We start from the raw sequence: 45,252 nt of genomic DNA on the forward strand, positions 1-45,252 counted from the left end.
GATATCATCAGCTCGTCGCTCGGCTACACCACCTTCGACGCACCGTCGCCCTCCTACACCTATGCCGACATGAACGGCCGCAACGCCATCAGCTCGCGGGCCGCCACCATGGCCGCCCGCGTGGGTATGCTGGTGGTGAGTGCCGCCGGCAACGAAGGCGACGACCCCTGGCATTACATTTCGGCCCCGGCCGATGCCGACTCCATCATGTCCGTCGGGGCGGTCGATTCACTGGGAAATCACGCTTTTTTCAGCTCCTACGGCCCCACCGCCGATGGTCGCATCAAGCCTACGCTGGCGGCCATGGGCTTTGCGGCGGCGGTGCTTTCGCCCAACGGCTCGGCGTTCCGGGGCAGCGGCACTTCCTATGCCTGCCCCATTCTGGCGGGTATGGCGGCCGGCTTCTGGCAGGCCAATCCCACGCTCACGGCCCAGCAGGTGATTACGGCGCTCCGCGCCACGGCTTCGCAGGCCAGCAACCCCGATAATACCCTGGGCTACGGCATCCCCAACTTCCTTACCGCCTACAACCTACTGCATCCCAATGCGCCGCTGGCCACTACCGCCAGCCAGTTGAATGGCGGCGAACCACTGGGAATCTTCCCCAACCCCAACGGCGATGGCCCGCTGACCCTGGTGCTGCCGGTGGCGCTGCGCGGACAGGCCCTGCGCCTGCGGGTGCTCGATGCCCGGGGCGCAACAGTGGTGCAACAGGAGTTGCCCGCCGGCAGCAGCGGCGAGATTCCGCTGCGGCTGGGGCGGCTGGCCAAGGGGGTTTACACCTGCGAAGTGAGTGGAAGCAATACGCGACGAACGGTGAAATTTGTGCAGCAGTAACGGCTGTTCAGAAGCTGAAAAAGGGTGCTTCACGGCACCCTTTTTTATGTGATTTTAGCGGGGTGCAGGCTTGTTTGTGAGGGCATTTTTTCGTAATTTTAAAGCTCTAACCCACCCCATTTTAGTGCAGTAGCATGTTGCAAATGATGATTACCAAGCGCATCGGGCGCCGCCAGTTTCACTTCACGGTGCAGGGCAGTAACTTTCACGAAACCGTGGCCGAATACGACCGCCTGAGCTTTCCTGACGTGCCCACCTGCGGCCTCTGCGGCTCCGATAATCTGGACCTGACCAGCCGCGTGGCGCAGGACAAATTCAAGTACACTTCGGTGAAGTGCATCGACTGCCGGGGCGACCTCACCTTCGGCAAAACCCAAAAGGACGACCAGACAGTTTTCCTGCGCCGCCGCGAAAACGGCGACTTCGACTGGAAAGCCCTCGAAAAGGCCGATAAATAATCCTTTGGCCGGTTCTCCGGTTATTCTCTCGTCAACGCAAACGGCACTCTGGCTTCAGGGTGCCGTTCTTTGCGTCTGGAGTGGCCGGGGTTCGGTTCGGGTCCCCTCGTTCACTGCGTTTTACCTTATCCGACTAAATCCGCATTCATGTTTACTGGAATTATTGAAGCTCTGGGTACCATTGTAGCCGTTGAAAACCAAGGCAGTAATCGTCATTTCACCGTAGCCTCGCCCTTCGCGGTCGAATTGAAAATTGACCAGAGCGTGGCCCACGATGGCGTGTGCCTGACCGTGGTGGCCGTGGATGCCGCCGCCGGCACGCACGTTGTCACGGCCATTGATGAAACGATGCGCGTGACCAACCTGAGCCAGTGGGAGCCCGGCCGCCACGTCAACCTGGAGCGCTGCCTGGCCTCCAACGGCCGCTTCGACGGCCACATCGTGCAGGGCCACGTCGATGCCACGGCCACCTGCCTGAGCGTGACCGACCAGGCGGGTTCCTGGCTGTTCCGTTTCGGCCACGCGCCCGGCCCCGGCCGCCTCACCGTCGAAAAAGGCTCTATCTGCGTGAATGGCACCAGTCTCACCTGTTTCGAAAGCACCGATGAGGGCTTCACGGTGGCCATTATTCCCTACACGTATGAGCACACCAGCTTTCAGCAGCTGAAGGCTGGCGAAACGGTGAACCTGGAATTTGATATCGTGGGCAAGTACGTGGCCAGGCTATTGGGCCGGTAGCTGTCCGCTACCGTTCGCCGATTGAGTGGAAATACGATTTGGCCCGGTGCAGGGCTTTGGTATCGAGCTGAATGTCATTGGGGCGGGAGCCGGTGCCAAAGAGCAAGCCGCCCCAGTGCATCTGCATGTGGGCGGCGCTGAGTTTCAGGGAGTCTTCCAGAGGCTGGGCTTCGGGGCGCGCGCCACTGCTGGCGGTGATGGCCCACAAGGTTTTGCCGGTCATCTCGGTCCGAAAGTCCAGGCCGGGCGTGCGCAGCCAGGCACTCCAATGGTCCAGATACTGTTTGGCGGGCACGGACAGGCTGTACCAGTACAGCGGACTCACCAAAACCAGGTCGGTGGCTTGCATGGTGGCTTCCAGCAGCAGCCTGGCATTGCCCGATGGCGGCGAATAGACTCCGCTGTGGCGCAGGTCCATAAAATCGGGCAGGGGATGGTCGGGCAAGTACAGCCACTGCTGTTCGACGTGGGCCGGCAAGTGGTGCGCGGCACAGTACGCCAGCTGTTCGGTGTTGCCCAGGCGCCGCGTGCTGGACAGCAGAAACAGGAAGCGGCGGGCAGGAGTGTTCATGTGGAAGGAGGGAAGAAAGGAAGGAAGGCTACGCCCCGGGGGACCACCAGCGGGGAGCCAGCCGCTTGTAGAGAACTGCTCCCCCCCAACCCAAAAGCGCCCCTACGGTGGCCCCCCCGAGTACGTCGGTAGGATAGTGCGCGCCAAGGTACATTCGGCTGTAGGAAAGCAGCCCGGCCCAGATACAAACGCCCACTTTCAGCCCCCGGAAACGCTGCGTGGGCAACACCAGCGCCAGAAAAACGGCCAGCGCCACCGAATTGGCCGCGTGCGATGACAGAAAGCCGAACTGCCCGCCGCAGCCATCGGGCAGGCGCAGCAGCTGGCTCAGCGCCGCGTCGTGGCACGGCCGGGGGCGGGCAAAAAAGGGCTTGAACAAGCGGCTGGTAATGCTGTCGGCCAGGGCCACGGCCGCGATGACCAGCGGCAGCAGCAGCACGCCACGCCGCCGGAAATGGTAAATCAGCCAGCCGATGAGTAGCACGTAGGCCGGAAACCACACGGTGCGGTTGGAGGCGAAAACCATTATCGCGTCCAGCGCCGGGCTGTGGGCGCGGTTGATGGCCAGCAGCAGCTGGCGGTCGAGGGCCTGGAGGGAATTAAAAATTAAAAATTGAGAATTAAAAATGGGCATGATAGCAAGCCGGCGGGGTGGAGTTCTTTTTAATTTTTAATGCTCAATTTTTAATTGTTTCAGGCCAGCCAGTCAACGCCTTTGCGGAGCCAGCCCAACGTATTCGCCTCGGGGGTGCCGGCCGCGGGCGGGGCGGGGTTGTAGGCCCAGCCGGTGCGCGGGGGCAGGCTCATGAGGATGGATTCGGTGCGGCCGCCGGTTTCGAGGCCGAAGCGGGTGCCCCGGTCAAAGGCCAGGTTGAACTCGGCGTAGCGGGCGCGGCGCTGGCTTTGCCAGGCTTCTTCGCGCTCGGTGTAGGGCAGGGCGTAGTTGGCGGCCATCAGGCCGGTGAAGAACGGACCGAAAAGCTCGGCCACGTCGCGCATAAAGGCGAATAATTCCTCGGCGGTACCGTCCTGGCCCACCGTCAGTCTATCGTAGAAAATGCCGCCCACGCCCCGGGTTTCCTGGCGGTGGGGGAGGTAGAAATAGTCGTCGGCCCAGCGGGTGAACTTGGGGTAATAGGCCGGGTTGTGGCGGTCGCACACGGCGCGCAGCTGCGCGTGGAAGGCGCGGGCCTGGTTTTCGTCCACGTAAATCGGGGTCAAATCGATGCCGCCGCCGAACCAGGCTTCGCCGTTGCCGGCTTCGAAGTAGCGCACGTTCATGTGGATGATGGGCACGCGCGGACTGCGCGGGTGCAGCACCACGCTCACGCCGGTGGCGTAGAAATGCGGGTCGGGCATGTGCAGCTGGCGGGCGGCGGCCTCGCTCATTTCGCCCCACACGGCCGAAAAGCCGACGCCGCCTTTTTCGAGGATGCGCCCGTGCTCCAGCACTTTGGAGCGGCCGCCGCCGCCGCCCTCGCGCTGCCAGGCATCGGTGAGGAAGGTGGCCGGGCCGGCATCGGCGGTGGCGAGCTGCTGGCAGAGGCGGAGCTGAAAATCAGCCAGCCAGGCTTCAATTTCGGGGCGAATGGTGGGGGAGGGCATGAAGGGGTAGTTAGGAGTTAGGAGTTGAGAGTTAAGAGTTAAGAATTGGGAGTGAGTAGTTGGTAATCAATGGTGAGCAGCTCGTTCTTCAATTGCGCACTCTTAACTCTTAACTCTCAACCCCTAACTCTTAACCCGATAAACTCCCCGCTCTTAACTCCACAAAGATACGGACGGGGGCGCGGGGCGTACTTTTGCAGTCTCACCCGCCCCGTGTTCCCGATGTCTGATTTTGCTGCGCCCGCCGCTTCCGATACCACCGACTTCTCCAATCCCCGCGTAGCGGCCGCTGCGGCTGCCGCCGCCGCGGCCTTTACCGCGCCTGCCGCGCCCGCCGCCGATATCGCCCTGCTGGCCCGCGCTTACGGCCTGATGCACACCGCCGCCGAAATGGCCGCCCTGTTTGAAGAAGAAAAAACCGTGGCCTCGCGCTACGTGCACGCCACTGCCCGGGGCCACGAGGCCGTGCAGCTGGCCGCCGCCTTCCTGCTCACCGAAACCGACTATGCCGCGCCCTATTACCGCGACGACGCCCTGCTGCTGGGCCTGGGCCTGCGGCCGTATGAGCTCATGCTCCAGCTGTTGGCCAAGGCCGACGACCCCTTTAGCGGTGGGCGTACCTACTATTCGCACCCTTCGCTGCGGCGGGCGGGCATTCCGGTTATTCCCCATCAGAGCTCGGCCACGGGTATGCAGGCCATCCCGGCCACGGGCATGGCCCACGCGCTGGCTTATTTCGAAAGCCAGGGGCTGAAGTATCCGCGCAATGGCGAAGCGGGGGTGCAGGCCGCCAGCACCAAGCCGTTGGTACTGTGCTCCATCGGCGATGGGGCCATGACGGAGGGCGAGGTGGCCGAGGCCCTGCAAATGGCCATTTTGCACCAGCTGCCCATCATTTACCTGGTTCAGGATAATGACTGGGGCATCTCGGCCACCGGCCGCGAGATGCGGGCCATGAATGCCTACGAGTTTGCGGCCGGCTTCCCCGGCCTGCGCCGGATTCAGGTGGATGGGGCCGACGTGGAGTCGTCGCACGCCGGGCTGGCCGAGGCTTTTGCGCACGTGCGGGGGCGGCGCGGGCCGGTGCTCGTGCACGCCAAGTGCCCGCTGCTGGGCCATCACACCAGCGGCGTGCGCCGCGAATGGTACCGCAACGACCTGGCCACCCACCAGGCGCAGGACCCGCTGCCCCGCCTGCACCAGCGCCTACTGGCCCTGGGCCTGGCCCAACAAAAACTCGACGAGCTGCGGGCCCAGGCCCGCGCCACCGTGCGCGCCGACTGGGCCGAGGCCCTGGCCGCCCCCAACCCCGACCCCGCCACCTTCGCCGACCACGAGTTTGCGCCGCCCGCCGTGACGGCCGAAGCCGGCGAGCGCAGCCCCGCCGGAGCCGAAAAAGCCCTGATGGTGGATGCCGCCCTGCATACGGTGGACGATATTCTGCGCGAATTCCCCGAGGCCCTGTTCTATGGGCAGGACGTGGGCGGCGAGCTCGGCGGGGTGTTCCGCGAGGCCGCGCTGCTGGCCCGGAAGTACGGCGATGCCCGCGTGTTCAATACCCCCATTCAGGAGGCCTACATTGTGGGCAGCACGGCGGGCATGGCGGCGGTGGGCGCCCGGCCCATCGTCGAAATCCAGTTTGCCGACTACATCTGGCCCGCGCTCAATCAGCTGGTGGAGGAGCTGTCGAAATCCTGCTACCTCACCATGGGCAAGTTCCCGATTCCGGCGCTGATTCGGGTGCCCATCGGGGCCTATGGCGGGGGCGGGCCTTACCACTCGGGCTCCATTGAGAGCACGCTGCTCACCATTCGGGGCATTAAGGTGGTGTACCCGAGCAACGCGGCCGACATGAAGGGCCTCATGCGGGCCGCTTTCCTCGACCCCAACCCCGTTATCATGCTCGAACATAAGGGCCTGTACTGGAGCAAGGTGCCCGGCACCGAGGAGGCCAAAACCATCGAGCCCGCCACCGGCTACGTCATCCCGCTGGGGCAGGCCGCCATCGCCCAGGCCGCCGATGCTGAGAAGCTGCGCCGGGGCGAAACCGCCCTCGTCGTGACCTACGGCATGGGTGTGCATTGGGCCCGGGCCGCCAGCCGCGACTGGGTTGGCCAAATCGAAATCCTCGACCTGCGCACCCTCAATCCCCTCGATTTTGAGGCCGTCGTGGCCGGTACCCGTCGGCACGGCAAGGTACTGGTCCTCACCGAAGAGCCACTGATGAACAGCTTTGCCGAGAGCCTGGCCGGCCGCATTCAGCGCCACTGTTTCGAGGTGCTCGATGCCCCGGTATTCACCCTGGGCGCGGCCAACCTGCCCGCCATCGCCCTCAACGTGGAGCTGGAGAAGCAAATGCTGCCGAGCGCGGCCAAGGTATCGGTGGCGTTGGGCGAGCTACTGGGGTATTAAAGGCCTACCCGAATAGGCTAAAGAAGAACGTCATGCCGAGCGCAGCCGAGGCCCGTTTGCTGGCCGCAGTTTAGCGCGCAGCGCGTAACTGCTGGCCGAGGGTGAGGTGAGTCTGTGACTCACGACAATGGAGCCGCCTGGGGGATTTGGTCATGCCTTGCCGCTTTGCGACAGCGAGTTACAAACTCGCCTCATTTAGCGGCCAGCAGTTACGCGCTGCGCGCTAAACTGCGGCCAGCGGCCACGCCTTACCCAGCGGCCAGCGGCTAATTCCTGATTCCTCCTCAAGCGCCGCGTTAAAACGGGTAGCCAATACCCAGGTTGAAGGCAAGAGGATTGGCGCTGGTGTCGAAGTTGCGCAGGGCCCAGCGCTGGGCCGAGGGCGCGGTGGGGTCGTAGATTTTGGTGGCCACGTCGAGGCGGAGGATGAGGAAGGTGAAATCGAACCGAACGCCGAAGCCGGAGCCCACCGCGATTTGCTGGTAGAACTTGTTGAGCTGAAACTGGGCACCGGGCCGGAGGTAGTTGCCGTCCTTATCCTTGCCTTCCTGCAAGCCCCACACATTGCCAAAATCGGTAAACACCGCCCCTTTTATAAAGCTGTAGATGGGGAAGCGGTACTCGGCGCTGCCTTCGAGCAAGAGCTCGCCGGGCTGCTCGCTCAGGTAGTCGCGGGTGAGCTGCGGCTGGCCGTTGCTATCGCGCTCGGTGCGCAGGGGCGTGTAGCCGCCGGGCCCCAGGCGGCGTGGCGACCACGCCCGCAGGCTGGTGGAGCCCCCCGCGAAAAACGACCTGTCGTAGGGGATGATGAACTGAGTGGCCCCGGTGGTCGGGTCGGGGGTACGGGTGAGGGCGTGGACCACGCCGCCGTTGAGCCGCCACACGAAGTAAGTGTTGGGCGTGAGGTGGTGGTAGCGGCGGTAATCGGCGCTGAAGCGGGCAAAATTGTAGACGCTCAGGTCCGTTTTATCAAACAGCGCCTCCCGGTAGAGGCCGCGGGTGAGGCCGCCCAGCTCGGCAAACAGGCGCAGGTAGCGGGCATCGCGGGTTTCGTTGAAGTCGTTGGAATTGTAGAGCGAAGTGAAGCTGATGCTGGGCACAATCTGCTTGCTGAACGAGCGGAAGAGCGACGAGCCCTGCGTGGTCTGGAGTGAGTCGAGCAGCTTCCTGAAGACGCTGTCAACCCTGATGGTATTGACCAGGTTGATAACCACCGGCGAAAAAACATACTGGTGGTAAGCCGAGCGCTGCCAGATGTAGTCGTAGGTGAACTCGAAGTTGGAGCGGGTGTACTCGGGCCGGTCCACGAAGGTTTCCGAGAGGGAGAAGCGCGTTTTGGGGTTGTAGCGGGTGAGGAATCTGTTGGGCCGGAAGGGAATCAGGAACTGCGGCAGCACCAGGCTGGCCGTGGCCCCGAGCTGGGTGGTGTACACGGCGGGCGTGGCTTCGCTGTTGCCGCCGGCTATGCGGGTGAGCTGGCCCTCGAAGCCGGCCCGCACGCCCAACTCCAGCACCTCGGCCCCGCCAAAGGGATTGCGGGTTTTGAGGCGCAGATTGATGAAGGGCCCCGGCAGGTAGGCCACGTAGGTGACCCCGCCCTCCACGGTTTCGCCGAATTTGGGTGCGGGCGACGCATTGATGACCGCTACCAATTCTCCGGTGCTCGGGTGCAGGCCGGTGCTGTCGGCGGCGGGCGGGTCGGGCACCTTGCGGTAGTTCACGGTATTGAACCGGAACATGTCGAGGTCGGCCAGCTGGCGCTGGGTTTGCAGGGTGCGGGCCAGGCTGTAGCGCTGGCCGGGGCGCACCATTACCTTGCGGGCCAGCAGGCTGGTGCTGTACTTCTGCTCGTAGGCCGCGAAGCTGACCGAATCCGTCACGACGGTATCGGCGCGCACGCCCAGGCTGGGGCGGGCGGGCTGCCCGCCGGGCGTGCCGGCGCGGCGCAGGGTGTCGCCGGTGGCACTGCGCAGGGTGCGGCCCACGCCGGCATCGGTCACGAAGCGCACGCGGCGCAGGCTATACACGCGGTGGCCCTGGCCGGGGCCGGGGTTGGCAATGAGGGTGCGCAGCCGCACCCGGAACTTGTCGTAGCTGGTGTCGGCCTCGAAGGTGATGTACTGCTGACGGAAATCGAAGTAGCCGGCATTTTTCAGCAGCGTTTCGAGGCGGGTGCGCTCCTGGCCAATCAGCGCTTCGTTGTAGCGCTCCTTATCCTTGAGCAAGCTGGCACCCGAGCCCTGCCGCACCACGGCCGCCACCCCCGAATCGGGAATGCTGGCTGGCTGCAGCTGGGTGAGGAAGGGCTGATTTTCAGCGATGTTGTAGGTCACCGTGACGCGCCGGTACTTTTTGGCGGCATCCAGGGAGTCGGGCTTGCCGGGAAATACCGCGCCCACGGCACCCAGCGCCCGCAGCACGGGGCCCCGCCGGTAGCGGGCCGTATCGGTAGCCGCCACACGTGCCCGAAAAAAGCCCTGCGCGTGCAGGTACGTCGTCATTTGCTCGGCCGAACGACGGGTCAGAGCCGAGTCGTACACCACCGGAGCCTCACCCAGGCGCATGATGGCATTGCCCTTGTCGAGCGCCAGCTGCTTGCGGTTTATCCGGCGCTCGCGCTGGGCCAGCAGCTTGCCCAGCCTGGCCGAGTCGGTGCCGGCCGCTTTCATACTGGCCAGGTAAGTGGCCTGAATGTCGCGCAGCTTATTGTTGATGCGGGCCGAGTCATAAAACCGGTAGCCCAGCTGGTAGATGGCCAGCTTGGGCAGCGGGAAACTGGTGTTGGGTTTTTGCTGGGCCAGCGCGGTGAGCCGTTCTTTGTCGGCTTGTTCCACCCCCTTGATTTCCACCCGGCTGAGTAGACGCTGGTTGGGTCGCAGCAGGCCAAATGGCGAGCAGGCGGCCAGCAGCGTGAGGCCCAGCACCGGGGCCATGCGCCAGCCCAGCCCGCCCAAAGGCCGTAGCTTCGATGTATAGTTAGCTAACAATGGTTTCAAAAGCACTTGGCAAATACGTGCAGTCTCTGCACCAAAAGAAGTATCGGCAGCGCCACGGCGCCTTTCTGGTAGAAGGTGGCAAAAGCGTGCTCGAGCTGCTAAGTTCCGACCTGGAAACGGAACACCTGCTGGTCACGGCCGAATTTGCTTCCCAAAATCATGCCCGCCTCCCGGCCCGCCTGCCCCTGAGCATGGCCACCGAGGCCGAGCTGACCCAGCTGGGCACGCTGGCCACCAACACCACCGCCCTGGCCGTGGCCCGCCTGCCCCAAGAAAAACCGCTGCTCCCAACGCTGCCCGAAGCGGCCTTATTGCTCGCCCTAGACGAAGTGCGCGACCCCGGCAACCTGGGCACGCTCCTGCGCCTGGCCGACTGGTACGGCCTGCCCGGCGTGGTGCTCAGCCCCGGCTGCGCCGATGCGTACGCGCCCAAAACCGTGGCCGCCACCATGGGCGCGTTTGCCCGGGTGCGGGTCTGGGAGCGCGACCTTAGTGAGTGGCTGCCCACGCTGCCGGCCGCCGTGGGCATTTTCGGAGCCGACCTGGCCGGCGACAACGTGCACCGACTCACTCTGCGTCCGGCCGGGGTGCTCGTTATGGGCAGCGAGTCGCACGGCCTCACGCCGGGCGTGGCGGCGGCCCTCACGCGGCGGCTGCACATTCCGCGCGGGGCCAGCGGCGGGGCCGAAAGCCTGAACGTGGCCATCTCGGCGGCTATTTTGCTGGATAATTTCTTTCGCAATCAGTAAGGGCAACGCTTGCAAAAGCTGTCACCGCTACGCAATCAAAAGGCCCGTCTCAGCATGAGACGGGCCTTTTGATTGAGCATTTGCCCGGTGCTGGCTAGTTGCCGGCGATGCGGATGCCGAAGCTCAGTACCTGGGTATCGGGGCCGGCTCCTTCTTTGAATAAGCCGTTCATGTTGTACTTCCCGAAAAACTCCAGGCCGCGGTAGCCAATCGTACCCTGCAAGCCATAGAGGAAGTTTTCCATGTTGTAGCTGCCATCCTCTTTTTCTTTGTTGGTCGAGCCCTCGTTGGTGTACTTGAGCTTGGTCCAGGACTTGATGCGGTAGCCGGCGAAGCCACCAGCGCTCAGCATGAGGGTGGGCTTGTAGTGCGAGTCGCGCAGCTGAAGCTGAAGCATCAGGGGCACGTTGATAGAGGAGGAAGCCAGCTTGGTCTTTTGGAACTGCCGGCCGTCGGTTTCGCGAATGACCATGGTGCGGCCATTGGCATCCAGCCACCGGTTGTTGCCGCTCAGCATGTAGTTGTTGAAAGAAATTTCGGGCCCGACCACAATGCTCATCGGGCTGCGCTTGCCGCCGAGGCGGGTCACAAAGTCAAGGCCAAGGTTAACGTAACGCGAGCCTTCGGTGCGCAGGTCCACCGACCCGGTTTCGCCAGGCAGTGTAATGGAGCGGGGTTTCTGGTTGACGAAGGCATTCAGGCCCAGGTCGAAAACAAAGTTGACACTGGTTGATTTGCGCTCAAGTTGTTTCAAACGGGTGGAATCGCGGTGCGCCTGGCGCTGCGCACCGGTTCTGTTGGTTTCCTTGGTATTGTAGGACTTCGTGCCATCCTGGTCAGTCGTCACCACCACGCCAAACGTCTTGTTCAGCATCACATCAACCCGGTTGGTATTCGCGGCTTTCTTACGGGTCGTGATGCGGATTTGCTCGGGTAGGTTCTTGCCGGGCTGGTCCTTGTCGGGGTAGAATTGCAGCGTCACCTGGTCGGTGGAGGCATCCTTGGCGGCCTTTTCAGCCTGGGTAATGTAGCCGGCCAGCCGCGAGGTGAGGGAGTCGAGCTGGTAATTCTTCATTTCGCGCAGCTGGGCCGCGTCGCGCACCGTCAGGGTGAGGGTGGCTTTGTTGGGCAGGCGCACCACAATGGTGTCTTTCACTGTGGCTGGGGTGGCCAGCGCGGTGGAGCGGGCCTCAGCCAGCCCGCCCACCAGTACCATCAGAAAAAAGGAGAGAAAAGCGCGTTGCATGATTTCTAAAAAAAAGGAGTTAGAGTCGAATGGATTTGCTGATGCTGCGGCCCGCCAAATTGGCCTGGAGCGTCACGTTCTCGGGCAAGCCCGTTATTTCAGCCAGGCTGACCCGCTCGCCGCGGGCCAGGTGGCCAGCCTGCTGCAGCAGGCGGCCGCCCAGGCCCCGGCGCCCGGCGGGCGCTTCGGCTGCGGCCAGCGCCGAGCTGCTGATTTTGGCGAGCCGGGCGGGGGGCGTGCCGCCATTGCGCACGTCCACGGTTATCAGCTCGCTGGTGCTGGCCAGGCTGGCGGTCGGTACCGGCAGCGTCCGGACGATTTCCGGAGTTGGAGCTGGCTTGGGAGCGAGGGCAATGGTAGAAGGTTCGGGCGTGGGCCGTGGCTCGTCAGCAACGGTGGAGCGGGCCGGGGCAGGGGCCGGGCGGGGAGTCGTGCGGGCCACTTGGGGGCGGTGGTCGGTGGCCGCGTCCGGCTGCCGGTTGGTTCCCAGGTAGTGGCGGGGCGACTGCCCGGCGGTGGCCCTGTTGGCCTTTGGAGCGGTAGATGCCAGCTCGCTGGAGCGGGTTGCCTGGGGCAGCGTATTTTTTTGCGTAGCCAGGGCACCCATTGTTTCAGGAGCCGCAGCCGTGGTCAGCGCGGAGCTGCCGGCACTTTGGGTAGCAGTAGCAGCGCGCGCCAATTCGGCCTCAATGGGTTGTTTTGAAGAAGCAGCTGGTGCCGATACAGCGGGAGCGGCCGTGCGGGTTTGCTGCGATGCGACCGCGCCGCCGGGGCCACTGCCGATGCTGCGCCCGCTCCACAGGCCCACACCGCCCGCCACCAGCAACAGCGCCACCACGGCCGCCAGGGCCATGGGCCACCAGGCGGCCGGCCGGCGCTTGCGGGGCCGCAGGTGCTCATCTTCAAGACGTTCCCACACCTCGCGGCCGGGAGCGGTGGCATGGCTATTCAGGCGCTGCCGAAACAGCTGGTCGAGGCGGTCGGAGCCGGGCTCGGGCGCGGCGCTGGGCTCAGCCTGGAGCCGCGCCCACAGGGCATCGTGGGGCGGCGTGGCGTGGCCGTCCAGTTTGTCCCGGAATAAATCGTCGATATCTTCAGGAAGCATGATAAGTGCCGGTAGTTAGGAGTGAATAGCCGGTCAGGGGAGAAAGACGACGGGCTAGTTAGTCGAGATGGCCGCGAATTGAACCCGGCGCTGGAGCATGGCGCGGGCCTTGCTCAGCTGCGATTTGCTGGTGCCTTCGCTGATGCCCAGCAGGTCGGCAATTTCCTGGTGGCCGTAGCCCTCCAGGGCGAAGAGGTTGAACACCGTGCGGTAGCCGGCGGGCAGGGTAGCCAGCAGGGCCAGCAGGTCTTCGGCCTGCAGCTGGGTATCGGCGGTGGCAGCGGTGGTGGCCAGGTTTTCGGGCTGGGCAAAGTCTTCAAACGAGAGGGTGAGCGTTTCGCGTTGGCGCAGCTGCATCAGCGATTCGTTCACCATGATGCGGCGGACCCAGCCTTCGAAGCTGCCCTCGAAGCGGTAGTTGGGCAGGGCCCGGAACATCTTGGCGAAACCCAGGAGCAGGGCTTCCTCGGCATCCTCGCGGCGCTTGAGGTAGCGCCGGCACACGGTGAGCATGAGCCCGGCCAGCTGGTCGTAGAGCTGGCGTTGGGCCCGGTGCTCGCCCCGCACGCAGGCGGCGATGAGGTCGGATTCAGTCACGGTAAGAGTGGGCAAAGTGCAGAAAGAATGGTGGGGGTCGCGCGGCAGATGCGCAAAGTGAATGAAAGGTTGCCTGGGAAAGAAAAGATACTCGCAGCGAAAAGGCCTGACCAATTGGTCAGGCCTCCGAAGGTAGAAATTGGTCTGCCAAAGGCTAGTACTGAGTGCGATAAAACCGGTGTTTGGCATCAAGCGCGAGCGGGTTCTCTTTGAACCAGGCTGCAAAAGCTTTCCATTTTCCCGGATTGTCCTTATACCACTGGTCGAAGCCGGGTTCGTCGCCCTTCATGAGCAGCCAGTAGTTGTAAGCCTCGGCATGGCCGGCCCGGGCTATTTGCTGCTGGTAATCAAAGAGGATGTTTGGGTAAGTGGCATCCCGCTTCATGGAATAATAGGCACTGATGAAATTGCTGCGAATGTGATTCAGGGAGGCCAGGTTGATGGTCTTTTCCGCAGCCACCGCCACCGCCAGTGTCGATTCGTAGGCGATGCTGTAGGGTAGCTTGAGTTTCTGGCCCTTGCCCATCGTGGAGGCGTCCATCACGGCCTGACCGAAGCTGACGGAAGCCGAGTTTTCGTCCGGGAAAGTGATTTCGCGCTTGTAAGTGTCGTAGAGCAGCTTGCTTATTTCGGCGGTGCGGCCGCTGTTGCGTTCCAGGTTCATAAACAGCTCCCCGTACATCATGCCCCAGAGCTCATTATTGGAAGCCAGGTAAATTTTGGCCGCCTGGTAATAATTGGAAGCGAAAGCCGGTGCCAACTCAATGCCCTTTTCATAATAGTCGAGTGCGGGCAGATAATTTTTCTGGGTGGCTTGTAGGTTGCCAAGCTCCAGGTGCAGAGAGCCGGAAGCCGGGAATTTACCCAAACCCTGCTCGTACGTGGCCACGGCTTTCGCCCTATTGCCCGCGAGGTCGAAACTGTTGCCCAGCAATTGAAAGGTGCGGTCGCTGGCTTCGGGCCGGTTCAGCAACGGTTCCAGCAGCGCGATGGCCGTGGTATATTCTTTATTCAGGTAGTGGGCCAGCGCTAACTCGTAGGGGTAATGGTAGTTGGCCGGTTCGAGTTGGCGGGCTTCCTCTAAAAGCTTGATGGATTGCAGCAGCTCGCCTCCATCCATGAGCTTAATTGCCTCCCGCCCCTTGGCCAGCGCCATTTCCTTGGCAGACTGTGCTTGCGCGGAGAATGCGAAGCCAGCAGTCAGCCCCAGGAGTAGTAAAAGTTTACGCATTAAAGTAGTCCGTTTTGGTAAAAAGGTGTGAAAAGAAGAGCGTTAGATTCTGGTAAACTTATGAAGAAGCGGCGTCGTAATCGTGCGGTTTGTCTACTTGCCCGGGTCGGTAGGTCGGCGGGTTGAGTGGCCCAGCTCGCCCAGCTTCCGGCCCTGCTGCCTAGCGAAGCGCAGGTGCTTGGCCTGGCCCACCACCTGGGAAGAATAAATGCCCGTGTGGCCCGAAAACAGATAGGCCACCACGCAGGCCAGGCCCAGGTACACGGCTCCGTGCCCGCCAAATAGCTCCAGCCCCATCAGCAGGCAGGCCAGCGGGGTGTTGGCCGCGCCCGCAAATACCCCCACGAAGCCCATGGCCGCCAGCAGGGCTACCGGCAATGGCAGCACTAGCGCCAGGGCGCTGCCCAACGCCGCCCCGATGAAAAACAGCGGCGTGACTTCCCCGCCCTTGAAGCCACAGCCCAGCGTGAGGGCCGTGAGCACCAGCTTCCAGGCAAAATCGGTGGGAGCCAGCGGGTGCTGAAACGCCTCCACGATAACCGGGATGCCCAGCCCGCTAAACCGGCCGGTGCCCAGGCTCCACATCAGGCCCGCCACCAATACGCCGCCCAGCACCGGCCGCAGCGGCGCATAGCTAATCTTGCCAAAAAAATGCCCCACGGCGTGCGTAAGGGCCGCAAAGCTGCGGGCAGTGAGTCCGAACAAGGCCCCCGCCAGCAGGGTGCACCCCAGCAGGAGCGGGGTGAGGGGCAGGGCCTCCAGCGTGGGGTAGGGGGTGTGGCCCACGCCCCAGGCCCGCGTCACGAGGTCGGCCACCACGGCAGCCAGGAAGCTGGGCAGGATGGCATCGTAGCGAATTGAGCCCAGCAGATAAACCTCCAGCCCAAAAACGGCCCCGGCCAGCGGTGTGCCGAATACCGACGCAAACCCGGCGCTCATGCCCGCAATCAGCAGCAGGCGGCGGTCGCGGGGGCGCAGGCCCAGCCAGCGCGTGAGCTGGTCGGCCAGCGCGCCGCCCATTTGGACGGCCGTGCCCTCGCGGCCCGCCGACCCGCCCCCCAGGTGCGTAGCTAGGGTGCCGCCCAGCACCAGCGGCACCAGCCGCAGCGGAAGCTGGCGGCTGGGTTGGTGAATCTCATCGAGGAGCAGGTTGTTGCCGCGCCCGGCCCGGCCGCCCCCGTAGTGGTAGGCCAGGCCGATGAGCAGGCCCGCTACCGGCAGCAGGGCCAGCGCCCACGGATGCCCCTCGCGCCAGCGCGTCACCCAATCCAAAGACACCAGAAAGCCCGCGGAGGCCGTGCCCGCCAGCCCGCCAATCAGACTGCCGATGACGAGCCAGCGCAGGAGAAAAAACAAGGCCGAAGCAGGAGCGGAGCCGCGCCAGGCAGCGGGTAGTAAACGGGCGAAAGCAGCGGAAAAAGCCACGGGAGCGAATGGTGTGATGAGCAATTCGGCGCGGCCCTTTGGCCGTCCGTTCCGTAGGAATCATCAGCACGCGGCGCGGAGCGGCGGCGGTTCGCGGTGGAAATCCATCACCGTTGGGCAGGCCAAAGATAGGCGGGAAAGCAGGTTTGGCGAACATGGCCGCCGAATGTTGTTAATCGTTTTTCGAATGGGTTGCCTTGGGGTGAATGTAGCTTGCGCCCGCATTCAGCTGGTTGCTGGGGCGGGCCCGGCTCAATACTGTCACCGGCGTCCTACAGCGGTTTTCAAGTTCCTGTACAGAGTTAAAAGTTGAGAGTTAAAAGTTAAAAATCAGACGTATTGGGTTTTAACTTTTAACTGTTGTCAAAAATGTACGCTGACTCGAAAACTGCTATAAAGTATTAATTGTCTTGCATGGAGTTGCTCACGGTAGCCGGCATCGGGCTGGCAGAAAACGGCGTTTCGGTCCTTAGCGGCATCAGTTTTCGGCAGCAGGCGCACCAGAAGCTGGCGCTGGCCGGCGAATCGGGCACCGGTAAAAGTACCCTGCTTCAGGTAATTGCCGGCCTGATTCAGCCCAGCACGGGCGAGGTGCGCGTGCACGGCAGCCGGGTGCGCGGCCCGGCCGAGACGCTCGTGCCCGGCCACCCCGGCGTGGCCTACCTCTCGCAGAAATCGGACCTGCCGCACTCGCTGCGGGTGGAGCAGGTGCTGCGCTACGCCAACAAAATTGCCCCCGCCGAGGCTCAGGCCCTGTACGAGCTGTGCCGCATCGACCACCTCGCCGACCGGCGCACCGACCAGCTTTCGGGCGGCGAGCAGCAGCGCGTGGCCCTGGCGCGGCTGCTGCTGGGGATGCCCGATTTGCTGCTGCTCGACGAGCCTTTTTCGAACCTCGACCGGAGCCACAAGCGCGTAATGCAGGCTATTATCGACGAGCTGGGCACGCGCCTGGGTATCACCAGCCTGCTGGTTTCGCACGATGCCGCCGACACGCTGCCCTGGGCCGATGAAATAATCGTGCTTCGGCAGGGCCGGATTGTGCAGCAGGCCGCCCCGGCCGAAATCTATCAGCAGCCGGTGGATGAGTACACCGCTGCTCTCTTCGGCGATTACAACCTCGTGCATGGGGCCGACCAGCGGGCCATGGTGCCCGGCTCCCGCCCCAAACGCGGGGCGGCGAAAAGTCCCTTACTGGTGCGCCCGGAGCAATTCGTGCTGGGGCCGGCTGGCGGCGCAGGTGTGCCGGGCACGGTGCGGGCCGTCCGGTTTTTCGGCAGCTATGTAGAGCTGGAAATTGAACTACCGGCAAACATTGTCCGGGCTCGCACTGGCTCAATGTCGTTTGAGGTGGGCGATACTGTCAGCGTTACCGTTAATGCCGGAAGCGGCTGGGCGCTTGTCGGTGGCTAATGAAAAAAAGGCGTTGGTTGCGGAGCTGCTGCTCGGAACCAACGCCTTTTTTGCCAGAATCAGAAATCAACTTAGAGCGGTTTTCAGGTTGGGGTGTGTAGCGCGGACTCTGTAGTCCGCGTTTGGTTCGTTCAGACGCGGACTACAGAGTCCGCGCTACATTCACCAACTCCGAAACCGCTCTAGTATTGGCCAATCGAAAGCAGAACCAGCGTGCAGGCTTCCTCGGTTTGAATGCCGCGCTCGTGGGCCAGCCGCTCCAGCTCGGGGTTTTCGGTGCCAGGGTTGAACAGGATGCGCTTGGGCTGCAGGCTCAGAATGTAGTCGTACCAGCCAGGTTGGTTTTGCGGGCCTACATATAAGGTTACGGTGTCGATGTCCTGGGCCTGGGGGCGGTCGGTGTGGATGGCCATGCCGGCCACTTCGCCCTTGCGAATACCAACCAGCACCACTTCATGGCCGTGGTTTTTGAGCATGTGCGCGGCCCGGAAAGAATAGCGGGCCGGATTATCGGAAGCACCGAGAACGAGAGTCTTTTTCATTGGAAAAATAATAGTGAGTGAGGGGCTGGCCAAAATGGTAGCAGGGCACCGCACTGCTGTATACTGGAAGCGGCGGTTTGGGTTAGCTGGCGGAGTACCCCGAATTTTCAATTCGGCCCGTGCGCCCGCGACCGAACGGTTATTCTGCCAACCCGCACGGGCCTTATTGGGGCGCTCTCAGAAAACGGAAAATATAGCACGTTAAGGAAATCGGTCAACTAATATCTGGCCACCAAGTTGCGAGGCTACCCTTCCCGGACCCGGACCACCGCCAGATACCCGGCCACGCTCAGCGCGGCCCCGGCCGCCAGGCCGAACGTCCAGCCCGGCCCGGCCAGCTGCCACACCGCGCCCGCGCCGAGGCTGGCCCCCAGCGCGGCCAGGCTGCTGAGCCCGCCCAAGGTGCCCAGCGCTGCCCCGGTATCGGCGCGGGCGCAGAGGTTACTCACCCACGCTTTGGCCACGCCCTCGGTGCTGGCCGCGTACAAGCCGTACAATGCGAACAGACCCGCGAAGGCCCAGCCGTCGCGGACCAGGGCTACTCCGCCGTACACCGCGGTGAAGGCCAGCAGGCCGCCCACCAGCAGCCGGCGCGGCCCCAGGCGGTCGGCCAGGTGCCCCAGGGGCCAGGCGCTGAGCACGTACACGGCGTTGTAGAGAATGTAGAGGCCGATAACCCCGGCTTCCGACACGCCCCGCTGCCGGGCCAGCAGCAGCAGAAACGCATCGGAGCTGTTGAATAAGGCAAAGACGAGCAGCCCTCCCACCACGCGCCGGTAGGCGGGCGGGGCCACCCGCCAGTAGCCAAACGAGGCCCAAAACGGTTGCGGCGGCCGGCCCGAGGGCACAGCGGGCCGCTCGCGCAGGGCGAAGGTGACGGCCACGGCCAGCACCCCCGGCACAAAGGCCCACCAGAACAGCGGCCGGAACTGGCCCGGCCGCGCCGCCAGCCAGAGCAGCGCTACGGTCGGGCCAAATACCGCGCCCAGCGTATCCATCGAGCGGTGGAAGCCGAATACCTTGCCCTTATTTTCGGGCGTGGTTTCGTCCGAGAGCAGCGCGTCGCGCGCTCCGGTGCGCAGGCCCTTGCCCAGCCGGTCCACGGTGCGGGCCAGAAACACCCACCACGGCGCGGCCAGCACCGCCAGCATGGGCTTCGATAACGCGCTCAGCCCGTAGCCCCATTGCACGAAGGGCACGCGCCGCCCCAGCCTATCCGACCACTGCCCAAAGTAGCCCTTGCTCAGTCCTGCCACGGCTTCGGCCACGCCTTCGAGCAGCCCAATGAAGAAAATAGAGAACCCAATGGATTGCAGGTAGAGGGGCATGACCGGATACAGCATCTCGCTGGCCAGGTCGGTGAAGAGGCTAATAAGTGAAAGCAGCCAGACGGCGCGGGTGATGTAGGAAAAGCGGCCCATCAGAGTGTCAGTTTTAGAGCAGTTTCCGAGTCAGTGTACATTTTTGAAAACAGTTAAAAGTTGAGAGTTAAAAGTTAAAACCCACTACGTCTGATTTTTAACTTTTAACTCTGTACATGGACTTGGAAACCGCTGTAAGGCCACGTTGGCGACGAGGCCATCCAGCGGGGCATACAGGGGCCGGAACAAGGGCCGGTCAACGGGGCCGTATACCACTTGCTCGTAGCGCGTCTGGCGTACGTCGAGGAAGTTCTCGACGTTTACCACGAGCGAGAAATGGGGCGGGAACTGCTTTTCGGCCAGTACCCCCAGCAGCCAGAAGCCGCGTCCCTGCCGGTCGCCCTCGCCCAGGTACTGCGGGCCGTTGTAGGTGCCTTCCAGGCCCAGGCGGAAGTTTTTGGGCTGCTCGTACACGGTGGTCAGCACCAGCCGGTGCTTCGAGACGAACGGCAGCTGTGCGGGCTGCGTGGCGTCGTAGGTCTGGCGGGCATCAGTGAAGGTATAGGCCGTGAAAAACTGCAGGTCTTCGATGTTGAGCCGCAGGTTAGTTTCCAGGCCCCGCGCCGTGATGGGCGAGAGCGAATTCGTAAACTCGATGATGCCCAGCGGCTGTAAAGTTGGATTCGGAATCAGGGCGTGTTCCAGACGGGTGTAAAACGCGGCCTGATTCAGCACCACGCCCAGGTCGCCGATAACTCCCTTTAGCGTCACGTCGGCATTCAGCCCCCGCGAGGTTTCGGCCCGCACCGTGTTGGGGTTGAGGGCGCGCACGCCCACGTAGGCCTGCTGCTCGGTGGCGTTGGCGAAGATGGTGGGCGCTTTGTAGCCGTAGCCGCCCCCGGCCCGCAAGGCGACATGCGGGCCGGCTTTGTACAACGCCGAGAAGCGCGGCAGCACGAACCAGCCGTAGGGCCGCTGGTAGTCGGTGCGCAGGCCGGCTTGCAGCGTCAGGTTTTCCAAGGGCTTCCAGTCGTCCTGCGCAAACAGCCCGTAGGTCTGGTACTGGTAGTCGCGAGGGTCCGTGCCCGGCACCGGGGCGGTGGTTTCGCGGAAATTATCGGTGGTCACCGTGGCTCCGAACACGGCCCGGTGCGCCCCGGCCGGCACCAGGTAGGCGGCCTCCGAGTAGGTAGAGAACTGCCGGCCCGCAAAGTAGGCGTCGCCGGCCTGAATATTGCGCGTAAACGAGCTGAGGCTGTTTTTGAGCGTCAGCACCTACCCGCCGCGCCGCCGGGCATCAACCCGGAATTGGGTGCTGTAGCGCTCCGAGCGGTTGCGCTCAATATAGCGGCGCAGGCCCACCGGTTGGTTCACGATGGCCTCGATATCGCCCCCGGTGCGGGTTTCCACGCCGGCCGTGGCTCCGAGGTACACGGTCGTGGAATCGTTGAGGTAGTAGTACAGGCGCGGGTTCACGTTGGTGAGCTGCACCTGGGGCAGGTCGGTGAAGCCGTCGCCGTCCACGTCGAAGGCCCGCTGGGTGTTTTGGGTGGCCAGCAGCGTGAGGCCCAATTGCCCGGTGCGCCCGCTGTAGAAGGCGGTCAGGTCGCGCCCGCCCTTCTGGGTCTGGTTGAGCAGCACATTCAGCTCGGGCGTGGCGGTGGGCGTTTTGGTCACCAGGTTCACCAAGCCCGCGATGGCATCGCCGCCGTACAGGGCCGAGGATGCACCCTTGATGATTCCGACCTGCCGCAGGTCCAGCGGCGGAATCTGCACCAGGCTCAGCCCCTGCGAAAAGCCGCCGTAGAGCGGGAAGCCGTCGCGCAGAATCTGGGTGTAGCGCCCGTCCAGGCCCTGAATGCGGAAGGCCACGCTGCCGGAATTGGCCGAAGTAAACTGGGGCTGGATGCCGCTGGCCTCGGTGAGCAGCATGGCCACGTTGGCCGGCTTCATGCTGCTTTTCTCATCCAGCTCCTCCGGTCCCAACACCTCGATGCGCACCGGCACGTCCTCGATGCGCGAGCCCGTGCGGGTGGCCTCCACTACCACGCCCTCCAGCTCCAGACTGCTTGGTTCCAGCTCGACCAGCGCCGGCTCGGCCGATGCTTGCGGCAGAGTGAAGGCTACGGTGCGGGGGCCGTAGCCGATGCTGGAAAAGGTGACTTGCTGCGGCCCGGCCGGCACGTTGGGCAGCTCGGCCCGGCCGTTTACATCGGTGGCCGTCCCGATTTGTAGCGCTGGAATAACAACACTCACCCCCGGCAGGGTAGTTTTGGTGCGCTCGTCGCGCACAAGCACGCGCAGCGGGCTTTGGGCCACGGCCGCGCCGACACTGCCAAGCAGCGCCAGCAGCAACAGAATAACTTTCATAATTGAGAGGGCGCAACGCGCCGAAAAGGCTGAAAAACGGGGATAAACACGAAAGGCGGCCCTCAACCGAGAGCCGCCAGGGCGGAGTTCAAACCCGTAAATCAGACTTGCAGTACGGCGTAGCGCAGGTAGAGCCGGCGCACCGGCGGCGGCGGGTTGGCCACCCAGGGCCAGGCGCTGACCCGGCCGCGTTGCCCGACGAAAGCCGGACAGGGGGCCGGGCCGGGCCGGGCCCCGCGACGAGTACTACGGCCGGCGCATCAGGCTGCGGAATCGGGGCGGGCACCTCGGCGGTCGGGGCCGTTGTAATGTAGTCGTGACTTTCGTGGGCGTAATGCTGCCGGGCCTCGGCCGCGTCCAGCTCGCACACGCCGCCCAGGTAGAGCAGCCCGAGCAAGAGGGCGAACGAACGAAACAGCAGGCGCAAGGGCAGCATGGCAGCGAGTTAGTTTCTTAAGTTGTTAGGCATTAGTTGTCGGTTGTTAGTTGGTCGATAAACAGTTGACCAACAAATAACAACGTGCAACCCGTTTACTTTTGAACGACTACTTAAAGGTAATTAGCGTTTTACCAAGGCCGCCGCGGCTTCGGCGCAACGCTCGCCGTCCATCGCCGCCGACACGATGCCACCCGCGTAGCCCGCGCCCTCGCCGCACGGAAACAGCCCGGTCACTACGGGGTGTTGCAGGGTGTCCTTGTCGCGCGGAATGCGGACCGGCGAGGAGGTCCGGCTTTCCACGCCCACAATCTGCGCGGCATTGGTAGCGTAGCCGGGAATCTTGCGACCAAAATCCTGGAAGCCCTGGCGCAGGCGCTCCGCTAAGGCCGAGCCCAGCACCTCGTCCATCGCCACCGACACCAGCCCCGGCTGGTAAGAGGTTTCGAGCAGCTCAGCGGAAGTTTTGCGCTTGAGAAAATCGCCGAGCAGCTGGGCCGGTGCGCGCTGCGTGCCGCCCGCCGCCTGGCAGGCCCGCTGCTCAATGGCCTGCTGAAAATGCAGGCCGGCCAGCGCCCCATATTGGGCCACGTCCATATCGGCCAGCTCCACGGCGGCCACAATGCCGGAGTTGGCGAAGCGCGAGTCGCGCCGGCTGGGGCTCATGCCGTTCACCACTACTTCGCCCGGTGCCGTGGCGGCCGGCACGATAAACCCGCCCGGGCACATGCAAAACGAAAAAACGCCCCGCTGCTGTCCGGCCACTTCCGTCTGGTGGACCAGCGAGTACGACGCGGCCGGCAGCAGGCCGCGCTCCGGCCGGCGGTACTGGGCCTGGTCAATCAGGGCCTGCGGGTGCTCCACGCGCACACCCAGCGCAAACGGTTTGGCCTCGATGAGCACGCCGCGGCGGTGCAGCAGCTCGTAAATGTCGCGGGCCGAATGGCCGGTAGCCAGAATCGTGGCATCGGCTTCGAGGGCTTCCCCGGTGGCCGTTAGCACACCGCGCAGGTGGTTGTTTTCGAGGAGCAGGTCCGTCACGCGCGTATCGAAACGGACTTCGCCGCCCGCCTCGATGATGGCTTCGCGCAGGGCCTGCACTACAGCCGGCAATTTGTTGGTGCCGATGTGGGGGTGGGCATCCACGAGAATGTCGGGGGTGGCGCCGTGCTGCACCAGCCGGCGCAGCACGCGGCTCACATCGCCGCGCTTGGTAGCACGGGTATACAGCTTGCCATCGGAGTAAGTGCCGGCTCCGCCTTCCCCGAAGCAGTAGTTAGACTCCGGGTTCACCAGCTGCTCTTTGTTGATGGCCGCCAGGTCGCGCCGCCGGGCGCGCACATCGCGGCCACGCTCCAGCACCACGGGTTTCAAGCCGAGTTCGATGCAGCGCAGAGCCGCGAACAAGCCCGCTGGCCCGGCACCTACAATCAAAACAGTTCGCTTTGATTGTTTCACATTTGGATAAACAAACCAGGGGCCAAAAAGCTCGATAGGAGGCGCGGTACGATAAACGTCGGCGCGCAGCCGAATAAGGGGCTGCCGCCCCCGGGCATCAATGGAACGCCGGCGTAGGTGAACAAAATCGGCTTCGCCGGGGCTTACTCCCGCCTGCGTCAGCACTGCCTCGTAGCATGCGAATTCGTCAAATGCGACTTCAGGAGGGAGCAGGATTTCCAGTTCTTGTTTCAACATATGTGTATATGAAAGGTATTTATCCTTTTGGGTTTTAGGGGCTGCCGCCCTATAGCAATTTTCAGATTATTGGAAGGGGTTAAAAGTTGAGAGTTAAAAGTTAAAAATCATGCTGTCTGTTATTTAACTTTTAACTCTCAACTTTTAACCCCTTCCAAAGACTACAAAACGGCTCTAGTTGCAAAGTTACGCCGAGGCGGCAAGCCAATCAGGTTATTTCATCGCCCACAACTACTGAGCACATCGCACTTCCTCGCTCCCGTTAACTTGCGACATGACAACACTCGCACTTGCTTCCCCTGTTTCGCGGTTGCGTTCCATCGTTAGCGGCTCTATCGGCAACCTCGTCGAATGGTACGACTGGTATGCTTACTCGGCCTTTGCGCTTTATTTCGCCCCGGTATTTTTCCCCAGCGGTGATACCACCGCCAAACTGCTCAACACGGCGGCCATTTTCGCGGTCGGGTTTCTGATGCGGCCATTGGGGGCCTGGCTGCTGGGAATTTATGCCGACCGCCACGGCCGGCGAGCGGCGCTGCTGCTGTCCGTACAGCTCATGGCCGGCGGCTCGCTGCTGATAGCCGCCACGCCCGGCTACGCTCGCATCGGAGTGGCCGCGCCGGCCTTGCTGCTGCTGGCCCGGCTGGTGCAGGGCATCAGCGTGGGCGGCGAATACGGGACCTCGGCCACGTACCTCAGCGAGATGGCCGGCCTGAAGCACCGGGGTTTCTGGTCCAGCTTTCAATACCTCACCCTGATGGGCGGCCAGCTATTGGCGCTGCTGGTGCAGCTGGGCTTGCAGCAGTTGCTCACGCCTGCTCAGCTGGGTGACTGGGGCTGGCGGATTCCCTTTGTGATTGGGGCTCTGGCGGCTCTGGGCGCGCTGTACCTCCGCACGCACATGGGCGAAACGGCCGCCTTCGAGCAGCACCGCCTGGGCCTGGCCACGGCGGGTGCCGAAGCCGAGGGCCGGGCTCCCTCGCCCAGCCAGATGCGCGCCCTGATGCAGCACCCCAAAGCGGTGCTAACGGTGGTGGGCCTCACCCTCGGCGGCACGCTGGCCTTTTACACGTTCACCACGTACGCGCAGAAATTTCTGGTTAACACCTCAGGCTTCAGCAAGGAGCAGGCTACACTGATTTCATTTGGGGTGATGGCCGTAGCGCTGTTATTCCAGCCGCTGCTGGGCGCTATTTCCGACAAAGTGGGCCGGCGGCCAGTGCTGCTCATGTTCGGGATTGGGGCCACGCTGGGCACCGTGCCACTGCTGCGTCTGCTGGCTCAGACGCAGGATGCGTGGGAGGCGGCCGGGCTGCTTATCGCGGCCCTGTTTGTGGTCAGCGGCTACACGTCCATCAGCGCGGTGGTGAAGGCCGAGTTGTTTCCGACTGAAATCCGGGCGTTGGGTGTGGGGCTGCCCTTTGCCCTGACCGTGGCCATCTTCGGCGGCACGGCCGAGTACGTGGCCCTCTACGCCAAAAATCAGGGCGTGGAGGAGTGGTTCTACTGGTACGTGACGGGCTGTGCGCTGCTTTCGCTGCTCGTGTATTGGCGCATGAGCGAGACGCGGGCGGAGAAGGGCCGGATGGCGGAATAGAACGCCCTTTCTCCGCCGCAGCTGTTATTTTCGGGGTGCTTCTTTTTTTAGGCGACGAAGCCAGGGTTGGCCTTTTAAGGCACCTGGCAATATGTTTTCGACTAAATACACGTATTTCCAGGCAGATGCATAGTCTTGCTTAAAGGTGTAAGCAGCACCCAGTTTAGAGTAGGCATTAACATAAGCCAAGGCATTAGTTTTTGCGTCCATCGAATCTGCCAGAAATAATTGTAAATCGTGTATTGCACCATCTAGCAGGCCCGCCTCCTTTTTCGCCGCATACAATTCCAACCGGGTGGTGGCCATGTCCACAAGCAACCGTTTGTTCGAGCCGTCCAATCGATAAGCGGTTTGGAAGTAGCCCAACGACTCGTCGTATTGTTGACGCTGGCCCATGACGACCCCAAAACCCCAAAAAGCACCGGCGTCGGTGCTATCGAGCAGCCACGCTTGATTAAACCGCTTGATGGCGGTTACCGGGTCTTGCGCCCGCATGTAATCCCATCCCCGGGCAGAAAAGGCTTTCGCGGCTTCCGGGCGACCAGGAAACTTTTGGTCGCAATAATTCAGTAGTTCCTGGTCAGCTACCAGCAATTCTGAGCGTTTAGGCATATTACCGTAGCGCGGCAACAAATTGCTGGCACTTTTCGGGAGGGTCTGAGCTGCGACAGGTTGCAACAAGCCCATCGAGCTACCAATAATAAGCAGAAGCCGAAAAGCTTTCATAACTGTATGAAGGGTAATTCTGAAATTAACTCATACCCCCACACTCTGCTCCAGCACCTCATCCACCCAGCTTTTGCCCCAGTCTTCCAGCTCCTGGGCGGACCACAGCTCGGGGTAGAAAATGCGGCGCTGAAACTTGGGCGGCAGATACTCGCGCCAGTTGGTTCCGCCCGTGGCGGCCACGTCGGTGGGGTTGCGCTGCAGGTAGCGCACCGCCGATTTGAAGTGCATCAGCGGCCAGTTCACGTTCACGCTCACGTCGAGCTGGCGCATGGCGCGCAGCAGGCGGGGGTGGTGCTGGTCGTCGTCGGGCAGGCGCTGCACCACGGCCCACAAGTTACGGTTTTGGTAGGTCTCGGCATGGCGCACGAGGTCGGCGGTGTACTTGCGCTCAAACTCAATTAAGGTCAGGGCCTTGGCCCCGCTGGCTTCCACGGTGGCCCCGGCTTTCCAGTAGATGCAGCCCAGCAGCTGGTTGTGGTCGTGGGCGGAAGCCTCGCCCAGGGCCTGGCGCTTGGCCTCGTCGGTGAGGTTGCTGAGGCTGGTGCTGGCAATCTCAATCATGCGGTACTGCACCGACTGGAAGCCCGAAGCGGGCATCAGGGCCATGCGAAAGTCGAGAAACTGCTGCTTGTCCATGCCGTCAACCATCACATCGAATGAGTCGATGAGGTTGTCGAAATACCGGTTGATGCGGCCAATGCGCAGCACTACTTCGCCCAGCGTGGGCTGTTCGAGGTTGCCGAGCTGCTCGTACTCGCAGAGGCAGAGCTTGAAATACAGCTCCGAAATCTGGTGGTACATGATGAAAATCCGCTCATCGGGGATGTTGGTGAGCGGGCGTTGCAGCGAGAGCAGCGTGTCGAGCTCGATGTAATCCCAGTAGTTGACGTATTTGGCGTGGTAGAGGCCTTCGAGGTAGGCGGCGAGGTCCTGGCCATCGGGCGCGTATTTTTCCTGAAGTCGGCGTAATTGCGCCAGTACGGCCGGCGAAAACTCGTCCGGGGCGGGAGGGGAGGACATGTAGAGGGATGGTGAGTGGGACGGGTGGGAAAGGCTGGGTGGGCCCGCGACAAATATCGACAAATTACTGACTTCGCAAACCTGGCAATTGGGCGGCCTGCCGAACAATTCGCAACCATAGTGGTTTCGCGGCGTCTTTGGAAGGTGAACTTCTGCCAATTGCCCGCCGCCGTCGATATATTCCGTTCTTTGCCCTGGCAAAACAGCCGACTTCCTGGTTGGTTTGGCGTGCATCCGCTACTTTTAGCCATACTTTTACGATGTACGGCGTAAAGCCCATGGCTGAGAAATCCAGTATTTTTGATATGATTGGGCCCGTAATGATTGGGCCCAGCTCGTCGCACACGGCCGGCGTGGTGCGCATCGCGCGGGCGGCCATCCGGATGCTGGGGGCCGTGCCGACGGAGGCCGTGGTTACGTTCTACAACTCGTTTGCCCGCACCTACGAGGGGCACGGCTCCGACCGCGCCATTGTGGCTGGCCTGCTGGGCTACCCCGCCGATGATACCCGCATCCGCACGGCCTTCGAGCACGCCGCCGAAGCCGGCCTGCGCTACACGTTTCAGAGCGTGGCCAATGCGTCCACGATGCACCCCAATACTATTAAGCTCAACCTGCTGAATGGGGCTACCGGCCACCGCGTTGAAATAGTGGGCCAGAGCCGGGGCGGGGGCGTTATCCGCATTGTTGAGGTCGACGGTTTTCCGTCGGATTTCTCGGGCTCGCTGCATACGCTCATCGTCGATGCCCATGACGTGCCCGGCTCCATTGCCTTCATTGCCTCGGTGATTGCGCACGACGACTGCAACATTGCCACCATGTTTGTGAGCCGCAAGGGCCGTAACGACGCGGCCCGGCAGTTTATCGAAATGGACAGCCCGATTAAAGAAATAACGCTCGCCTACCTGCGTCAGCTGAGTTGGGTGCAGCGCATTACCTACATTCCCACTTTGGACTAGGGGCGATGCGGTGTAATTAAATACCGCTGCCCATCGATTTATCTACCCCTTTGAAGCACCATTTTTCTGCGTGATGAAACGAGCGACTACCCGAATACCGCGCCCCGCCCGGCCGCTGGCCCTGCTGGGCTTGTTGGGCGCTAGCCTGACCATCGCGCCCCTGGCGCAGGCCCAGAACCCCGCCCCGGCGGTGCTGGGCCGACCGGCCGCAACCCCGGCTCCCTCCGGCCCCTGGACGCTGCAGGCGGCCGTCGACTATTCCCTGACTCACAACCTGGGCGTGCGGCAGTCGGAGCTCACGGCCCAGCAGCAGGAAGCCAACCTGCGCCTCAACCGCGCCGCGCTGCTGCCCACGCTGGGCCTGAACGGTACGCAGGGCTTCAACTTCGGCACCAACCGCGACCCGTTCACCAACCAGTTTCAGCAGCTGAACGTGCGGTCGAACAACTTCACGGCTTCGGGGCAGGTCACGCTCTTTTCGGGCTTTCAGCTGCGCAATACCATCAAGCAGGGCCAGCTTGATGCCCAGGCCTCGCGGGTGGACATCGAGAAATCCCGCAACGATTTGTCGTTGAACGTGGCCTCGTCGTTTTTGCAGCTGCTGCTGGCCCAGGAGCTCATTCGCGCCTCCGAGGCGCGGCTGGCTACGGTGCAGGCCCAGGTTTCGCGTAGCGAGAAGCTGCTGAAAGCCGGAGCCGTGGCCGAGGGCAACGTGCTCGACAGCCGCGCCCAGCTGGCCGGCGAAGAGCGCACCCTCGTCACGGCCCAGAACCAGCTGGCTCTGGCCCAGCTGGCCCTGGTGCAGCAGCTCAACCTGGACCCCGCCGCCGCCAACCGCTTCGAGGTGGTGGTGCCCACCCTGCCCGACCCCAGCACGCTGGCCACCACGGCCACCGTGCCCGACCCCACGGCCACCTTTGAGATTGCGCGGCAGCAGCAGCCCGAAATCAAGGCCGCCGACCTGCGCGTGGCCAGCGCCCGGCGCGGTCTGGAAATTGCGCGGGGCGCTTTTTACCCACGCCTGACTTTGGCGGGAGGCATTTCAACGGGCTTTTCGTCGGTGCGCAGCCAGTCGGTGCGCGTAAGCGGCGACCCGATTCCGGTGCCGGTGCTGCAAATCAATCCGGCCGCGCCGGGAGGCTATTCGGCTTCGCCCTACGTGCTGCTCTCGCCACAGACCACCTTCGAACCCCTGCCTTACCGGTTTCTGGACCAGCTGGCCGACAACCGGGGCGAATTCCTGCAGTTCTCGCTCAACGTGCCCATCCTGAACGGGCTGCAAACCCGCGTGGGGGTGCAGCGCGCCCAGGTCAATATTCAGCAAGTGGAGCTCCAGGCCGAGCAAACCCGCCTGCAATTGCGCCAGACCATTCAGCAGAGCTACGCCGATGCCGTGGCGGCCCAGCGCCGCTACGCCGCCAGCGCCCGCCAGGTGGAGGCCCTCACGTTGTCTTTCCGCAACGCCGAAATCCGCTTCAATAATGGCTTGTTGAATGGTACTGATTTTAACATTGCCCGCAACAACCTCACGGCCGCCGAGTCGGACATGATTCAGGCCAAATACGAATTCTTCTTCCGGAGCAAAGTGCTCGACTTTTACCAGGGCAAGCCGCTCACTCTCTAATCATTTAACAAGTAGCATTTATCATTTAACACGCTATTCGCTCAATCCGGCGCCTTTTGGTGCCAGACGAACGACTGTTAAATGTTAATTGATAAATGTTAAATGAAACCTTATGAAAAACAACCGTTTACTCTTTATTCTCATTGGCATTGCCCTGGCGGCCATCGTGGGTTACACCGTAGCAAAAAAGAAGGGCTGGATTGGCAAGCCCGTGGGGGTGGAGGTGCTGGCCGCCACTGCCGGGCCGACCAATATCGTGGAGAAAGTAAGCGCCTCGGGCAAGGTGCAACCCGAAACCGAAGTAAAAATCTCGCCCGACGTTTCGGGCGAAATCATCGAGCTGTATGTGCAGGAGGGCGACTCGGTGCGCAAAGGCCAGCTGCTGCTCCGCATTCGGCCCGATAACTACCAGGCCCAGGTGAACGTGCAAAGCGCCCAGGTGGGCACCCAGCGGGCCAACGTGGGCCAGGCCCAGGCCCGCCTCCAGCAGCTGATTGCCGCCGCCCGGCAAACCGAGCTGACCTATCGCCGCAATGCCTCGCTGTATAAGCAGAAGGTGATTTCGCAGTCCGAATACGAAGCCAGCCAAGGCGCCTACAACGCGTCGCAGGAAGAAATTAACAGCGCCCGGCAGTCCATCCGGGCTTCGCAGAGCACTGTGACTGCTGCCTCGGCCTCGCTGGAAGAAGCCCGCAAAAACCTGAATAAAACCACTATTTACGCCCCTGTTAGCGGCACGGTGAGCAAGCTCAACGTGAAGAAGGGCGAGCGGGTAGTGGGCACCACCCAGATGGCCGGCACCGAAATCATGCGCATTGCCAACCTCAACAACATGGAGGTGCGCGTGAACGTGAACGAAAATGACGTGAACAACGTGAACATCGGCGACTCGGTGGAAGTGGAAGTAGATGCCTACACCAGCAAAAACGAGAAGTTCCGCGGCTTGGTTACCAACATCGCGAACACGGCCAAGGATGCCCTCACGGCCGAAGCCGTGACCGAGTTTGAGGTGCGCATTCGGCTGCTGCCCGAAAGCTACAAGCACTTGCAGCGCGTCGTGCGCGGCAAAACCATCGTGCCTTTCCGGCCCGGCATGACGGCCTCGGTGGACATTATTACCGACCGGAAATCGGGCGTGCTCAGCGTGCCGCTGGCGGCCGTCACCACCCGCTCCGACTCGGCCAACGTGAAGGCCGACGAGAAGGGTGGCCCCCGTGTGGGCTCCGGCCGCGGCAGTGGCACCGCAACGGCCGTGACGCCGGGCGGGGCTCCCAAAGCGGAGATTCAGGAAGTGGTATTCGTGATTAAAAACGGCAAGGCCGTGCTGACGCCGGTGAAAACGGGCATCAGCGACTTCCAGAATATTCAGATTCTGAGCGGCGTGCAGGCCGGCGACCAAGTGGCCAGCGGCCCCTTCCGCGCCGTAGCCAAAAGCCTGAAAGACGGGGTAGCCGTGGAAATCAAGGACGCGAAAAGCCTCAATAAGGAAGCGCTGAAAGAGGACGCGGAGGCTGATAAATAACCGCATCGGAGAACCCGCTGACGGAAAACAGAACGTCATGCTGAGCTTGTCGAAGCATCTCTACCACGCAAGTAATTAGTTGCTACGGTGGTTAAAGTGCTTTGATTACGCGCAGCATGACGTTCTTGCTTTATTGCCCGTAACAGGCTTGAATTTTACAAAAAACCTACCACTTGGAAAAAATAGCCATGCTCGGCGGCGGCTCCTGGGCCACCGCGCTTACCAAAATTCTCAGCGAAAACGGGGCCCGCGTGGACTGGTGGCTGCGCTCGAAGGACGATGTGCAGCACCTGCTGCGCACCCGCCACAACCCGCGCTACCTCTCGGCCGTGCAGTTCGACCTGAACCGCGTGTACCCCACCACCGACCTGACCGACGCCGTGGAAGAGGCCGACTGGCTGGTGCTGGCCGTGCCCGCCGCCTACGTGCAGCCCGTGCTCGACAAGCTGGACCGTGACCTGCTGAAGCATAAAAAGGTGATTTCGGCCATCAAGGGCATGATTCCGGGTAAGAACCAGCTCGTGACGGATTACGTGGCCGAGCGGTTCAAACTGGGCCGGCATCAGCTGGGCGTCATCGCCGGGCCCTGCCACGCCGAGGAAGTGGCCCTTGAAAAGCAGAGCTACCTCACCATCGGCTCGCCCGACGCCGGGCTGGCGCTGGAGTTTTGCGAGCTGCTGCGCAACCGCTACGTGCGCGCCTACCCGGCCCAGGACCTCGACGGCATCGAGTACTGCGCGGTGATGAAAAACATCATTGCCCTGACCGGCGGCATCGCCCACGGCGTGGGCTACGGCGACAATTTCCTGGCGGTGCTGGTGAGCAATGCGGTGCAGGAAATCCGCCGCTTTTTGCAGGCCATCAGCCCGCAGCCGCGGGATTTGTCGGCCTCGGCCTACCTCGGCGATTTGCTGGTGACGGCTTATTCGCAGTTCTCGCGCAACCGCACGTTTGGCAGCATGGTGGGCCGCGGCTACTCCGTAAAATCAGCCCAGCTGGAAATGAACATGGTGGCCGAGGGCTACTTCGCCGTGAAATCCATTCACGAGCTGAACAAGAAGCTCAAGGTGAATATGCCCATCACCGAGGCGGCCTATAATATTCTGTACGAGCGCATTTCGCCGGCCGTGGAAATGGAGCTGCTGAAGGAAAAGCTGCGGTAATCATCAATAGTAGTTGGCAGTTGCTCGTTATCCGTTGTCAGGCCTATCGTAATAAACTGCCTGACAACTGATAACGAGCAACGGACAGGCTGTTTGCTTTTGAACGGCTGCTTAGATAACTCAGGATTCTTATGAACTGGCTCCCGCTTGCCCTGCTCACGGCGCTGTGTCTGGCTCTCTACAACTTCTTCATTAAGCTCGCCGCCGACCATGTGCCGCCGGCCGTGGGTGCGGTGGTGCTCCAGCTGGTGGCGGCCGGCCTGGGCGGCGCGTGGCTGCTGAAACTAAAGCTGCAAGGGCAGCCGCTGGCTATTTCGGGCAAAGGGTTGGGGCTGGCGGCGCTGGCCGGGCTGGGCGTGGGGCTGGCCGAAATTCTCACCTTCGTGGTGTTTCAGCGCGGCGTCAACTCTTCGGTGGGCACGCCGGTGATTGTGGGCGGCTCGGTGCTGCTCACGGCGGTGCTGGGGCTGGTGGTGCTGCGCGAGGCGCTGACGCTGCCCCAGGCCGGGGGGCTGCTGCTGATTGTGGCGGGCATTGCGCTGTTGGCGCGGGGGCATTAATCAGCCAGTCTGTTTCAAGTCAGGCTTGACCGTAGTTTTCAGGTTTGTTTACCCTTTTGCAGTGAGTTAAAAGTTAAAGCTCGTTTTATAGGATTTTTAACTTTTAACTCTCAACTTTTAACTCAGCACACAACAAGCGAAACTGCTCTAGTCGTGCCGCCAGGACTTGGTGTTCAACTGATAATTCTTAGGTACGCGGTAGATTTCGACTTCACCATTGTGGTAAGCCGGCGGGAAGGTGAAGAGCGGCTGGAAAAAGCCCCGCTTGCCGGGAAACGCCACCACGTAGGAATAGCGGGTGCCGGGCCGCTGGTCGTTGTCGATTTGCCAGGTCCGTTCCCGCACCTGAGAATGCGCGTAGAAACGGAAGAACAGGTTGTGGGTAGGTTCGGGCACCAGCACGGGGCCAGCGGGCTGGGAAGCCAGCCAGCGCAGGCCCTCGTGATAAGCGGCATTGGTGCCGCGAGCGCCCGGATTGACCCGGATAACGCTGTAGGTCTCGTAGGTGCCGAACAGCACGGCGAGCGTAACAAGGGCCGGCCGCAGCCAGCGCCACTCCCGGGCCGACCATCGCGCAAGCGCCCAGTCAATTACCAGGCCCGCGAGAATAAAGAAAAAAGCGGCTTTGTAGAGCATTACCCGTTCGGGCGGAAAAACCCGCTGCACGATGACAACGGCGTACGGAAACGCCATAAACCACAAGGCGGGCACGCCCAGGTCCCGCAGTTGGTGCGCCCGGTGCTCGTCTAGCTGGCGGGTCCGGGACAGGTGGAACAGCCAGCCCAGCAGCGCCAGCACGGGCAGGGCTACCAGCGACCCCAGGGTGCGCTGGCCGGCCAGGAAGCCTTCATTATGCCAGAGGTAGCCGGCCAGACCCGTCCAGAATGCCCCCGGAGCCAACGGGGCCACGTAGCCATTGCCCACAAATACCGATAAGCCGGAAACGAGTAGGAGCGGGGCGTAGAGCAGCACCGCACCCGCTCCAATCGTGAACCCCACCCCCGCCAGCAGCCCCAATCGCGGCCATTGCCGCCGGCGCAACACCCCCAGCCCCAGCCAGGAAAATGCCGAGGCCAGTACGTACACAAACGGCGGCACGGTGTAGCAGCCCAGCACGCCGGCCAGGGCCAGCCCCGCCCAGGCCGCCCGGTGCCGGCCCCGCGCCCGGTCGAGTTCCAGGGCACTAAAAAATACCACCACGGCCAGTAAAATCAGCAGCCAGTAGCCCCGGCCTACGGCCGCATGGTACAGGCTTAGCTGCAACCCGCTGAACAGCCCGACCGCCGCCAGCGCCACCCGGAAATTGCTGCGCCGCACCACCCCCGCGAACAGCAGCACCGTGGCCGCCGAGCTGATGAGCAGCACCGGCAGCCGCATACTCCACCAGAACCCCGGGTTCAGCTGGTAAAACAGCAGGCTGATGGTGTTCGATAAAACGTGGTTGTTGGGAATGGGATAGTAGGCGCTGGTAGCCAGCAGCCCCTTGCTCACAAACACCTCGTAGGAAACCGCGTCGTCGTATTCGGGATTAGCGAAGCTGAAATACACGCGCACGACCGTGAGCAGGGCCAGCAGCGCCCCGGCCTGATTGCGCTGGCGGTGGCTCAGTTCGCGCAGGGCCCGGCGCAGGCCGGTGCCGGCCCGGCCAATTTCCTGGCCGAGATACCGCAGCTCGTGGCGGCCGGCAGCGGGCAGAGCCATGCGTGCCAGCAGGCCAGCCAGCAGGAGGGAGCCAATGGCCAGCTCCTGCCGCGCTGCGGTCAATTCGGCCGCCGTCAGGGAGGTGATATGCCAATTGTAGAAAGGGAAAATCTGGTCCAGCGCCCGGATTTCAGCCCAGCTGGCGGCATACAGTACCAGCGCGGCGTAGCCGGCGCAGGCCGCCAGCAAGAAGGAGGCGATTATGGCGAAAAACCGGGGCGTGGGCTCCGTCATCATCCTATTCTAAGTGCGGGCGGGCAGCGCCCCCAGCTTGTCCAGCTCTTCCCAGACCCGGTGCGTGGGCAGGCCCATTACCGTGAAATACGAGCCTTCGAGCCGGCTGATGCCGACCATGCCCAGCCAGTCCTGCGCGCCGTAGGCCCCGGCCTTGTCGAAGGGCTGCGCCGTGGTGATGTAGTGGCTGATTTCGGCCGGGCTCAGGGGTCGGAAGTGGACGATGGTCTGGTCCGAGAATACCACCTCGCGGCCATCACCGCAGCGCAGGCACACGGCCGTAAACACGTCGTGGGCGCGGCCCTGCAGGCGCGTGAGCATGGCGGTGGCCTCGGCCACGTCGGCGGGCTTGTTCAGAACGTCATCGCCCAGGCACACGATGGTATCGGCCGTTAGCACCACTTCGTCGGGGGCCAGGCCGGGGGCGTAGGCGGCGGCTTTGTGGGCGGCCAGGTATTCGGCTACTTCGGCCCGGCGCAGGTGGCTGGGAAAGTCCTCATCGACTTCCAGCAGGCGGGTTTCGTAGGGCAGGCCCAGCTCGGTGAGCAGCTGGCGCCGACGGGGAGAATTGGAAGCTAAAATTAGTTTCACGCGGGATTGTGTTGAAAATGCTCGGCAAATACATTGCCGGCTTCGTCATCGGCAATGCTGCTGAAGAGGAAGCCACCAATGGTTTTTGGATAGAAAAAAGTTGATTTGGGGGGCATCACGGCACCCGAGTGGCACACGGCGGTAACCTCAGTCATGCTCACCTCATTCACGATGAAGGCGGCCCGGGCTTCGCCACGGTCCACCCGTTGGAGGCATTCGGCGAAGTTGCGCACGTAGGCCACGCCCGGCCACACCCGCTGGGCATCGGGCCCCACGATGCCCAGGGCCTTTTCGAGCACGAAAAAGTGCAGCACCGTCAAATCCAGCGCCTTCACTTCCGCCGTGGTGTCCCAGTCGAGCTGCGGATGCAGCTCGGGGCGCAGCCGTAGTTTGTAGGCCATTCCCCCGAGGTAAAGCCCAATCGCCCAGGGCTTACCGGCAATAATTTCGGGCAAGTCATTGGCATCGTCCTTGGGCACTACCGTGAAGTAGGTTTCGAGGCGGGCCAGCAGCCCGGCATCGCTGATGTTGCCGGGTAACTCCAGCAGCAGGCGGTGGGTGGGCAGAATGCGCAGGTCATCCGCCGCCGCGTTGGTCAGGTACATGAGGTGGTAATTCCAGGGCTCGCGGCCGGTGGCCTGGCCGTCGGCGGCCAGCTCGCGGGCCTGCCGGTAGGCCAGGGAGCCCTCGTAGCGGTGGTGGCCATCGGCCAGAATCACCTGCCGCGCCGCCAGCACCTGCTGAAAGCGCCGGACAATGGCTGCGTCCTGAATCACGGCCAGCACATCGCGCGCGCCCTGGTAGTCTTCCTCCGTCTCATAAAGCGGCGTCAGCATGGCTTCATCCAGATAGGTTTCCAGCTCGAAGTCCCCATCCTGGTACAGCCCGTGGGTGGCGCTGGACTGAAACTGGGTGCGGGCCAGTAGCTCGGCCCGGTCGTTTACGGCGGCGGGCAGCGTGTTTTCGTGGCGCAGCACCACATTCTCGGCCCAGTCGTAGGCCCGGATGTGGCACATAAAGCCCTTGCGGCAATACTCCCGGCTGCTGCCGGGCAGGCGGAAATACTGGTAATAGGCATAAATGCCGGGCAGCGCATCCTGCACCAGAATCCCACTGCTCTGCCATTCGCGCAAGCGTTCCAGCGCCGCCGCCGTCGGGTCGTCCGCCAGGGGCACCGACAGATGGATGGAATTAAAAGGATTGCGGTACAGGGCCTGCCGCTGCTTAGCCGATACGACATCGAACAGCGGCGACACATACGCATCAATATCAGCTCCTAAAACCGGGTTGTAGCGCCAGCCGCGCACGGGTTGAATATCAGCCATTTAGTTAATTAATAATTAGTAATTAATAATTAAGAATGAACAATCGAAAATTGTCATGTCCGACCCAAGCCGTTCGACGTCAATTCTTAATTATTCCTTCTTAATTATTAATTAATCTCAAGGGGCCAGGCGGCTTCTTTTCCAGCTGTTGCCTTCGAGCTCGTACACGATGCGGTCGTGCAGGCGACTGGGCCGGCCCTGCCAGAACTCTACCCGGTGCGGACGCAGGATATAGCCTCCCCAGTTCTCGGGGCGGGGGAGTGGGTTTTGGGCCCGAAACTCCTCCTCCATCCGGGTTTCGCGGGCCTCCAGCTCCTCACGGCTCCCGATAACCTGGCTCTGGGGCGAAGCCCAGGCTCCGAGCTGGCTGCTGCGCGGCCGGCTCTGGAAATATTCGGTGGAGAGGGTTTCCGGCGCTCTTTCAATCCGGCCTTCCACGCGCACCTGCCGCTCCAGGCCGGGCCAGAAGAAATTCAGGGCTCCCAATGGCTGCCCGGCCAGCTCCTGGCCTTTGCGGGAGTCGTAATTCGTGTAAAACAGAAAGCCGGCATCTTCGGGCAGCCCCTTGAGCAGCACCACCCGCGACGACGGCTGCCCGGCGGCCGACACCGTGCTCAAGGTCAGGGCCGTAGGTTCATCGAGCTGCGCGGCGATGGCCTCGTCCAGCCATTGGCGAAACTGCTGCACGGCATCGGGCAGCACGTCGGCTTCCGACAGGGTGCGTTGCGCGTAGGTTTTGCGCAGGTCGGCAAGGTGCGGGTCAGTCATTTTTGAATTATAAATTTTGAATTAAAAATTATAAATTAGTGATGTGTGCAACCAGGAGGTTTCGGCTCCGGATGGAACATTTCCGCGACTGTCGAAGTCTTATGTCACCACTTTGTTTACTAAATGGCTTTCGCGGTGCAAGGTACTACCGGCGGTAAAGCTACAGCGACTGGTTTTTTCAACATCCAGGCCACACCGACATTTATAATTTATAATTCAAAATTTATAATTCTCTCTCCCATGCGTCCCGGCACCCTCCTCATCTCGCAGCCTTTCCTGGGCGACCCCAATTTTGAGCGTAGCGTGGTGCTGCTCTGCCGCGATGAGCCCGAGCACGGCAGCTTTGGCCTGGTGCTGAATCGTCTCACGGCGCTCACGCTGGGCGACGTGCTCGACCTGCCCGCCGAGGCTGAGCTAACGGCCGCCGGCCTGCCGCTGTATCTGGGTGGGCCCGTCGAGCCCAACACCCTGCACTACCTGCACCGCCGGGCCGACCTGCCCGGGGCCCAGGACCTGGGCCAGGAGGTGTACTGGGGTGGCGACTTCGAGCTATTGCTGGGCCTGCTGGTGAGCGGCGCGGTGGGAGCCGACGAGGTGCGCCTTTTTGCGGGCTATTCGGGCTGGTCGGTGGGGCAATTGGCGGGCGAAATGCAGGGGCAGAGTTGGATACGACACCCCGCGAGCGCCGGGAAAGTGTTTACTTTGGCATCTGATGCCTTTTGGCGGGAGATTTTGCGGGAGAAAGGCGGGCGTTTCAAGGTTCTGGCCAACTATCCGGTCGACCCTCGCTTAAATTAAGTTTTCTTAGGTACGGTTTACGGGCCGTGGAATTGTTTTTTACCAACTCTTTTTTGCTCTCTGCTCTGGCTCCAATCGCGGGGCTGGCTTTTACGAAGATTTATGGCTGCTGAAGAAAACCCCACTGCCCCGCTCGCCGGTGGCCCCGACCCGGTCGCCGAGGACCGGATGACCATTTTGCAACGCCGTCTGGCCGAGATTCAGGGCAAAACCGATGAGCCGGTGCCTGCACCTGCCGCCGCCGAGGCTCCCATCGAGCTGCCCGCCCAGGGAACCCCCGAGCTGCCCGCCGACCAGCCCGTTGGGGCCGGCACGGCCGAAGCGCCGGCCGAGGAAGCCACGAGCAGCCTGAGCCCCGATGCCGGCACGCCCGAAGCCGCCGCTGCCGCCGAAACCGCGCAGCACGTGCCCGATGCCGTGACCGTGGATGGCCACGACATGTCGGCCCCCGAAGCCCGCGCCGTGGCGCACTACGGTGCCGGGATGATGCCGAACCCCGATGCCCTGCCGGCCGTGGAGCATATTGCCAGCGCCACACCCGCTCCCCTTGCCGACCCCGAAACGGAAACCACGCCCCAGGTCGCCGCTACTGTCGAGGAGCAGGCTCCGGAGCTGCCCACCGTCGACCTGCACAGTGCCACTGAGCTGGAAACTGCCCCCGAAACCCTCGCTGCTTTGCCTACCTCATCGGAAACCCCGTTGAACGCGGCTCCGGCCGACGTGGCCGCTATTGAGGCTGGTGAGGAGCCTACCGGCGCCGAAGGCGAAGAAGCCTACGTGGCCGAAACGGCAGCGCCCGATTTCACCGCTCTCGACCTGCCCGCTCAGGCTACTTATCTGGTGGAGCTGCTGCGTCGCCCCGAGGCCCGTCGCAATCGCAAGCAGATTCAGGACCTCACCCGCCAGTACGAGGCCAATGTGGGCCTGGCCCGGAGTGCCGCCCGCCAGAAATTTGCCGAAGGCGGCGAAGGAGCCGAGGCGTTCGCGTTCCAGCAGCCCGAGGGCCAGCAGGAGCTGAACAAGGCCATGCAGGAGTTCCGCGAGAGCCGCGCCAAAGACGCGAAGGCGGAAGACGCGAGCCGGGGCGACAACCTCACCAGGAAGAAAGCCATGCTCGACCAGCTTCGCCTGCTGGTGGAAGCCGCCGAAACCAAAGACAGCTCGGCCAAGCTGAAGGCTCTGCAAGCCGACTGGAAAGCCACCGGTGCCGTGCCCCAGACCGACAGCCAGGGCATCTGGGATACCTACCACGGCCTGCTCGATATCTATTACAGCAAGCAGGGCCGGTTCCTGGAGATGAAGGACCTGGACCGCCGCCGCAACCTGGAGGCCAAAGAAGCCCTCATCAAGCGGGCGGAGGCCCTGGGTGCGGCTCCCGGCATCAACAAGGCGCTCGATGAGCTCACCAAGCTGCACGAGGACTGGAAGCACATTGGCCCCGTGCCCAACGACCAGCGCGAGCCGCTGTGGCAGCGCTTCATCGCGGCTTCCGACGTGCTGCACCAGCGCCGTAAGGAGTTCGTGGACCAGCGCTCGACCGTTGAGAAAGCCAACCTCGTGGTGAAGCAGGTCTTGCTGGAGCGCGTGCTGCCCTTCGCTACGTTCGATACCGACCGCGTGAACCTGTGGCGTTCCAAAACCGACGAGCTGCAGGAAATCAAGACGGAGTGGGAAGCCGCCGGGCTCGTGCCCCGCGCCCAGGCCGATGCGCTCAACAAGCAGTATTGGGCCGCCTACAAGGCTTTCTTCAACCGTAAGAATGACTTCTTCAAGTCGCTTGACAACGAGAAGTCAGCCAACGTGAAAGCCAAGGTTGCCCTCATTGAGCAAGCCGAGGAAGCTGCCAACAACGCGGATGGTGATGCCGCTCGTCAGGTGGTCATCCGGGTGCAGAAGGAGTGGAAGGAAGTGGGCCGCGTGCCCGATAAGCTAGCCGATAAGCTCTGGAACCGCTTCCGCGCCGCCTGCGACACCATCTTCGACCGCCCGCGCCAGGAGTCGCGCCAGCGTGAAGAGAAAGTGCAGCAGTCGTCGGTGGAGCAAACCACGCACCTCGACCAGATTGCCGAGCAGGTGAACGCCCTTTCGGCCGACAGCCCCGGTTCGCTGGAAGGCTTCCGCGCCCTGCTGGCCGGCTGGGTGGCCGAGTTCGACCCCACCGACGAGCAGCCCGGCCGCGGCACCGCCGACCGGAGCGAGGAGCAGCTCATTACCCTGCTGGGCAAATACCTCGACCACGTGCCCGGCCTGGGCTACGCCGACCGGGGTGACCTGTTGTTCCAGACTGAGGTTGCCCGCCTCAAGGCGCGGCCGCAGGCTCAGCAGCAGCTTACCCGCAAGGAAATGGCGTTGCGTAAGGAAATCAACGAGTTGGAAAACGACCACGCGACACTGCAAACCAACCTCGACTTCTTTGCCCGCTCCAAAAATGCGGCGCAGCTGCGCGAGGAGTACCAGGGCCGCATCGCCGAAGGGCAGAAGCGGATTGAGGTGCTGAAAAAGCAGCTGCGCATTATTCGCAGCTAGTCCAGCCGCAAAAACCAGTGATTATCAGTTCAAAAGCGGCCCGGCGTACAATACGTCGGGCCGCTTTTCTATTTAAATCAGGGTTGGCGCTGAAATAAACGGGTTATTTGCTTACTTTTGTTGCATCAACCGGCCGCCTTAGCTCAGTTGGTAGAGCTTCTGACTTGTAATCAGAGGGTCGTTGGTTCGAGTCCGACAGGCGGCTCACATATCCTTTACCGGAACACCCGGAAAACAGCTTCACACGTCGTGAAGGCCGTTTTCCGGGTTTTTTGCGTCTAGGGGAATCGGTACTCCTGGGTGCGAATCTTTCACTTTACGGTGGGACAGACGCCCCCCGTTACGCCCCCCCTTTTTTATGGTTACCCAATTCGTTCTTCGCACCGACAAGAAAGACAAAGCCGGGCTGAGCCCGGTGCATATGGTTGTTTATTTCGATGGGGCCCGCCTAAAGTGTGCCATCGGGGAGAAGTGCAAGCCGGCGGACTGGAACGCTGACCGGCAACAATTCCGGCGGAGCTACCCGCTGGCGGATGTGGCGAACCAGCTGCTGGCCCGGCTCACAGCCGATGTGCTGAGCTGGTGGCGGGCGCTGCGTGCTGTAGGCGAGGCGCCCACACTGGTAGGCCTGCGGGCGGTGCTGCGGCCAGTAGCGGTGGCTGAGCAGGTGGTGGAGCAGGAATCGGTGACGGTGTGGTATGACGACTACCGCAAGTCGATGCTGGCGCGGGGCTATGCCAAAGAAACTTTGCGGCACCACCTGGTGACGCGGAACTGGATGGTGTGCTTCGAGAAGTGGGCCGGGGTGCTGCTGGACCCGACGACCTACAATCTGGAGCTACATGACCGGCTGATGGTGTACTTGCGTGAGGAGCGCAAGCTCGGGCCAAACTCGGTGGCGACGGCGCTCAAGGACTTGAAGGCATTTTTGCGGTGGCTGCGTGACGAGCGGGGAGTGGTGCTGGGGCTGGAAATTCGCAAAATCACGATTAAGGGGTTTGATGTGCCGAAGCTCTACCTGAATGCGGCCGACCTGGAGAAGCTGGAACAGGCGATGATGCCGGCTAATCTGGTGCCGACGCGGGATATTTTCTTGTTTTGCTGCTACACGGGGCTGCGGTATTCGGACGTGGCGGGGTTGCACCGGGGCAACCTGCACGAGTGGCAGGGGGCGCGGGTGCTGCGGATGATGATGAGCAAGACGCGGGCGGGCGTGAGCATCTACCTGACGGGGGCGGCCTCGGCTATTCTGGACAAGTACCATGACCCCGAACGTCTGAAGCTGCTGCCGGTGCATCCCAATCAGGTGATGAATAAATACCTGAAGCGGGTGTGCAAGCTGGCTGGGCTGCTGGGAGCGGCTGATTTGGTGAGTACCCAGGGCGGGGAAGTGGTGCGGGCGGCCGTGCCCAAATCGGAGTTGGTGACGATGCACACGGCGCGGCACACCTTTGCCACGCAGAGCCTGCTGCGGGGCATGCCGGTGGAGGTGCTGCAGAAGGTGCTGGGGCACAAGAAAATCCAGACTACGCTTATATACGCGAAGATTGTGGAGGATTTTCAGCACCAAACCATGCGGCGGGTTTGGGAAGGAGAGCCAGCGGCGACGGGGCCGGTAGTGGGGCCGGTGTGCGCGGTGGAGGTAGCGTAGGGCGGTAATGTCATATGGAGCCAGCGGGCGGTGGTTTATCCGTCGCCCGCTGGCTTCGCATCATGACGGCAGCATGCCGGCAGCCATACTCCAGCTAGGCTTTAGGTACGGGCGAAGGTGCTGGCAGGTGCTCCGTTGAGGGCGCGGGAAACCTCGGCCTCGGGGAGGCCGGTGAACTGGCAGAACTCGCCTACGCTGACGTAGGAGCCGGCGGGCTTGCCCAACTTGGTGCGGATGCGTTGGAGCAGGCGCTTGCCGGCAGTGTACTGGTTGCCGGTGAGCTGGGCCGCTTGCTTGGGGTAGATGCAGACCTGGGGCATGTTGGGGCTTTCGGGCTATAGTTGGCTAGGCGAATATACAACCGCTAAAACCGGGCCGTAGGTTCGGGTATGATTCGCAATCGCAGCATTTCGGTAATGACGTGGGCAAGGGTGGCGGGGACGCTGGCGGCGGCCTATATCGGCCTGCGGTTGGGCGGGTTGCCGGCTTCCTCACTGACCGGGCGGGCTGATGTTGTTGCTGAGGCCGCCCGCGTGGTGCGCGTCATCGACGGGGACACTTACGTGCTGCTGTCGGGCGCTACTACTTACCGGCTGCGGCTGCTGGGCGTGGATGCGCCGGAGCAAGGCCAACCGTTCGGGGTGCAGGCGACGGACTCGGTGGCACGGCTGCTGGCTCCGGGTCGGGTGGTGCTGGTGACGCGGGCCGGGCGGGACCTGTACGGCCGGACGCTGGGCGCGGTACGGATGCCGATAGCTACGGGGGCCACTGCCGGCCGCGCTGTACCGCTGGATTCGTTGCTGGTGGTGTGCGGATGGGCCTGGGCGTTTGACCCCAAGCGGAAGGTAGCCGGGCGGGCGCAGCAGCAGCTGGCCGCACAGCGGGCCGGGCGCGGCCTGTGGAAATGCGGCGTGAGCGAAGCCGTGACGCCGAAGCTGTGGCGGTCCTTTAATTCTGAAATCAAGCGGCGCTACCGGGTTGGCTGCACCTGGTAACAAAGCCGCGTAAGTGAAAGCAGCCGGTTTTTTATCTCACTTTTTATCCCCCTTTTCTCATGGCCTCTCAAACTGGCATCCTGGGACTGCAAGGCACCGTGGGCGGCCTTGTATTCGCCAAAGACGGCTCGGTCCGTCAAAAACCCGCCTCCAATAAAGCCGCCTTCGCCAACTCGGCGAGCCTGGCCCGTACCCGTGAAAACGCGGCTGAATTCGGCCTCTCGGCTAAATACAGCAAGCTGCTCCGTGACTCGCTGCGCGTGGCCATTGCCTCGGCCAGCGACAGCCGCGTGACCTCGCGCCTGACCAAGGCCATGCGCGGCATTATCGGGCTCGATGACACGAATGACCGCGGCCAGCGGGTGTTCGATTCTTCGAACTCGGCCCCGCTGCTCGGCTTCAACTTCAACGCCGGGGCCGGCATCGGGCAGACGATGTACTTCCCCTACACGGTGACGGGCGCAGGCGCTGACGTGACGATGACCATTCCGGCTCTGAACCCGGCTTCGGACATTGCCGCTCCGCAGGGTGCTACGCACTTTGAGGTGGTGTTCGCCGCTTCGGACCTGGATATGGAGATGTTGAGCTACACCAACGGCGTGGTGGCTTCTCCGCTGGGTATTCTGCCCCTGAGTGGTGCGCCGCTGGCGAATCAGACGGTGGTGGCCAGCTTCCCGGCCGCGCCGGCCGCTGCCAACCTAGTGGTGGGCGTGGTGGGCATCAACTTCTACCAGCAGATTAACGGCAAGTTCTACCCGCTGAATAACAACAGCACGAACCCGCTGGCCATCGAATACGTGGCCTAAGCCGCGGGCCCTTCGGCAACCGAGCGGCCGGCCAGCGACGGCCGGCCGCTCTCATTTCCACCTCTTTCATTTCAAGCATCATGGCACTTACGGCCTATCAAACCCAATTCAAGCGGCGCATGAAGCGCGCCATTAAGCTCCGCGCCAAGGCTGACCAGAAGGCCCGGCGCTACACGCAACTGCTGGCCGATGCCATCGGCGCGGCCGAGGACGCGGCCACGCAGATGAATAAGCTCAACCAACTGTACAACGTAGACGTGAGCACCTACACGCTGCTCACGCAGGCGCTGCACGCCAACAGCGGGCAGGAAGTGCTGGTGGACCATCTGGCGCAGAGCACCCCCGGCGAGGAAGTGGTGCTCTTCAATCAAGTACTGGATGGCAATGGCGGGCAGGAGTTGCCGGCTAACCCGCTGTTTGGGGAGGTGATGACCGGTACGCCGATTGTGCCGCTGCCGCTGGGCACGGTGTCGGTGGGCGATATTGCGGGACTGCAAACGGCTGACGTGGCATAGCATTATCGCGCCATCAGCAACCGCTTCCGGCCGATACAGCCGCAACCAGCCGGTTTCCGATAAGGGGGCCGGCTTTTTTGTGGCATGGAACAATGCCGCGCCGCGCCTGGAAAACCAGGCGAGGTAAATAAGGAATGTGGGTTGATTACAACTAAGTTATATAAGTGCCTGTACCAAATTAAACAGCTAATGATGTATCATAACCATCTGACAATTAGCATCCAAGATAATGCTCATTAGCCAAATAATATAGACTAGGTGTATAGTCCCGGAGGATAGTGGGGTACCTTTACCGCCTGCTTACCGAACGAATTTATGGGAAAATTACCACACGGGTGCGCCCGCACAACGCCGGCAACTCGGCGCCTTATCCAGCAAAGT

40 protein-coding genes, 1 tRNA gene and 1 riboswitch (1 of these 42 only partly in view) are annotated in these 45,252 nt (G+C 62.5%); of the genes, 19 read left to right on the forward strand and 22 right to left on the reverse strand.

Annotated features, from left to right (window positions below; all coding sequences use genetic code 11):
* The 3 genes from ABD819_RS03145 to ABD819_RS03155 form a co-directional block, all read left to right on the forward strand.
* On the forward strand, nucleotides 1-837 hold the 3' portion of the coding sequence (locus tag ABD819_RS03145; protein ID WP_345120878.1) for a S8 family serine peptidase. Its footprint begins 861 nt before the window's first position; 837 of the gene's 1,698 nt are visible here — the last part of the coding sequence; its start codon lies beyond the left edge, outside the window; the stop codon is at nucleotides 835-837.
* Between the two features lie 143 nt (nucleotides 838-980).
* Complete coding sequence (locus ABD819_RS03150) at nucleotides 981-1,295, forward strand: hypothetical protein (protein ID WP_345120880.1); 315 nt, start codon at nucleotides 981-983, stop codon at nucleotides 1,293-1,295.
* A gap of 147 nt (nucleotides 1,296-1,442) precedes the next feature.
* Complete coding sequence (locus tag ABD819_RS03155; protein ID WP_345120882.1) at nucleotides 1,443-2,033, forward strand: riboflavin synthase; 591 nt, start codon at nucleotides 1,443-1,445, stop codon at nucleotides 2,031-2,033.
* 7 nt (nucleotides 2,034-2,040) lie between these two features.
* On the opposite strand, the gene ABD819_RS03160 is transcribed toward ABD819_RS03155, so the two are convergent.
* The 3 genes from ABD819_RS03160 to hemF are packed head-to-tail and all read right to left on the reverse strand — an operon-like array spanning nucleotide 2,041 to nucleotide 4,209.
* A complete protein-coding gene (locus tag ABD819_RS03160) occupies nucleotides 2,041-2,604 on the reverse strand; it encodes a flavodoxin family protein (protein ID WP_345120884.1) in 564 nt (187 codons plus the stop codon).
* 28 nt (nucleotides 2,605-2,632) lie between these two features.
* A complete protein-coding gene (locus ABD819_RS03165) occupies nucleotides 2,633-3,238 on the reverse strand; it encodes a phosphatase PAP2 family protein (protein WP_345120886.1) in 606 nt (201 codons plus the stop codon).
* 59 nt (nucleotides 3,239-3,297) lie between these two features.
* Complete coding sequence (gene hemF / locus ABD819_RS03170) at nucleotides 3,298-4,209, reverse strand: oxygen-dependent coproporphyrinogen oxidase (protein WP_345120888.1); 912 nt, start codon at nucleotides 4,207-4,209, stop codon at nucleotides 3,298-3,300.
* Nucleotides 4,210-4,431: 222 nt separating this feature from the next.
* Here hemF and ABD819_RS03175 point away from each other — a divergent pair, with 222 nt between their 5' ends.
* Nucleotides 4,432-6,621, forward strand: coding sequence for an alpha-ketoacid dehydrogenase subunit alpha/beta (locus ABD819_RS03175; RefSeq protein WP_345120890.1), 2,190 nt, complete (start codon nucleotides 4,432-4,434; stop codon nucleotides 6,619-6,621).
* Nucleotides 6,622-6,917: 296 nt separating this feature from the next.
* On the opposite strand, the gene tamL is transcribed toward ABD819_RS03175, so the two are convergent.
* The gene (tamL, locus tag ABD819_RS03180; RefSeq protein WP_345120892.1) at nucleotides 6,918-9,617 is read right to left on the reverse strand and encodes a translocation and assembly module lipoprotein TamL; all 2,700 of its coding nucleotides are present in this window, start codon (nucleotides 9,615-9,617) and stop codon (nucleotides 6,918-6,920) included.
* Here tamL and ABD819_RS03185 point away from each other — a divergent pair.
* Nucleotides 9,608-10,366 (forward strand): RNA methyltransferase, encoded by a 759-nt coding sequence (locus ABD819_RS03185; RefSeq protein WP_345120894.1) that lies wholly within the window; start codon nucleotides 9,608-9,610, stop codon nucleotides 10,364-10,366. The two genes, tamL and ABD819_RS03185, sit on opposite strands and share 10 nt — an antisense overlap.
* A 94-nt stretch (nucleotides 10,367-10,460) precedes the next feature.
* Here ABD819_RS03185 and ABD819_RS03190 read toward each other — a convergent pair whose 3' ends face one another.
* From ABD819_RS03190 to ABD819_RS03210, 5 genes are all read right to left on the reverse strand, one after another.
* Nucleotides 10,461-11,612, reverse strand: coding sequence for an outer membrane beta-barrel protein (locus tag ABD819_RS03190; protein ID WP_345120896.1), 1,152 nt, complete (start codon nucleotides 11,610-11,612; stop codon nucleotides 10,461-10,463).
* A gap of 19 nt (nucleotides 11,613-11,631) precedes the next feature.
* The gene (locus ABD819_RS03195) at nucleotides 11,632-12,717 is read right to left on the reverse strand and encodes a hypothetical protein (RefSeq protein ID WP_345120898.1); all 1,086 of its coding nucleotides are present in this window, start codon (nucleotides 12,715-12,717) and stop codon (nucleotides 11,632-11,634) included.
* Between the two features lie 54 nt (nucleotides 12,718-12,771).
* Entirely contained in the window at nucleotides 12,772-13,329 is a 558-nt protein-coding gene (locus ABD819_RS03200; RefSeq protein ID WP_345120900.1) for an RNA polymerase sigma factor, read from the reverse strand.
* Nucleotides 13,330-13,468: 139 nt separating this feature from the next.
* Nucleotides 13,469-14,545: a tetratricopeptide repeat protein gene (locus tag ABD819_RS03205; RefSeq protein ID WP_345120902.1), complete on the reverse strand. Its 1,077-nt coding sequence runs from the start codon at nucleotides 14,543-14,545 to the stop codon at nucleotides 13,469-13,471.
* A gap of 93 nt (nucleotides 14,546-14,638) precedes the next feature.
* Entirely contained in the window at nucleotides 14,639-15,970 is a 1,332-nt protein-coding gene (locus ABD819_RS03210) for a chloride channel protein (RefSeq protein ID WP_345120904.1), read from the reverse strand.
* Between the two features lie 47 nt (nucleotides 15,971-16,017).
* Nucleotides 16,018-16,091: riboswitch (Fluoride riboswitch) on the reverse strand.
* Between the two features lie 293 nt (nucleotides 16,092-16,384).
* Between ABD819_RS03210 and ABD819_RS03215 the strand changes: the two genes are divergently transcribed.
* Nucleotides 16,385-17,383, forward strand: coding sequence for an ABC transporter ATP-binding protein (locus tag ABD819_RS03215; RefSeq protein WP_345120906.1), 999 nt, complete (start codon nucleotides 16,385-16,387; stop codon nucleotides 17,381-17,383).
* A 182-nt stretch (nucleotides 17,384-17,565) separates the two neighbouring features.
* On the opposite strand, the gene ABD819_RS03220 is transcribed toward ABD819_RS03215, so the two are convergent.
* The 6 genes from ABD819_RS03220 to ABD819_RS03245 all read right to left on the reverse strand — a co-directional run bounded on the left by ABD819_RS03220 (nucleotide 17,566) and on the right by ABD819_RS03245 (nucleotide 23,787).
* The gene (locus ABD819_RS03220; protein WP_345120908.1) at nucleotides 17,566-17,925 is read right to left on the reverse strand and encodes a CoA-binding protein; all 360 of its coding nucleotides are present in this window, start codon (nucleotides 17,923-17,925) and stop codon (nucleotides 17,566-17,568) included.
* Nucleotides 17,926-18,170: 245 nt separating this feature from the next.
* Entirely contained in the window at nucleotides 18,171-19,346 is a 1,176-nt protein-coding gene (locus ABD819_RS03225) for an MFS transporter (protein WP_345120910.1), read from the reverse strand.
* 84 nt (nucleotides 19,347-19,430) lie between these two features.
* Entirely contained in the window at nucleotides 19,431-20,561 is a 1,131-nt protein-coding gene (locus tag ABD819_RS03230) for a TonB-dependent receptor plug domain-containing protein (protein ID WP_345120912.1), read from the reverse strand.
* Nucleotides 20,562-21,656 carry a TonB-dependent receptor gene (locus ABD819_RS03235; protein WP_345120914.1) on the reverse strand — a complete coding sequence of 365 codons (1,095 nt, stop codon included), beginning with the start codon at nucleotides 21,654-21,656 and terminating at the stop codon, nucleotides 20,562-20,564.
* A gap of 88 nt (nucleotides 21,657-21,744) precedes the next feature.
* The gene (locus ABD819_RS03240; RefSeq protein ID WP_345120916.1) at nucleotides 21,745-22,092 is read right to left on the reverse strand and encodes a hypothetical protein; all 348 of its coding nucleotides are present in this window, start codon (nucleotides 22,090-22,092) and stop codon (nucleotides 21,745-21,747) included.
* A gap of 123 nt (nucleotides 22,093-22,215) precedes the next feature.
* Nucleotides 22,216-23,787, reverse strand: coding sequence for an NAD(P)/FAD-dependent oxidoreductase (locus tag ABD819_RS03245; RefSeq protein WP_345120918.1), 1,572 nt, complete (start codon nucleotides 23,785-23,787; stop codon nucleotides 22,216-22,218).
* A 310-nt stretch (nucleotides 23,788-24,097) separates the two neighbouring features.
* On the opposite strand from ABD819_RS03245, the gene ABD819_RS03250 reads away from it, so the two are divergent.
* Nucleotides 24,098-25,384 (forward strand): MFS transporter, encoded by a 1,287-nt coding sequence (locus ABD819_RS03250; protein WP_345120921.1) that lies wholly within the window; start codon nucleotides 24,098-24,100, stop codon nucleotides 25,382-25,384.
* Between the two features lie 24 nt (nucleotides 25,385-25,408).
* Here ABD819_RS03250 and ABD819_RS03255 read toward each other — a convergent pair whose 3' ends face one another.
* Together ABD819_RS03255 and ABD819_RS03260 are read right to left on the reverse strand one after the other, a co-directional pair.
* Nucleotides 25,409-26,110 carry a tetratricopeptide repeat protein gene (locus tag ABD819_RS03255; RefSeq protein ID WP_345120923.1) on the reverse strand — a complete coding sequence of 234 codons (702 nt, stop codon included), beginning with the start codon at nucleotides 26,108-26,110 and terminating at the stop codon, nucleotides 25,409-25,411.
* A 30-nt stretch (nucleotides 26,111-26,140) separates the two neighbouring features.
* The gene (locus ABD819_RS03260) at nucleotides 26,141-27,133 is read right to left on the reverse strand and encodes a tryptophan 2,3-dioxygenase family protein (RefSeq protein ID WP_345120925.1); all 993 of its coding nucleotides are present in this window, start codon (nucleotides 27,131-27,133) and stop codon (nucleotides 26,141-26,143) included.
* A 278-nt stretch (nucleotides 27,134-27,411) separates the two neighbouring features.
* On the opposite strand from ABD819_RS03260, the gene sdaAB reads away from it, so the two are divergent.
* The 5 genes from sdaAB to ABD819_RS03285 all read left to right on the forward strand — a co-directional run bounded on the left by sdaAB (nucleotide 27,412) and on the right by ABD819_RS03285 (nucleotide 32,961).
* Nucleotides 27,412-28,092 (forward strand): L-serine ammonia-lyase, iron-sulfur-dependent subunit beta, encoded by a 681-nt coding sequence (gene sdaAB / locus ABD819_RS03265; RefSeq protein ID WP_345120927.1) that lies wholly within the window; start codon nucleotides 27,412-27,414, stop codon nucleotides 28,090-28,092.
* Nucleotides 28,093-28,165: 73 nt separating this feature from the next.
* Nucleotides 28,166-29,716 (forward strand): TolC family protein, encoded by a 1,551-nt coding sequence (locus ABD819_RS03270; protein WP_345120930.1) that lies wholly within the window; start codon nucleotides 28,166-28,168, stop codon nucleotides 29,714-29,716.
* A gap of 112 nt (nucleotides 29,717-29,828) precedes the next feature.
* On the forward strand, nucleotides 29,829-31,238 hold the full coding sequence (locus tag ABD819_RS03275; protein WP_345120932.1) for an efflux RND transporter periplasmic adaptor subunit: 1,410 nt from the start codon (nucleotides 29,829-29,831) through the stop codon (nucleotides 31,236-31,238).
* A gap of 173 nt (nucleotides 31,239-31,411) precedes the next feature.
* Complete coding sequence (locus ABD819_RS03280) at nucleotides 31,412-32,401, forward strand: NAD(P)H-dependent glycerol-3-phosphate dehydrogenase (RefSeq protein ID WP_345120934.1); 990 nt, start codon at nucleotides 31,412-31,414, stop codon at nucleotides 32,399-32,401.
* Between the two features lie 131 nt (nucleotides 32,402-32,532).
* Complete coding sequence (locus ABD819_RS03285; RefSeq protein ID WP_345120936.1) at nucleotides 32,533-32,961, forward strand: EamA family transporter; 429 nt, start codon at nucleotides 32,533-32,535, stop codon at nucleotides 32,959-32,961.
* Nucleotides 32,962-33,108: 147 nt separating this feature from the next.
* Here ABD819_RS03285 and ABD819_RS03290 read toward each other — a convergent pair whose 3' ends face one another.
* From ABD819_RS03290 to pdxH, 4 genes are all read right to left on the reverse strand, one after another.
* Nucleotides 33,109-34,899 (reverse strand): hypothetical protein, encoded by a 1,791-nt coding sequence (locus ABD819_RS03290; protein WP_345120938.1) that lies wholly within the window; start codon nucleotides 34,897-34,899, stop codon nucleotides 33,109-33,111.
* A gap of 6 nt (nucleotides 34,900-34,905) precedes the next feature.
* The gene (locus ABD819_RS03295; RefSeq protein WP_345120940.1) at nucleotides 34,906-35,487 is read right to left on the reverse strand and encodes a Maf family protein; all 582 of its coding nucleotides are present in this window, start codon (nucleotides 35,485-35,487) and stop codon (nucleotides 34,906-34,908) included.
* A complete protein-coding gene (locus ABD819_RS03300; protein ID WP_345120942.1) occupies nucleotides 35,484-36,812 on the reverse strand; it encodes a DUF1015 domain-containing protein in 1,329 nt (442 codons plus the stop codon). Before ABD819_RS03300 ends, ABD819_RS03295 begins: the two co-directional genes overlap by 4 nt.
* A 117-nt stretch (nucleotides 36,813-36,929) precedes the next feature.
* Entirely contained in the window at nucleotides 36,930-37,580 is a 651-nt protein-coding gene (gene pdxH / locus ABD819_RS03305; protein WP_345120945.1) for a pyridoxamine 5'-phosphate oxidase, read from the reverse strand.
* A 240-nt stretch (nucleotides 37,581-37,820) separates the two neighbouring features.
* On the opposite strand from pdxH, the gene ABD819_RS03310 reads away from it, so the two are divergent.
* The 4 genes from ABD819_RS03310 (at nucleotide 37,821) to ABD819_RS03325 (ending at nucleotide 42,555) form a co-directional block, all read left to right on the forward strand.
* The gene (locus ABD819_RS03310; RefSeq protein ID WP_345120947.1) at nucleotides 37,821-38,378 is read left to right on the forward strand and encodes a YqgE/AlgH family protein; all 558 of its coding nucleotides are present in this window, start codon (nucleotides 37,821-37,823) and stop codon (nucleotides 38,376-38,378) included.
* Nucleotides 38,379-38,480: 102 nt separating this feature from the next.
* Nucleotides 38,481-40,904 carry a DUF349 domain-containing protein gene (locus ABD819_RS03315; RefSeq protein WP_345120951.1) on the forward strand — a complete coding sequence of 808 codons (2,424 nt, stop codon included), beginning with the start codon at nucleotides 38,481-38,483 and terminating at the stop codon, nucleotides 40,902-40,904.
* Between the two features lie 132 nt (nucleotides 40,905-41,036).
* Nucleotides 41,037-41,109, forward strand: a tRNA-Thr gene (locus tag ABD819_RS03320).
* 153 nt (nucleotides 41,110-41,262) lie between these two features.
* A complete protein-coding gene (locus ABD819_RS03325; RefSeq protein WP_345120953.1) occupies nucleotides 41,263-42,555 on the forward strand; it encodes a tyrosine-type recombinase/integrase in 1,293 nt (430 codons plus the stop codon).
* A 101-nt stretch (nucleotides 42,556-42,656) separates the two neighbouring features.
* Here ABD819_RS03325 and ABD819_RS03330 read toward each other — a convergent pair whose 3' ends face one another.
* Nucleotides 42,657-42,875 (reverse strand): hypothetical protein, encoded by a 219-nt coding sequence (locus tag ABD819_RS03330; RefSeq protein WP_345120955.1) that lies wholly within the window; start codon nucleotides 42,873-42,875, stop codon nucleotides 42,657-42,659.
* A 69-nt stretch (nucleotides 42,876-42,944) separates the two neighbouring features.
* Here ABD819_RS03330 and ABD819_RS03335 point away from each other — a divergent pair, with 69 nt between their 5' ends.
* From ABD819_RS03335 to ABD819_RS03345, 3 genes are all read left to right on the forward strand, one after another.
* The gene (locus ABD819_RS03335; protein WP_345120957.1) at nucleotides 42,945-43,550 is read left to right on the forward strand and encodes a thermonuclease family protein; all 606 of its coding nucleotides are present in this window, start codon (nucleotides 42,945-42,947) and stop codon (nucleotides 43,548-43,550) included.
* 59 nt (nucleotides 43,551-43,609) lie between these two features.
* A complete protein-coding gene (locus ABD819_RS03340; RefSeq protein WP_345120959.1) occupies nucleotides 43,610-44,356 on the forward strand; it encodes a hypothetical protein in 747 nt (248 codons plus the stop codon).
* An 80-nt stretch (nucleotides 44,357-44,436) separates the two neighbouring features.
* The gene (locus ABD819_RS03345) at nucleotides 44,437-44,871 is read left to right on the forward strand and encodes a hypothetical protein (RefSeq protein ID WP_345120962.1); all 435 of its coding nucleotides are present in this window, start codon (nucleotides 44,437-44,439) and stop codon (nucleotides 44,869-44,871) included.
* The last annotated feature ends 381 nt before the right edge of the window (nucleotides 44,872-45,252 follow it).

Source organism: Hymenobacter antarcticus (assembly GCF_039539545.1).
Lineage (GTDB): Bacteria > Bacteroidota > Bacteroidia > Cytophagales > Hymenobacteraceae > Hymenobacter > Hymenobacter antarcticus.

Excerpts from the sequence above, each read along its gene's own strand:
- ABD819_RS03310 (WP_345120947.1), top strand. The coding sequence starts at position 37,821 with ATGCGTCCCGGCACCCTCCTCATCTCGCAGCCTTTCCTGGGCGACCCC.
- ABD819_RS03185 (WP_345120894.1), top strand. The coding sequence starts at position 9,608 with ATGGTTTCAAAAGCACTTGGCAAATACGTGCAGTCTCTGCACCAAAAG.
- ABD819_RS03155 (WP_345120882.1), top strand. The coding sequence starts at position 1,443 with ATGTTTACTGGAATTATTGAAGCTCTGGGTACCATTGTAGCCGTTGAA.
- ABD819_RS03195 (WP_345120898.1), bottom strand. The coding sequence starts at position 12,717 with ATGCTTCCTGAAGATATCGACGATTTATTCCGGGACAAACTGGACGGC.
- ABD819_RS03290 (WP_345120938.1), bottom strand. The coding sequence starts at position 34,899 with ATGATGACGGAGCCCACGCCCCGGTTTTTCGCCATAATCGCCTCCTTC.
- ABD819_RS03335 (WP_345120957.1), top strand. The coding sequence starts at position 42,945 with ATGATTCGCAATCGCAGCATTTCGGTAATGACGTGGGCAAGGGTGGCG.
- ABD819_RS03165 (WP_345120886.1), bottom strand. The coding sequence starts at position 3,238 with ATGCCCATTTTTAATTCTCAATTTTTAATTTTTAATTCCCTCCAGGCC.
- ABD819_RS03275 (WP_345120932.1), top strand. The coding sequence starts at position 29,829 with ATGAAAAACAACCGTTTACTCTTTATTCTCATTGGCATTGCCCTGGCG.
- ABD819_RS03330 (WP_345120955.1), bottom strand. The coding sequence starts at position 42,875 with ATGCCCCAGGTCTGCATCTACCCCAAGCAAGCGGCCCAGCTCACCGGC.
- ABD819_RS03255 (WP_345120923.1), bottom strand. The coding sequence starts at position 26,110 with ATGAAAGCTTTTCGGCTTCTGCTTATTATTGGTAGCTCGATGGGCTTG.
- ABD819_RS03235 (WP_345120914.1), bottom strand. The coding sequence starts at position 21,656 with ATGAAAGTTATTCTGTTGCTGCTGGCGCTGCTTGGCAGTGTCGGCGCG.
- ABD819_RS03220 (WP_345120908.1), bottom strand. The coding sequence starts at position 17,925 with ATGAAAAAGACTCTCGTTCTCGGTGCTTCCGATAATCCGGCCCGCTAT.
- ABD819_RS03340 (WP_345120959.1), top strand. The coding sequence starts at position 43,610 with ATGGCCTCTCAAACTGGCATCCTGGGACTGCAAGGCACCGTGGGCGGC.
- ABD819_RS03205 (WP_345120902.1), bottom strand. The coding sequence starts at position 14,545 with ATGCGTAAACTTTTACTACTCCTGGGGCTGACTGCTGGCTTCGCATTC.
- ABD819_RS03325 (WP_345120953.1), top strand. The coding sequence starts at position 41,263 with ATGGTTACCCAATTCGTTCTTCGCACCGACAAGAAAGACAAAGCCGGG.
- ABD819_RS03300 (WP_345120942.1), bottom strand. The coding sequence starts at position 36,812 with ATGGCTGATATTCAACCCGTGCGCGGCTGGCGCTACAACCCGGTTTTA.
- hemF (WP_345120888.1), bottom strand. The coding sequence starts at position 4,209 with ATGCCCTCCCCCACCATTCGCCCCGAAATTGAAGCCTGGCTGGCTGAT.
- ABD819_RS03150 (WP_345120880.1), top strand. The coding sequence starts at position 981 with ATGATGATTACCAAGCGCATCGGGCGCCGCCAGTTTCACTTCACGGTG.
- ABD819_RS03240 (WP_345120916.1), bottom strand. The coding sequence starts at position 22,092 with ATGCTGCCCTTGCGCCTGCTGTTTCGTTCGTTCGCCCTCTTGCTCGGG.
- ABD819_RS03315 (WP_345120951.1), top strand. The coding sequence starts at position 38,481 with ATGGCTGCTGAAGAAAACCCCACTGCCCCGCTCGCCGGTGGCCCCGAC.
- ABD819_RS03160 (WP_345120884.1), bottom strand. The coding sequence starts at position 2,604 with ATGAACACTCCTGCCCGCCGCTTCCTGTTTCTGCTGTCCAGCACGCGG.
- sdaAB (WP_345120927.1), top strand. The coding sequence starts at position 27,412 with ATGGCTGAGAAATCCAGTATTTTTGATATGATTGGGCCCGTAATGATT.
- ABD819_RS03175 (WP_345120890.1), top strand. The coding sequence starts at position 4,432 with ATGTCTGATTTTGCTGCGCCCGCCGCTTCCGATACCACCGACTTCTCC.
- ABD819_RS03270 (WP_345120930.1), top strand. The coding sequence starts at position 28,166 with ATGAAACGAGCGACTACCCGAATACCGCGCCCCGCCCGGCCGCTGGCC.
- ABD819_RS03215 (WP_345120906.1), top strand. The coding sequence starts at position 16,385 with ATGGAGTTGCTCACGGTAGCCGGCATCGGGCTGGCAGAAAACGGCGTT.
- pdxH (WP_345120945.1), bottom strand. The coding sequence starts at position 37,580 with ATGACTGACCCGCACCTTGCCGACCTGCGCAAAACCTACGCGCAACGC.
- ABD819_RS03190 (WP_345120896.1), bottom strand. The coding sequence starts at position 11,612 with ATGCAACGCGCTTTTCTCTCCTTTTTTCTGATGGTACTGGTGGGCGGG.
- ABD819_RS03345 (WP_345120962.1), top strand. The coding sequence starts at position 44,437 with ATGGCACTTACGGCCTATCAAACCCAATTCAAGCGGCGCATGAAGCGC.
- ABD819_RS03245 (WP_345120918.1), bottom strand. The coding sequence starts at position 23,787 with ATGTTGAAACAAGAACTGGAAATCCTGCTCCCTCCTGAAGTCGCATTT.
- ABD819_RS03285 (WP_345120936.1), top strand. The coding sequence starts at position 32,533 with ATGAACTGGCTCCCGCTTGCCCTGCTCACGGCGCTGTGTCTGGCTCTC.
- ABD819_RS03260 (WP_345120925.1), bottom strand. The coding sequence starts at position 27,133 with ATGTCCTCCCCTCCCGCCCCGGACGAGTTTTCGCCGGCCGTACTGGCG.
- ABD819_RS03225 (WP_345120910.1), bottom strand. The coding sequence starts at position 19,346 with ATGGGCCGCTTTTCCTACATCACCCGCGCCGTCTGGCTGCTTTCACTT.